General features: G+C 67.3%; 45 protein-coding genes (1 of these 45 cut by a window edge). 38 read left to right on the forward strand and 7 right to left on the reverse strand.

Annotated elements, in window-relative coordinates; genetic code table 11:
- The 4 genes in view from QRN67_RS31470 to QRN67_RS31485 are tightly spaced (each overlapping or abutting the next) and all read left to right on the forward strand, a layout consistent with a single transcriptional unit that may run on beyond the window.
- Nucleotides 1-321, forward strand: partial view of a deoxyguanosinetriphosphate triphosphohydrolase gene (locus tag QRN67_RS31470; RefSeq protein ID WP_285414971.1) — the 3' end only. The gene continues 810 nt to the left of window position 1, outside the view; the window shows 321 of its 1,131 coding nt (coding positions 811-1,131); its start codon lies off the left edge, out of view; it ends in the stop codon at nt 319-321.
- A complete protein-coding gene (locus tag QRN67_RS31475) occupies nt 318-1,574 on the forward strand; it encodes an MFS transporter (protein ID WP_285414972.1) in 1,257 nt (418 codons plus the stop codon). Before QRN67_RS31470 ends, QRN67_RS31475 begins: the two co-directional genes overlap by 4 nt.
- Nucleotides 1,571-2,146 (forward strand): DUF1415 domain-containing protein, encoded by a 576-nt coding sequence (locus QRN67_RS31480; protein ID WP_285414973.1) that lies wholly within the window; start codon nt 1,571-1,573, stop codon nt 2,144-2,146. Before QRN67_RS31475 ends, QRN67_RS31480 begins: the two co-directional genes overlap by 4 nt.
- Nucleotides 2,143-3,027, forward strand: a complete 885-nt coding sequence (locus tag QRN67_RS31485) for a class I SAM-dependent methyltransferase (RefSeq protein ID WP_106935549.1) — start codon at nt 2,143-2,145, stop codon at nt 3,025-3,027. The genes QRN67_RS31480 and QRN67_RS31485 overlap by 4 nt, the downstream gene beginning before the upstream one ends.
- Before the next feature lie 16 nt (nt 3,028-3,043).
- Here the strand turns inward: QRN67_RS31485 and QRN67_RS31490 are convergent, their stop codons facing one another.
- Complete coding sequence (locus tag QRN67_RS31490) at nt 3,044-3,751, reverse strand: DUF1266 domain-containing protein (RefSeq protein ID WP_285414974.1); 708 nt, start codon at nt 3,749-3,751, stop codon at nt 3,044-3,046.
- A 68-nt stretch (nt 3,752-3,819) separates the two neighbouring features.
- Here QRN67_RS31490 and QRN67_RS31495 point away from each other — a divergent pair, with 68 nt between their 5' ends.
- The 22 genes from QRN67_RS31495 (at nt 3,820) to QRN67_RS31600 (ending at nt 26,104) form a co-directional block, all read left to right on the forward strand.
- Nucleotides 3,820-4,515, forward strand: coding sequence for a transposase (locus QRN67_RS31495; RefSeq protein ID WP_081266463.1), 696 nt, complete (start codon nt 3,820-3,822; stop codon nt 4,513-4,515).
- Between the two features lie 185 nt (nt 4,516-4,700).
- A complete protein-coding gene (locus tag QRN67_RS31500; protein ID WP_081266462.1) occupies nt 4,701-9,458 on the forward strand; it encodes a glutamate synthase-related protein in 4,758 nt (1,585 codons plus the stop codon).
- 34 nt (nt 9,459-9,492) lie between these two features.
- On the forward strand, nt 9,493-10,971 hold the full coding sequence (locus tag QRN67_RS31505; RefSeq protein ID WP_081266461.1) for a glutamate synthase subunit beta: 1,479 nt from the start codon (nt 9,493-9,495) through the stop codon (nt 10,969-10,971).
- A 67-nt stretch (nt 10,972-11,038) separates the two neighbouring features.
- Nucleotides 11,039-11,899, forward strand: coding sequence for an ABC transporter ATP-binding protein (locus tag QRN67_RS31510; protein ID WP_285414975.1), 861 nt, complete (start codon nt 11,039-11,041; stop codon nt 11,897-11,899).
- Complete coding sequence (gene mlaE, locus QRN67_RS31515) at nt 11,896-12,678, forward strand: lipid asymmetry maintenance ABC transporter permease subunit MlaE (RefSeq protein WP_285414976.1); 783 nt, start codon at nt 11,896-11,898, stop codon at nt 12,676-12,678. The genes QRN67_RS31510 and mlaE overlap by 4 nt, the downstream gene beginning before the upstream one ends.
- A gap of 38 nt (nt 12,679-12,716) precedes the next feature.
- Nucleotides 12,717-13,208 carry an outer membrane lipid asymmetry maintenance protein MlaD gene (gene mlaD / locus QRN67_RS31520; protein WP_081266458.1) on the forward strand — a complete coding sequence of 164 codons (492 nt, stop codon included), beginning with the start codon at nt 12,717-12,719 and terminating at the stop codon, nt 13,206-13,208.
- On the forward strand, nt 13,205-13,951 hold the full coding sequence (locus QRN67_RS31525) for an MlaA family lipoprotein (RefSeq protein WP_081266457.1): 747 nt from the start codon (nt 13,205-13,207) through the stop codon (nt 13,949-13,951). The genes mlaD and QRN67_RS31525 overlap by 4 nt, the downstream gene beginning before the upstream one ends.
- Nucleotides 13,952-14,116: 165 nt before the next feature.
- Entirely contained in the window at nt 14,117-14,773 is a 657-nt protein-coding gene (locus tag QRN67_RS31530; RefSeq protein WP_081266456.1) for an MlaC/ttg2D family ABC transporter substrate-binding protein, read from the forward strand.
- 10 nt (nt 14,774-14,783) lie between these two features.
- Entirely contained in the window at nt 14,784-15,059 is a 276-nt protein-coding gene (locus tag QRN67_RS31535; protein ID WP_081266455.1) for an STAS domain-containing protein, read from the forward strand.
- 33 nt (nt 15,060-15,092) lie between these two features.
- The gene (locus QRN67_RS31540; protein ID WP_081266454.1) at nt 15,093-16,040 is read left to right on the forward strand and encodes an ABC transporter ATP-binding protein; all 948 of its coding nucleotides are present in this window, start codon (nt 15,093-15,095) and stop codon (nt 16,038-16,040) included.
- On the forward strand, nt 16,037-16,801 hold the full coding sequence (locus QRN67_RS31545; protein ID WP_081266453.1) for an ABC transporter permease: 765 nt from the start codon (nt 16,037-16,039) through the stop codon (nt 16,799-16,801). The genes QRN67_RS31540 and QRN67_RS31545 overlap by 4 nt, the downstream gene beginning before the upstream one ends.
- Nucleotides 16,802-16,822: 21 nt before the next feature.
- Nucleotides 16,823-17,065, forward strand: coding sequence for a BolA family protein (locus QRN67_RS31550; protein ID WP_093048598.1), 243 nt, complete (start codon nt 16,823-16,825; stop codon nt 17,063-17,065).
- Between the two features lie 40 nt (nt 17,066-17,105).
- Complete coding sequence (gene murA / locus QRN67_RS31555) at nt 17,106-18,395, forward strand: UDP-N-acetylglucosamine 1-carboxyvinyltransferase (protein ID WP_285414977.1); 1,290 nt, start codon at nt 17,106-17,108, stop codon at nt 18,393-18,395.
- Entirely contained in the window at nt 18,392-19,033 is a 642-nt protein-coding gene (hisG, locus tag QRN67_RS31560; RefSeq protein ID WP_081266450.1) for an ATP phosphoribosyltransferase, read from the forward strand. The genes murA and hisG overlap by 4 nt, the downstream gene beginning before the upstream one ends.
- A 20-nt stretch (nt 19,034-19,053) precedes the next feature.
- Nucleotides 19,054-20,424, forward strand: a complete 1,371-nt coding sequence (gene hisD, locus QRN67_RS31565) for a histidinol dehydrogenase (RefSeq protein WP_106935542.1) — start codon at nt 19,054-19,056, stop codon at nt 20,422-20,424.
- A 33-nt stretch (nt 20,425-20,457) separates the two neighbouring features.
- Entirely contained in the window at nt 20,458-21,288 is an 831-nt protein-coding gene (locus tag QRN67_RS31570) for a hypothetical protein (protein WP_285414978.1), read from the forward strand.
- Between the two features lie 4 nt (nt 21,289-21,292).
- Complete coding sequence (locus QRN67_RS31575; protein ID WP_081266447.1) at nt 21,293-21,640, forward strand: hypothetical protein; 348 nt, start codon at nt 21,293-21,295, stop codon at nt 21,638-21,640.
- Entirely contained in the window at nt 21,637-22,728 is a 1,092-nt protein-coding gene (hisC, locus tag QRN67_RS31580; RefSeq protein WP_285414979.1) for a histidinol-phosphate transaminase, read from the forward strand. The genes QRN67_RS31575 and hisC overlap by 4 nt, the downstream gene beginning before the upstream one ends.
- A complete protein-coding gene (gene hisB, locus QRN67_RS31585) occupies nt 22,725-23,342 on the forward strand; it encodes an imidazoleglycerol-phosphate dehydratase HisB (protein WP_081266445.1) in 618 nt (205 codons plus the stop codon). Before hisC ends, hisB begins: the two co-directional genes overlap by 4 nt.
- A 19-nt stretch (nt 23,343-23,361) precedes the next feature.
- Nucleotides 23,362-24,018 carry an imidazole glycerol phosphate synthase subunit HisH gene (hisH, locus tag QRN67_RS31590; RefSeq protein ID WP_081266444.1) on the forward strand — a complete coding sequence of 219 codons (657 nt, stop codon included), beginning with the start codon at nt 23,362-23,364 and terminating at the stop codon, nt 24,016-24,018.
- Nucleotides 24,019-24,171: 153 nt separating this feature from the next.
- Entirely contained in the window at nt 24,172-24,912 is a 741-nt protein-coding gene (gene hisA / locus QRN67_RS31595; protein ID WP_106935539.1) for a 1-(5-phosphoribosyl)-5-[(5-phosphoribosylamino)methylideneamino]imidazole-4-carboxamide isomerase, read from the forward strand.
- A gap of 19 nt (nt 24,913-24,931) precedes the next feature.
- On the forward strand, nt 24,932-26,104 hold the full coding sequence (locus tag QRN67_RS31600) for an AAA family ATPase (RefSeq protein WP_285414980.1): 1,173 nt from the start codon (nt 24,932-24,934) through the stop codon (nt 26,102-26,104).
- Between the two features lie 21 nt (nt 26,105-26,125).
- Here QRN67_RS31600 and QRN67_RS31605 read toward each other — a convergent pair whose 3' ends face one another.
- Together QRN67_RS31605 and QRN67_RS31610 are read right to left on the reverse strand one after the other, a co-directional pair.
- Nucleotides 26,126-26,998 carry an amino acid ABC transporter substrate-binding protein gene (locus QRN67_RS31605; protein ID WP_234382898.1) on the reverse strand — a complete coding sequence of 291 codons (873 nt, stop codon included), beginning with the start codon at nt 26,996-26,998 and terminating at the stop codon, nt 26,126-26,128.
- 26 nt (nt 26,999-27,024) lie between these two features.
- Nucleotides 27,025-28,332 (reverse strand): dicarboxylate/amino acid:cation symporter, encoded by a 1,308-nt coding sequence (locus tag QRN67_RS31610; protein ID WP_081266440.1) that lies wholly within the window; start codon nt 28,330-28,332, stop codon nt 27,025-27,027.
- Nucleotides 28,333-28,465: 133 nt separating this feature from the next.
- Here QRN67_RS31610 and QRN67_RS31615 point away from each other — a divergent pair, with 133 nt between their 5' ends.
- The 9 genes from QRN67_RS31615 to tatC all read left to right on the forward strand — a co-directional run bounded on the left by QRN67_RS31615 (nt 28,466) and on the right by tatC (nt 33,331).
- The gene (locus QRN67_RS31615) at nt 28,466-29,299 is read left to right on the forward strand and encodes a D-hexose-6-phosphate mutarotase (protein ID WP_106935535.1); all 834 of its coding nucleotides are present in this window, start codon (nt 28,466-28,468) and stop codon (nt 29,297-29,299) included.
- 19 nt (nt 29,300-29,318) lie between these two features.
- On the forward strand, nt 29,319-30,098 hold the full coding sequence (hisF, locus tag QRN67_RS31620; RefSeq protein ID WP_081266438.1) for an imidazole glycerol phosphate synthase subunit HisF: 780 nt from the start codon (nt 29,319-29,321) through the stop codon (nt 30,096-30,098).
- Between the two features lie 38 nt (nt 30,099-30,136).
- On the forward strand, nt 30,137-30,526 hold the full coding sequence (gene hisI, locus QRN67_RS31625; RefSeq protein ID WP_081266437.1) for a phosphoribosyl-AMP cyclohydrolase: 390 nt from the start codon (nt 30,137-30,139) through the stop codon (nt 30,524-30,526).
- Nucleotides 30,523-30,927, forward strand: coding sequence for a phosphoribosyl-ATP diphosphatase (locus QRN67_RS31630; RefSeq protein WP_081266436.1), 405 nt, complete (start codon nt 30,523-30,525; stop codon nt 30,925-30,927). Before hisI ends, QRN67_RS31630 begins: the two co-directional genes overlap by 4 nt.
- On the forward strand, nt 30,924-31,295 hold the full coding sequence (locus QRN67_RS31635) for a DUF4870 family protein (protein ID WP_081266435.1): 372 nt from the start codon (nt 30,924-30,926) through the stop codon (nt 31,293-31,295). Before QRN67_RS31630 ends, QRN67_RS31635 begins: the two co-directional genes overlap by 4 nt.
- Nucleotides 31,296-31,297: 2 nt before the next feature.
- Nucleotides 31,298-31,657, forward strand: a complete 360-nt coding sequence (locus QRN67_RS31640) for a histidine triad nucleotide-binding protein (protein WP_081266434.1) — start codon at nt 31,298-31,300, stop codon at nt 31,655-31,657.
- A 65-nt stretch (nt 31,658-31,722) separates the two neighbouring features.
- Entirely contained in the window at nt 31,723-31,968 is a 246-nt protein-coding gene (gene tatA, locus QRN67_RS31645; protein WP_285414981.1) for a Sec-independent protein translocase subunit TatA, read from the forward strand.
- Between the two features lie 13 nt (nt 31,969-31,981).
- On the forward strand, nt 31,982-32,452 hold the full coding sequence (gene tatB / locus QRN67_RS31650) for a Sec-independent protein translocase protein TatB (protein ID WP_081266432.1): 471 nt from the start codon (nt 31,982-31,984) through the stop codon (nt 32,450-32,452).
- 66 nt (nt 32,453-32,518) lie between these two features.
- Nucleotides 32,519-33,331, forward strand: a complete 813-nt coding sequence (gene tatC, locus QRN67_RS31655) for a twin-arginine translocase subunit TatC (protein ID WP_081266431.1) — start codon at nt 32,519-32,521, stop codon at nt 33,329-33,331.
- 139 nt (nt 33,332-33,470) lie between these two features.
- Here tatC and QRN67_RS31660 read toward each other — a convergent pair whose 3' ends face one another.
- On the reverse strand, nt 33,471-34,625 hold the full coding sequence (locus tag QRN67_RS31660) for a S1C family serine protease (RefSeq protein WP_285414982.1): 1,155 nt from the start codon (nt 34,623-34,625) through the stop codon (nt 33,471-33,473).
- Nucleotides 34,626-34,921: 296 nt separating this feature from the next.
- Between QRN67_RS31660 and QRN67_RS31665 the strand changes: the two genes are divergently transcribed.
- The 3 genes from QRN67_RS31665 to pdxA are packed head-to-tail and all read left to right on the forward strand — an operon-like array spanning nt 34,922 to nt 38,090.
- A complete protein-coding gene (locus tag QRN67_RS31665; RefSeq protein ID WP_285414983.1) occupies nt 34,922-36,274 on the forward strand; it encodes an MFS transporter in 1,353 nt (450 codons plus the stop codon).
- Nucleotides 36,271-37,044, forward strand: a complete 774-nt coding sequence (locus QRN67_RS31670) for a Nif3-like dinuclear metal center hexameric protein (RefSeq protein WP_285414984.1) — start codon at nt 36,271-36,273, stop codon at nt 37,042-37,044. The genes QRN67_RS31665 and QRN67_RS31670 overlap by 4 nt, the downstream gene beginning before the upstream one ends.
- A 5-nt stretch (nt 37,045-37,049) precedes the next feature.
- Nucleotides 37,050-38,090, forward strand: a complete 1,041-nt coding sequence (pdxA, locus tag QRN67_RS31675; protein ID WP_285414993.1) for a 4-hydroxythreonine-4-phosphate dehydrogenase PdxA — start codon at nt 37,050-37,052, stop codon at nt 38,088-38,090.
- Here pdxA and mscL read toward each other — a convergent pair.
- The 3 genes from mscL to QRN67_RS31690 form a co-directional block, all read right to left on the reverse strand.
- Nucleotides 38,077-38,508 carry a large conductance mechanosensitive channel protein MscL gene (gene mscL / locus QRN67_RS31680; protein ID WP_081266427.1) on the reverse strand — a complete coding sequence of 144 codons (432 nt, stop codon included), beginning with the start codon at nt 38,506-38,508 and terminating at the stop codon, nt 38,077-38,079. The two genes, pdxA and mscL, sit on opposite strands and share 14 nt — an antisense overlap.
- Before the next feature lie 59 nt (nt 38,509-38,567).
- Nucleotides 38,568-41,057: a tetratricopeptide repeat protein gene (locus tag QRN67_RS31685; RefSeq protein WP_285414985.1), complete on the reverse strand. Its 2,490-nt coding sequence runs from the start codon at nt 41,055-41,057 to the stop codon at nt 38,568-38,570.
- A 155-nt stretch (nt 41,058-41,212) separates the two neighbouring features.
- Nucleotides 41,213-42,489, reverse strand: a 1,277-nt coding sequence (locus tag QRN67_RS31690; RefSeq protein WP_285414986.1) for a YadA family autotransporter adhesin, incomplete at its 5' end; no start/stop codon positions are given.

Genomic DNA, 42,489 nt, shown 5'->3' on the forward strand with positions numbered 1-42,489 from the left:
CCGGCCGATGCCGACGCCGTGCGGCATGCCCCGCCTCTCGTCGCTTTCAGCGAGACGATGCAGGCGCAATCCGAAGCGCTCAAGCGCTTTCTCTTTCGCAACCTGTACCGCCATCCGCAGGTCACCCAGACCACCGACCAGGCGCAGCAGGTGGTGCGGGAGCTGTTCGATGCCTACATCGAGCGCGGCGGCGAAATGCCCGCCTCGTACGCCGACCGCCGCGACCGGCCCCGCGCGGTGGCCGACTACATCGCCGGCATGACCGACCGCTTTGCCGTGCGCGAGCATGAAAGGCTCACCGGACGGCGGGGGATCGCGTGAGCAACGCCGCGCGTCCCCGCGTTCCGGTTGCCGCCTTCGCCGTGCTGCTGGGTGGCGTCAGCGGCGCCTTGCACCTCGGCAAGCTGCCGCCCGCGGTGCCCGCGCTGCAGGCTTCGCTGGGCATCGGGCTGGTCGAGGCTGGCTTCCTGCTGTCGCTGGTACAGGTCGCCAGCATGACGCTGGGGCTGGTTGCCGGGCTCGCGGCCGACAGCATCGGCCTGCGGCGCAGCATGCTGACGGGGCTCGTGGTCCTTACGGTCGCCAGCCTGCTGGGCGGCTGGGTCGGCAGCGGCGCGGTGGAAGGCTCCCATGCGGTGCGGTGGCTGCTTGTGCTGCGGGCCGTCGAAGGCGTGGGTTTTCTGCTGACCGTCATGCCGGGCCCGGGGTTGATCCGCGCCTTGACGCCTCCGGGCGCCGACAAGGCCGCGCTGGGGCTCTGGGGCGCCTACATGCCGCTCGGCGTTGCGCTGGCGCTGTTGGTTGGGCCGGCCCTGATCGGCTGGGGCGGATGGCCTGACTGGTGGTGGGCGCTGTCGGTGGTTTCGGCCGTGGCCGCGCTCTGGCTCTGGCTGGCGGTGCCGGCCGACCGGCTGCGCCCAGCCGCTGCGGGCGGCGCTTCGACGGCCTGGTCGTCCCGGCTGCGCGCCACGGTGGGTGCGCGCGCGCCCTGGCTGGTCGCGCTGACCTTCGCCGTCTACTCCGCCCAATGGATGGCGGTGATCGGCTTTCTTCCGGCCATCTATGCCGGCGCCGGCGTGCCGTCCGGCTGGAATGCCTTGCTGACCGCGCTGGCAGCCGCCATGAACATCGTCGGCAACATTGCCGGCGGCCGCTGGCTGCAGCGCGGCGTGGCGCCCGAGCGGCTGCTTCAATGGGGATTCCTCGCGATGGCGCTGGGCGGCGTCGCGGCTTTCGCCCAGGCCGGGCAGGGCGCCGATGCGCTGGGCCTGCCGCCTGCGCTGCGCTACGTCGCGGTCTGCGCCTTCTCGCTGGGCGGGGGCATGGTGCCGGCGACGCTGTTTCTGCTCGGCGTGCGGTTCGCGCCCGGGCCGGCCACGGTGTCCACCACCGTCGGCCTGATGCAGCAGGCCTCCTCGCTGGGCCAGTTTTTGGCGCCGCCGGCGGTCGCCTGGGTGGCGCATCGCGTCGGCGGCTGGCACTGGACCTGGGCGGCCACGCTGGCCTGCTCGCTGGTCGGCATGACGATCGCGCGGCGCCTGGGGCGGATTCGCCCTGCGGCGGGGATGGCATGAGCGGCCCGGCGACAATCGGGGCCGCCCAGGCCTGCGCCGACATGCGGCGCTGGCTCGAACGCGCGGTGATCGGCCTGAACCTGTGCCCCTTTGCGAAGGCGGTGCACGTGAAGGGGCAGATCCACTACGCCGTGTACGAACCGGCCGAAGAAGCCGACCTGATGGACGCGCTACTGGCCGAAGCCAGAGACCTCGCGGCGCTCGACGCCGCCGTGCGCGACACCACCCTTTTGATTGCACCGAACACCTTGGCCGATTTTCTGGATTTCAACGATTTCACGGCGCGTGCCGAGCGCCGGCTCGCCCGCGCAGGTTTCGACGGCGTGTTCCAGCTGGCGAGCTTCCATCCGCAATTCCAGTTCGCCGGCACGGAGCCGGACGACATCGGCAACGCCACCAACCGCGCGCCGTATCCCACGCTGCACCTGCTGCGCGAGGAGAGCGTGGACCGCGCGGTCGATGCGTTTCCCGAGGCGGAGGCGATCTTCGAGCGCAACATCGACACGCTCGAAGCTCTCGGCCCGACGGGCTGGGCGGCGCTCGACGTCGGCCCCGGGAGTGCCAAGCCATGAACACCAGATTCGCCCCCAAGGCTGCAAAGACCAACAAGCTCGCCAAGGCCGACGCCGAGCTGGCCGAAGTGCTGAAGCCTGGCCAGTCGGTGGAGCTGCTCAAGGAGCTGCACATCCTCACCCGCGAGGGCCGGCTCAACCAGGATTCGCGGCGCAAGCTCAAGCAGGTCTACCACCTGTTCCAGTTCATCGAGCAGCTGCTGCGCGAGCTGCCGGAAGAAGGCGCCGGGGCCACGCTGGCCGACCATGGCGCGGGCAAGTCGTACCTGGGCTTCATCATCTATGACCTGTTCTTCCGCGCGCGGCAGGGCGGGCATGTGTACGGCATCGAGACGCGCAGCGAGCTCGTCGAGCGCTCGCGCGCCCTGGCGCAGCGGCTGGGTTTCGGCCGCATGTCGTTCCTGAATCTCACCGTGGCCGAATCCGCGCAGGCGAGCGAGCTGCCGGCGCAGATCGACGTCGTCACCGCGCTGCATGCCTGCGATACGGCTACCGACGACGCCATTGCCTTCGGCCTTGCCAAGAAAGCACGCTGCATGGTGCTGGTGCCCTGCTGCCAGGCCGAGGTGGCCGCCTGCTTGCGCGAGACCAAGGCGCTGGCGCTCTCGCGCACCCCGCTGGCCGAGCTGTGGCGCCATCCGCTGCACACGCGCGAGATCGGCAGCCAGCTCACCAACGTGCTGCGCTGCCTGTATCTGGAGGCCAACGGCTACAGCGTCACCGTCACCGAACTGGTCGGCTGGGAGCACAGCATGAAGAACGAGCTGATCCTGGCGCGCTACACGGGCCAGCGCAAGGCGAGCGCGGCGGCGCGCCTGGGCGAGCTGCTGTCGCAGTTCGGGCTCGACGCGCTGGGCGACACGCGCTTCAAGCTGGGCTGAGCCCTGCGGTGTTCTCTCAGGCGGGGCCTGAGGCCAGCAGGGCGGGCAGCTCGTCCCGCGTGGGCCAGGCCACGGTCTTCCAGGGGCTGCGCTCGTTTTCGAGCAGTTTCTCCGTCACTGAAGCCAGGAGCTTGCGCCCGACGAAATTGCTGCCCGGCGCGTCGCGTTCGCCCGCGAGGAAGTTGCGTGCGTAGTCGTCCCATCCGCTGAAACGCTCGACGGCCAGTTCCACGACGGGCACCAGCCACGCCAGTGCCGTATGGGCTTCCACATGGCCGACTGCCGCCGCGCCCGTGGCGAGATGGCTGGCGCGGCCGATCCACAGCGCCAGGTCGCCGTCGTTGGGCTGGGAGGGGAGGTCGCCGGCGATGGTTGCCACCGTGGCTTCGGCGCTTTCGCCGTCCGTGACGGAGAAGTCGCGGTCCAGCAGCTTCTTCCAGGGCTCGATCTCCTTGTCTGGAATGCCGATGCACAGCAGATGCACCGCGCTGCGACGGGCTTCCTCGGCTTCCCGCAGGTCGGACGCGAAGGTCTCCCGGTACACGGCCGCCAGCGCCACGGCGAAGTTCTCGAAGCGGGACGAGGCGGCGAGGCGCGCGTCCAGCGCCGCACCGGTTTCCTGCAGCTTCGCCTCGCGCTCGGCGGCTTCCTGCGCCAGTTCGGCCCTTCCCTCCGCCATGCCTTCCTTCACCGAATCGATCAATTCCTTGAAAAGCTTGAACATTCGCGGCTCCCACCAATTGTTTGTAAACGGGGCGCTTAGGATACAAGTCCCGAGCGTCAACACCGTCCATGGCCCGTCTTCCCCGTCTCACCCTGGCAGGCATGCCGCACCACGTGATCCAGCGCGGCAACAACCGCCAGCCGATCTTCGTGGACCGGGCGGACCACGAGAAGCTGCTCGCGCTGATGGCCGAGAACGCCGTGCGCTTCCGCGTCGCGGTGCATGCCTACGTGCTGATGGACAACCACTTCCACCTGCTGGCGACGCCCGACAGCACCACCGGCCTGCCGCAGTTCATGCAGTCGGTGGGGCGAAGCTACGTGCGCTATTTCAATGACCGCCACGGCCGCAGCGGCACCCTGTGGGAAGGGCGCTACAGGTCGACGCTGATCCAGACCGAGCGCTACCTGCTGACCTGCATGGCCTACATCGACCTCAACCCGGTGCGGGCCGGCATGGTGGCCGATGCGCGCGACTTTCCCTGGTCCAGCCACGGCCACTACGCGGGGCTGCGGCACGACAAGCTGCTGACGCCGCACCCGTTGTACTGGGAACTCGGCAATACGCCGTTCGCGCGCGAGGCCGCCTATGTCGAGTTGGTGCGCGCCGGCGTACGCATGGCCGACCAGGATGCGCTCACCGAGGCCACCCTGCGCGGCTGGGCGGCGGGCGACGATGATTTTCTGGGCACTTTGCAGAAGTCGACGGAGCGCCGGGTGGTGAAGGCCAAGGCCGGCCGGCCGCCTTCAGGCACCGTTTCCTGAAGCCGGATCGGCGCCAAGCCATTGACCTGTCTCAGCCTTTTGCTACTTTTTGTAATATGTCCCCAATTAAATTCTGACAAGAAAACTCAAGATTTAATTCGAATCTGACCCCCATTAAAGTGTTTGGCATTCTTTGTGCATCGCAATATGCTCCCTTTCCCTGCGAAAACTGAAGGAGCGCGCCCATGACGACGGCTGCCGAGATTCAACATCTCCAAGAACACGGTCTGTATTCCGGTGCCGACGAGCACGATGCCTGCGGCGTCGGCTTCGTCGCACACATCAAGGGCGAGAAAAGCCATGCCATCGTGCTGCAGGGCTTGAAGATCCTCGAAAACCTCGACCATCGCGGCGCCGTGGGTGCCGACAAGCTGATGGGCGACGGCGCCGGCATCCTGATCCAGCTGCCCGACCACCTGTACCGCGAAGAAATGGCGAAGCAGGGTGTCACGCTGCCCCCGCCGGGCGAGTACGGCGTCGGCATGATCTTCCTGCCGAAGGAACACGCCTCCCGCGAAGCCTGCGAACAGGAAATGGAACGCGCCATCAAGGCCGAAGGCCAGGTGCTGCTCGGCTGGCGCGACGTGCCGGTCAACCGCGACATGCCCATGTCGCCCACCGTGCGCGAAAAAGAACCGCTGCTGCGCCAGGTGTTCATCGGCCGCGGCAACGACGTGATCGTGCAGGACGCGCTGGAACGCAAGCTCTACGTGATCCGCAAGACCGCCAGCGCCAACATCCAGCGCCTGAAGCTCAAGCACAGCAAGGAATACTACGTTCCCAGCATGTCGAGCCGCACCGTGGTCTACAAGGGCCTGCTGCTGGCCGACCAGGTCGGCACCTACTACCTCGACCTGCAGGACAAGCGCTGCGTCTCGGCCCTGGGCCTGGTGCACCAGCGCTTCTCGACCAACACCTTCCCCGAGTGGCCGCTGGCCCACCCGTACCGCTACGTCGCCCACAACGGCGAAATCAACACGGTCAAGGGCAACTACAACTGGATGAAGGCCCGCGAAGGCGTGATGTCCTCGCCCGTGCTGGGCGCCGACCTGCAGAAGCTCTACCCGATCAGCTTCGCCGGCCAGTCCGACACCGCCACCTTCGACAACTGCCTCGAGCTGCTGACGATGGCCGGCTACCCCATCAGCCAGGCCGTGATGATGATGATTCCCGAGCCCTGGGAACAGCACGCCACCATGGACCCGCGCCGCCGCGCGTTCTATGAGTACCACGCCGCCATGCTCGAGCCGTGGGACGGCCCGGCCTCCATCGTGTTCACCGACGGCCGCCAGATCGGCGCCACGCTCGACCGCAACGGCCTGCGTCCCTCGCGCTACTGCGTGACCGACGACGACCTGGTCATCATGGCCTCCGAATCGGGCGTGCTGCCCGTGCCCGAGCAGAAGATCGTGCGCAAGTGGCGCCTGCAGCCCGGCAAGATGTTCCTGATCGACCTGGAACAGGGCCGCATGATCGACGACGAGGAGGTCAAGGCCAACCTCGCCAACAGCAAGCCCTACAAGCAGTGGATCGAGAACCTGCGCATCAAGCTCGACAGCGTCAAGGCCGAGCCGGTCTCCGCGCCGCTCTCGCAAGTCGCGCTGCTCGACCGCCAGCAAGCCTTCGGCTACACCCAGGAAGACATCAAGTTCCTGATGAGCCCGATGGCGCAGGCCGGCGAAGAGGGTATCGGCTCCATGGGCAACGACAGCCCGCTGGCCGTGCTCTCCAGCAAGAACAAGCCGCTGTACAACTACTTCAAGCAGCTGTTCGCGCAGGTGACGAACCCGCCGATCGACCCGATCCGCGAAGCCATCGTGATGTCGCTGGTGTCCTTCATCGGCCCCAAGCCCAACCTGCTGGACATCAACCAGGTCAACCCGCCGATGCGGCTCGAAGTGAGCCAGCCGATCCTCGACTTCGCCGACATGGCGAAGCTGCGCGACATCGGCAAGTACACGCAGGGCAAGTTCAAGAGCTACGTGCTCGACATCACCTACCCGCTCGCGTGGGGCGACGAAGGTGTCGAAGCCAAGCTGGCCTCGCTGTGCGCCGAGGCGGTGGACGCCATCAAGGGCGGCCACAACATCCTGATCATCAGCGACCGCGGCGTGAGCCCGACGCAGGTGGCCATTCCCGCCGTGCTGGCGCTGTCGGCCGTGCACCAGTACCTGGTTCGCGAAGGCCTGCGCACCACGGCCGGCCTGGTGGTCGAGACTGGCTCGGCGCGCGAAGTGCATCACTTCGGCGTGCTGGCCGGCTACGGCGCGGAAGCCGTGCACCCCTACCTCGCCATGGAAACGCTGGTGGCCATGCATGCCGACCTGCCGGGCGAGCTGAGCGCCGACAAGGCGGTCTACAACTACGTCAAGGCCATCGGCAAGGGCCTGTCGAAGATCATGTCGAAGATGGGTGTCAGCACCTACATGAGCTACTGCGGCGCCCAGCTGTTCGAAGCCATCGGCCTGAACAGCGAGACGGTGAACAAGTACTTCACCGGCACCGCCAGCCGCGTGGAAGGCATCGGCGTCTTCGAGATCGCCGAGGAAGCCATCCGCATGCACAAGGCCGCCTTCGGCGACGACCCGGTGCTCGCCAACATGCTCGACGCCGGAGGCGAATACGCCTGGCGCACGCGCGGCGAGGAGCACATGTGGACGCCCGACGCCATCGCCAAGCTGCAGCACAGCACGCGCGCCAACAACTGGAACACGTACAAGGAATACGCCCAGCTCATCAACGACCAGAACCGCCGCCACCTCACGCTGCGCGGCCTGTTCGAGTTCAAGATCGACCCCGCCAAGGCCATTCCGGTCGACGAGGTCGAGGCTGCTTCCGAAATCGTGAAGCGCTTCGCCACCGGCGCGATGTCGCTCGGCTCGATCAGCACCGAGGCGCACTCGGTGCTGGCCGTGGCCATGAACCGCATCGGCGGCAAGAGCAACACCGGCGAAGGCGGTGAAGACCCCGCGCGCTACCGCAACGAACTCAAGGGCATCCCGATCAAGCAGGGCGACACGCTCAAGAGCGTGATCGGCGCGGCCAACGTCGAGGTCGACATGCCGCTGCGCGACGGCGACTCGCTGCGCTCGCGCATCAAGCAGGTCGCGTCGGGCCGCTTCGGCGTCACGGCCGAGTACCTGCATTCGGCCGACCAGATCCAGATCAAGATGGCACAGGGCGCCAAGCCGGGCGAGGGCGGCCAGCTGCCGGGCGGCAAGGTCACCGAGTACATCGGCAAGCAGCGTTATGCGGTGCCGGGCGTGGGCCTGATCTCGCCGCCGCCGCACCACGACATCTACTCGATCGAAGACCTGGCGCAGCTGATTCACGACCTGAAGAACACCGCGCCGCACGCCAGCATCAGCGTGAAGCTGGTGAGCGAGATCGGCGTGGGCACCATCGCCGCGGGCGTCGCCAAGTGCAAGAGCGACCACGTCGTGATCGCCGGCCATGACGGCGGCACGGGCGCATCGCCCTGGTCGTCCATCAAGCATGCGGGCAGCCCGTGGGAAATCGGCCTGGCCGAGACGCAGCAGACGCTGGTGCTCAACCGCCTGCGCAGCCGCATCCGCGTGCAGGCCGACGGCCAGATGAAGACCGGCCGCGACGTCGCCATCGGCGCGCTGCTGGGCGCCGACGAGTTCGGCTTTGCCACGGCGCCGCTGGTGGTCGAGGGCTGCATCATGATGCGCAAGTGCCACCTGAACACCTGCCCGGTGGGCGTGGCCACGCAAGACCCGGTGCTGCGCAAGAAGTTCTCCGGCAAGCCCGAGCACGTCGTCAACTACTTCTTCTTCGTTGCCGAAGAAGTGCGCCAGATCATGGCCCAGCTGGGCATCCGCAAGTTCGACGACCTGATCGGCCGTGCCGACCTGCTCGACATGCGCAAGGGCATCGAGCACTGGAAGGCCTCGGGCCTCGACTTCAGCCGCCTGTTCGCGCTGCCGAGCGTGCCGGCCGACGTGCCGCGCTTCCATGTCGAGAACCAGGACCACGGCCTGGACAAGGCGCTCGACGTGAAGCTCATCGAGAAGTCGCGCCCCGCCATCGAAAAGGGCGAGAAGGTGCAGTTCATCGAGGTGGCGCGCAACGTCAACCGCTCGGTGGGCGCCATGCTCTCGGGCGCGCTGACCAAGGTGCATCCGCAGGGCCTGCCCGACGACTCGATCCGCATCCAGCTCGAAGGCACGGGCGGCCAGTCGTTCGGCGCCTTCCTGGCGCGCGGCATCACGCTGTACCTGATCGGCGACGCCAACGACTACACCGGCAAGGGCCTCTCGGGCGGCCGCGTGGTGGTTCGCCCCAGCCTCGACTTCCGCGGCGAAGCGGTGCGCAACACCATCGTCGGCAACACCGCGCTGTACGGCGCGACCACCGGCGAGGCCTACCTGTGCGGCGTGGCCGGCGAGCGCTTCGCGGTGCGCCTGTCGGGCGCCACGGCGGTCATCGAAGGCACCGGCGACCACGGCTGCGAATACATGACCGGCGGCACGGTGGCCGTGCTCGGCAAGACGGGCCGCAACTTCGCGGCCGGCATGAGCGGCGGCGTCGCCTTCGTGTACGACGAGGACGGCCAGTTCGCCTCGCGCTGCAACCTCTCGATGGTGTCGCTCGACAAGGTGCTGACCTCGGCCGAGCAGACCGCGAGCGTGCACCGCAAGATCTGGCACGGCGGCGAGACCGACGAAGCCCAGCTCAAGAAGCTGCTCGAAGAGCACCATCGCTGGACCGGCAGCAAGCGCGCGCGCGAGCTGCTCGACAACTGGGCCGTGTCGCGCACCAAGTTCGTGAAGGTGTTCCCGAACGAATACAAGCGCGCGCTGGCCGAGCTGCACGACCGCAAGGTCGAGCTCACCAGCACCGGCAACAACGCGCACATCGGCCTCGAGCCGCATGCGCTGACGGCCCCCGCACCGCAAACGGCCCCGGCTTCGGTCTGAGCGCCCACGAGTACAGAGAACAAAGGAAAGCACGATGGGAAAGATCACCGGCTTCATGGAGCATGAGCGCATCGAAGAGGGCTACAAGCCCGTTGACGAGCGCGTCAAGCACTACAAGGAATTCGTCGTCGGCCTGAACGCCGAGCAGGCCAAGGTGCAGGGTGCGCGCTGCATGGACTGCGGCACGCCGTTCTGCAACAGCGGCTGCCCGGTCAACAACATCATTCCGGACTTCAACGACCTGGTGTACCGCAACGACTGGCAGAACGCCTTCGCGGTGCTCGACTCGACCAACAACTTCCCCGAGTTCACCGGCCGCATCTGCCCCGCGCCCTGCGAGGCGGCCTGCGTGCTCAACGTGAACGACGACGCGGTCGGCATCAAGTCGCTGGAGCACGCGATCATCGACCGCGCCTGGGACGAAGGCTGGGTGGCGCCGCGCGTCGCCAAGCACAAGACCGGCAAGAAGGTGGCGGTGGTGGGCGCGGGCCCGGCCGGCATGGCGGCTGCGCAGCAACTGGCGCGTGCCGGCCACGACGTAACGCTGTTCGAGAAGAACGACCGCATCGGCGGCCTGCTGCGCTACGGCATTCCCGACTTCAAGATGGAGAAGTCGCACATCGACCGCCGCGTAGAGCAGATGAAGGCCGAAGGCGTGGTGTTCCGCACCGGCGTGATGGTCGGCGCCGCGAAAGACCCGCTGGGCAAGGGCTCCAAGGTCACGAACCTGGCCAAGGAAACCGTCACGCCCGAGCAGTTGCAGAAAGAGTTCGACGCCGTGCTGCTCACCGGCGGCGCCGAGCAGTCGCGCGACCTGCCGGTGCCCGGCCGCGACCTCGACGGCATCCATTTCGCGATGGAGTTCCTGCCGCAGCAGAACCGCGTCAACGCGGGCGACAAGGTCAAGGGCCAGTTGCGCGCCGACGGCAAGCACGTCATCGTCATCGGCGGCGGCGACACCGGCTCCGACTGCGTGGGCACCAGCAACCGCCACGGCGCCGTGAGCGTCACGCAGTTCGAGCTGATGCCCCAGCCGCCCGAAGAAGAAAACCGCCCGCTGACCTGGCCCTACTGGCCGATCAAGCTGCGCACCAGCTCCAGCCATGAAGAGGGCTGCGAGCGCGAGTTCGCGATTTCGACCAAGGAATTCATCGGCGAGAAGGGCAAGGTCACCGGCCTGAAGACCGTTCGCGTCGAATGGAAGGACGGCAAGATGCAGGAAGTCGCCGGCAGCGAGCAGGTGCTCAAGGCCGACCTCGTGCTGCTGGCCATGGGTTTCATCAGCCCCGTGGCCACCGTGCTCGACGCCTTCGGCGTGGAGAAGGATGCACGCGGCAACGCCAAGGCGACGGTCGACTTCATCGGCGGCTATGCCACCAACGTACCGAAGGTTTTTGCCGCCGGCGACATCCGCCGCGGCCAGTCGCTGGTGGTGTGGGCGATTCGCGAAGGCCGTCAAGCCGCGCGGTCGGTGGATGAGTTTCTGATGGGATTCAGCGACTTGCCGCGCTGAATTTTGTTTCAGTTTCGTGGTCGCCGTCGCGGCCCCGTTATCATCCGCTGCAAAACCGCATGCCGGGATGCTTGGAAGGGCGCCCGGCTTTTTTATTGAGATGGACCCTGCTACACAGCCACATCCTTTCGTAGAGTTTCGCGACGTCACGTTCGGCTACGGTGCGCGCGCCATCCTCGACGGCGTGTCCTTCAGTGTGCCGCGCGGCAAGGTGACGGCGCTCATGGGCGCTTCGGGTGGCGGCAAGACCACGGTACTGCGGTTGATCGGCGGGCAGCAGCGCGCACAGCGCGGCGCGGTCCTTTTCGATGGTCAGGACTTAGTCAGGTTCGACGCGAAGGCGCTCTATGCGGCGCGTCGGCGCATGGGCATGCTCTTCCAGTTCGGTGCGCTGTTCACCGACATGAGCGTGTTCGACAACGTGGCTTTCCCGCTGCGTGAGCACACACAACTCTCCGAAGCGCTGGTGCGCGACATCGTGCTCATGAAGCTCGACGCGGTCGGCCTGCGCGGCGCGCGCGACCTGATGCCCAGCGAGGTCTCGGGCGGCATGGCGCGCCGTGTGGCGCTGGCACGCGCGATCGCGCTGGACCCCGACCTCGTGATGTACGACGAGCCCTTCGCCGGGCTCGACCCGATCTCGCTGGGCACCGCCGCGCGGCTGATCCGGCAGCTCAACGACACGCTCGGGCTCACCAGCATCATCGTGTCGCACGACCTGGAGGAGACCTTCCGCATCGCCGATCACGTGATCATCCTGGCCAACGGCGGCATCGCGGCGCAGGGCGCGCCCGACGACGTGCGCAACAGCGCCGATCCGCTGGTGCACCAGTTCGTGAATGCGCTGCCCGACGGGCCGGTGCGATTCCACTACCCCGGCGTCAGCATCGAAGCCGATTTCGGCAATGTCGAAGGGGGCCGCTCATGAGTTGGTGGAAGCCTGCCGATGTCGGCTTTGCGGTGCGCAGCCATCTGGCCAACCTGGGCCACGGCGCGAAGCTCTTCATGCGCCTGGTCGGCCCCGGCGCGCGGATCATGCGGCGCTTCGGCCTGGTGCGCGACCAGATCCATTTCCTGGGCAACTACTCGCTCGCCATCATCGGCGTGTCGGGGCTCTTCGTGGGATTCGTGCTGGGGCTGCAGATGTATTACGCGCTGCAGCGGTACGGGTCCTCCGAGGCGCTGGGCCTGCTGGTCACGCTGAGCCTGGTGCGCGAACTGGGCCCCGTGGTGGCGGCGCTGCTGTTCACCGGGCGCGCCGGTACTTCCCTCACCGCGGAAATCGGCCTCATGAAGGCCGACGAGCAGCTGAGCGCCATGGAAATGATGGCGGTCGATCCGGTGCAGCGCATCCTTGCGCCGCGTTTCTGGGCCGGCGTCATCACCATGCCCTTGCTGGCGGCGGTGTTCAGCGCGGTCGGCATCATGGGCGGCTACGTGGTGGGCGTGCTGATGCTGGGTGTCGATCCGGGCGCGTTCTGGGGCCAGATGCAGGGCGGCGTCGATGTGTGGCGCGACGTCGGCAACGGCGTCATCAAGAGCATTGTGTTCGGCTTCACCGTCACCTTCATCGCGCTGCTGCAGGGCTACGAGGCCCAGCCCACGCCCGAGGGCGTTTCGCGGGCGACCACCAAAACTGTGGTTTCGGCGTCGTTGGCGGTACTGGGGCTGGACTTCCTCCTGACCGCCATGATGTTCAGTATCTAAAAGGGGCCGGGCCCCAATCGTTCTAGAGAGTGCAAACCATGCAACGTTCCAACAACGACATCTGGGTCGGCCTGTTCGTCCTGATCGGCGCGGCTGCGCTGCTGTTCCTCGCTCTGCAGTCGGCCAACCTGCTGAGCCTGAACTTCCAGAAGACCTACTCGGTGACGGCGCGCTTCGACAACATCGGCGGGCTCAAGCCCCAGACAGCGGTCAAGAGCGCCGGCGTGGTGGTCGGCCGCGTGGAGTCGATCTCCTTCAACGACAAGACCTTTCAGGCCAACGTAACACTGGCTTTGCAAAACCGTTACAGTTTTCCCAAGGACAGCTCTCTGAAGATCCTGACCAGTGGCCTGCTCGGCGAGCAGTACATCGGGATCGAGGCGGGCGCCGACGACAAGAACCTGCAGGCAGGCGACACCATCACCGCGACCCAGTCGGCCGTGGTGCTGGAGAACCTGATCAGTCAGTTCCTGTACAGCAAGGCGGCGGAAGGTAATACCTCGTCGGCCGGAACAGCCAACAAAAAATGAAAACACGATCAAATCTGTCAAGCCCCGTGCACCGCATGGGTAGCGGCCTGCGCTGGGCAAGTGCCGCAGCGGTCTTCGCGCTCGTGGCCGGATGCGCCACCGGCCCCAATGCCAACCCGGCCGACCCGCTCGAGCCGTTCAACCGCGGTGTCACCCGCTTCAACGACACCGTCGACGACGCGGTGCTCGTCCCGGTAGCCACGGCCTACCAGAAGGTGCTGCCCTCCATGGTGCGTACCGGGGTGAACAACTTCTTCGGCAACATCGGCGACGTCTGGAGCCTGGCCAACAACGTGGCCCAGCTCAAGCTGCAGGACAGCGCGGAAACCTTCATGCGCCTGAACGTCAATACGTTCTTCGGCCTTGGCGGCCTGCTGGATGTCGCGACCGAAGCGGGCATTCCCCGCCACGAGAAAGACTTCGGCCAGACGCTCGGCTACTGGGGCGTGGCCCCCGGCCCCTACCTCGTGCTGCCGCTGCTGGGCCCGTCCACCGTGCGCGACGCTGCGGCCAAGCCGCTGGATTTCTGGGGCGACCCGGTGAACCACATTCACGACGTTGCCTGGCGCAATTCGCTGACGGTGCTGGACGTGGTCGACACCCGTTCCCAGTACCTGCGGGCCGGCCGCCTGCTCGGCGACGCGGCGCTCGACAAGTATTCGTTCACGCGTGACGCTTTCCTGCAGCGCCGCCAAAGCCAGATCTACGACGGCAACCCGCCTGACGACGGCGCCGGAAAGTAAGCGTGCGGCGCGCACGGGAGGCTGAGCTGCTTGCATCCGGTTGCAAGGCTTCACCTCCCGGACAGGAACCCGGTAGGCGCCGTGCCGCTCGAACCCGTTCTTGTCTGTGCACACCGCAGCTTTTAAGTGCTTCGCAGATTTTCAAACTTGATTGAGGGACTCTCCATGAACAACAAGACCTTGCAACGACGCGATCTCGGCCGCCTGGTGCTGGCCGGCGCCCTGCTGTTCGGTGCCGCTGTCGCCTTCGTGCAGCCCGCGCGCGCAGCCGACGAAGCGCCCGATGCGCTCGTCAAGCGCCTCTCGACCGACGTGCTCGAGACCATCAAGTCCGATACCAGCATCAAGTCGGGTGACGTGAACAAGATCATGGTGCTGGTCGACAGCAAGATCATGCCGAACGTCAACTTCCAGCGCATGACGGCCTCCGCCGTCGGCCCGGCCTGGCGCACCGCCACGCCGGAGCAGCAAAAGCGCCTGCAGGACGAGTTCAAGACCCTGCTGGTGCGCACCTATGCCGGCGCGCTCGACCAGGTGACCGACCAGACCGTCACCGTCCGCCCGTTCCGCGGCTCGCCAAGCGACACCGACGTGCTGGTGCGTACCGAGGTCACGGGCCGTGGCGACCCGGTCCAGCTGGACTACCGCCTTGAAAAGACCCCCGGCCAGGGCGCCGGCTGGAAGGTCTACAACCTGAACGTGCTGGGCGTGTGGCTGGTCGATACCTACCGCACCCAGTTCGCGCAGGAAATCAACAAGAGCGGCATCGACGGCCTGATCGCCGCGCTGGCCGCGCGAAACAAGGGCAACGCCAAGGGCTGAGGGCCGAGCGATGCTGGTCCTGCCCACCCGGCTCACCCATGACGAGGCCCCCGCCTGCATGCGCATGCTGCAGCAGGGGCTGAAGGGCCAGACCGATTCGTCGTCCACCGTGGTGGACGCGAGCGCGCTGGCCCAGTTCGATTCGTCGGCGCTGGCCGTGCTGCTGGAGTGCCGCCGCGAATCGAGCGCGCTGGGCCGGGGGTTCTCGGTCAAGGGCCTCTCCCCGCGGCTGCGCGAACTTGCCACCCTGTACGGCGTTGCGGGCCTTTTGCCCGCCGCGCCCTGAAAAAGTAACAGCCCCGTAAAATCGCGGGCTCCCATGCCCGCGATCTCATTCCAATCGGTCTCCAAGACCTACCCCCCCTCCAAACAGCAGAAAGCCCAAGGCAAGCAAGGGCTGAAGGCTGTCGACGAGGTCAGCTTCCAGATCGAACCGGGCGAATTCTTCGGCCTGCTCGGTCCCAACGGCGCCGGCAAGACGTCCCTGATCAGCATGCTCGCGGGGCTCTCGCGCCCCACGTCGGGTGCCATCAGCGTCCACGGCTTCGACGTGCAGCGCGACTTCGCGCAGGCCCGCCGCCAGCTGGGCATCGTGCCGCAGGAGCTGGTGTTCGACCCCTTCTTCAACGTGCGCGAGTCGCTGCGCATCCAGTCGGGCTATTTCGGCATCAAGAACAACGAGGCCTGGATCGACGAGCTGCTGCAGAGCCTGGGCCTCGCCGACAAGGCCACGGCCAACATGCGCCAGCTCTCCGGCGGCATGAAGCGCCGGGTGCTGGTGGCGCAGGCGCTGGTGCACAAGCCGCCGGTGATCGTGCTCGACGAGCCCACCGCCGGTGTCGACGTCGAGCTGCGCCAGACGCTCTGGCAGTTCGTCGCCAGGCTCAACAAGCAGGGCAGCACCGTGCTGCTCACCACCCATTACCTGGAAGAGGCCGAGGCGCTGTGCAGCCGCATCGCCATGCTCAAGCTGGGCCGCGTGATCGCGCTGGCCCGCACCAGCGAACTGCTGAAATCGGCTGCGAGCAACGTGCTGCGGTTCAAGACCGACGCCATGCTGCCCTGGGAGATCGCGAAGAACGCGCGCATCACCGGGCGCATCGTGCAGCTGCCGGCGCAGAACGCCCATGAAGTCGAACAACTGCTGGCCGCGATCCGCGAAGCCGGCGTCGCGGTGGAAGACGTGGAAATGCGCAAGGCCGACCTGGAAGACGTGTTCATCGACCTGATGGCGGGCGAGCAGACCCCGCTGGAGGTCGCGAGATGATGGCGGTAACGGGTTGGCGCGCGCTGCTCTACAAGGAAACGCTGCGCTTCTGGAAGGTCGGCTTCCAGACGGTCGGCGCGCCGGTGCTCACCGCGCTGCTGTACCTCATGGTGTTCGGCCATGTGCTCGAGGGCCGCGTGACGGTCTACGGCACGGTCGGCTACACGGCCTTCCTGGTGCCCGGCCTCGTGATGATGAGCGTGCTGCAGAACGCCTTCGCCAACAGCTCTTCGTCGATCATCCAGAGCAAGATCATGGGCAACCTGGTGTTCGTGCTGCTCACGCCGCTGTCGCACTGGGGCTGGTTCTTCGCCTACGTGGGTTCGTCGATCATCCGCGGGCTGGCCGTGGGGCTGGGCGTGTTCCTGGTGACCATGCTCTTCGCCGTGCCCGACTTCGTGGCGCCGCTGTGGATCATCGTGTTCGCGCTGCTGGGCGCGGCCATGCTGGGCACGCTGGGCCTCATCGCCGGCCTCTGGGCCGAGAAGTTCGACCAGATGGCGGTGTTCCAGAATTTCCTGATCATGCCCATGACCTTCCTGTCGGGCGTGTTCTATTCGATCGGCTCGCTGCCGCCTTTCTGGCAGAAGGTGAGCCACCTGAACCCGTTCTTTTACATGATCGACGGCTTCCGCTACGGCTTCTTCGGCGTCAGCGACGCCTCGCCCTGGCTGAGCCTGGGAATCGTCGGCACCGCCTGGCTGGTGGTGAGCGCCATTGCCGTCCACCTGCTACGCATCGGCTACAAGATCCGTAGCTGAGCGCCTCTTCCCCAAAATCCCATGACCGCCGAACAACTCCAGGCCCTGATCCAGTCCCATCTCCCATGCGAGCACATCACGCTCGAGGGCGACGGCCGACATTGGTACGCCACCATCGTCTCGGCCGAATTCGAGGGCAAGCGCTCGATCCAGCGCCATCAGCGGGTCTACGCCACCCTCGGTGCGAAAATGCACACCGACGAGGTGCACGCGCTTTCGATGAAGACCTACACGCCGGCCGAATGGGCGGCAGTGGAAAAATAACTTTCCGGCCCTGGCGGCCCCTGATTTCGCTGGAATTTCGATGGACAAACTTCTGATTCGCGGCGGGCGAGAGCTCCGCGGCGAAGTACTCATTTCCGGCGCCAAGAACGCCGCGCTGCCCGAGCTGTGCGCGGCGCTGCTGACCGACCAGCCCGTGGTGCTGCACAACGTGCCGCGCCTGCAGGACGTGTCGACCATGCTCAAGCTGGTGCGCAACATGGGCGTCGCGGCCGAGCGCGACGACAACGGCACCGTGCGCCTGAACGCCGCCGACCTGACCAACCCCGAGGCGCCCTACGAGCTCGTGAAGACCATGCGCGCCTCCGTGCTGGCCCTGGGCCCGCTGCTGGCGCGCTTCGGCCATGCCAGGGTGTCGCTGCCGGGCGGCTGCGCCATCGGGTCGCGGCCGGTCGACCAGCACATCAAGGGCCTGCAGGCCATGGGCGCCGAGATCGTGGTCGAGCACGGCTACATGGTCGCCCGCCTGCCGGAGGGCCGCACCCGCCTGAGGGGCGCGCGCATCCTGACCGACATGGTCACCGTCACCGGCACCGAGAATTTCCTCATGGCGGCCGCGCTGGCCGAGGGCGAGACGCTGCTCGAGAACGCTGCCCAGGAGCCGGAGATCGTCGACCTGGCCGAAATGCTGATCCGCATGGGCGCGAAGATCGAAGGCCACGGCACCAGCCACATCCGCATCCAGGGCGTCGAGAAGCTGCACGGCTGCGAGCATGCCGTGGTGGCCGACCGCATCGAGGCCGGCACCTTCCTGTGCGCAGTGGCGGCCACCGGCGGCGAGGCTTTCCTGCGCCATGCGCGCGGCGACCACCTCGACGCCGTGATCGACAAGCTGCGCGACTCCGGCTGCACCGTGGCCTGCGAAAAAGACGGCGTGCGCATCGGCTCCAGGGGCCCTGCCTACGAACACCTGAAGGCGCAGAGCTTCAGCACCACCGAATACCCGGGCTTCCCCACCGACATGCAGGCCCAGTTCATGGCCCTGAACGTGATCGCGCGCGGCGCCTCGATGGTCACCGAGACCATCTTCGAGAACCGCTTCATGCACGTGAACGAGATGGTGCGCCTGGGCGCCCACATCCACGTCGAAGGCAAGGTCGCGATGGTCACCGGCGTGCCGCAGCTGTCGGGCGCCACCGTGATGGCCACCGACCTGCGCGCTTCCGCCAGCCTCGTCATTGCCGGCCTCGTGGCCGAGGGCGAGACGCTGGTCGACCGCATCTATCACCTGGACCGGGGCTACGACCGCATGGAATCCAAGCTGCGCGGCCTCGGCGCCGACATCGAACGCGTGACGGGAGCCGCCGCATGATCACATTGGCGCTTTCCAAGGGCCGCATCTTCGAAGAGACGATGCCCCTGCTGGCCGCGGCCGGCATCGAGGTCACCGAAGACCCCGAGAAGTCGCGCAAGCTGATTCTCGAAACCACCCGGCCCGACGTGCGCGTGGTGCTGGTGCGCGCCTCCGACGTGCCCACCTACGTGCAGTACGGCGGCGCCGACCTCGGCGTGACCGGGCTCGACGTGCTGCTGGAGAACGGCAACCAGGGCATGTACCAGCCGCTGGACCTGCGCATCGCCGCCTGCCGCCTGAGCGTGGCCGTGCGCGCCGACTACGACTACGCCTCCGCCGTGAAGCAGGGCTCCCGCCTGCGCGTGGCCACCAAGTACGTGGGCCTGGCGCGCGACTTCTTCGCCAGCAAGGGCGTGCACGTCGACCTGATCAAGCTCTACGGCAGCATGGAGCTGGCGCCGCTGACCGGGCTGGCCGACGCCATCGTCGACCTGGTCTCCACCGGCAACACACTCAAGGCCAACCACCTCGTCGAGGTGGAACGCATCATGGACATCAGCGCGCGCCTGGTGGTGAACCAGGCGGCGCTCAAGCTCAAGCGCGAGCCGATCCGCCACATCATCGACGCGTTCGCGTCGGCCATTCCGTCCTCCTGAAACCCACTAAACCCACGCCCATGACTCTGAAAGCAGCCCCCGCCCGACTGTCCACGACTTCAGCCAGCTTCGATGCTGAATTCAAGGCGCGGCTGCATTGGTCCGCGGACGACGACGCGGCCATCGAGAAGGTCGTGGCCGACATCCTGGCCGACGTGCAGAAGCGGGGCGACGAGGCGGTGCTGGAGTACACCCGCCGCTTCGACGGGCTCGGCGCGGCTGCCGTGTCGGAGCTCGAGCTGACGCAGGCCGATTTCAAGGAAGCCTTCGACTCGCTGCCTGAAGACCAGCGCGCTGCGCTGCAAGCCGCGGCCGACCGTGTGCGCAGCTATCACGAGGCGCAGAAGAAGGCCAGCGGCGAAAGCTGGAGCTATCGCGACGTGGACGGCACGCTGCTGGGCCAGAAGGTCACGCCGCTGGACCGCGTCGGCATCTACGTGCCCGGCGGCAAGGCGGCCTATCCGTCCAGCCTGCTGATGAACGCGATCCCGGCGCATGTGGCCGGCGTCGGCGAAATCATCATGGTCGTGCCGACGCCTGTGAAGGGCAGCGTTGCGACCGGCGGCTCCGGCGGCGAATCGTCGACGAAGGGCGAGCGCAACGTGCTGGTGCTTGCCGCCGCCTACGTGGCAGGCGTCACGCGCGCTTTCACCATCGGCGGCGCCCAGGCCGTGGCCGCGCTGGCCTACGGCACCGCCACCGTTCCCGCCGTCGACAAGATCACCGGCCCCGGCAACGCCTACGTGGCCGCCGCCAAGCGCCGCGTGTTCGGCACCGTGGGCATCGACATGATCGCCGGCCCGAGCGAGATCCTGGTGCTGGCCGACGGCAGCACGCCGCCCGACTGGGTGGCCATGGACCTGTTCAGCCAGGCCGAGCACGACGAACTGGCCCAGAGCATCCTGCTGTGCCCCGACGCGGCCTACATCGACCGCGTGCAGGCCGAGATCGACCGCCTGCTGCCGGCCATGCCGCGCGCGGAAATCATCGCCGCCTCGCTCAACGGCCGCGGCGCGCTGATCCACACGAAGAGCATGGAAGAGGCCTGCGAGATCAGCAACCGCATCGCCCCCGAACACCTCGAAGTGAGCAGCAGCGAGCCCAACCGGTGGGAGCCGCTGCTGCGCCACGCCGGCGCGATCTTCCTCGGTGCCTTCACCAGCGAAAGCCTGGGCGACTACTGCGCCGGTCCCAACCACGTGCTGCCCACCAGCGGCACGGCGCGCTTCTCCAGTCCGCTGGGCGTGTACGACTTCCAGAAGCGCTCCAGCCTGATCGAGGTCAGCGAAGCCGGCGCCCAGGTGCTCGGCCCGGTCGCCGTCACGCTGGCCGAGGGCGAGGGCCTGCAGGCGCACGCAGAGGCCGCGCGCATGCGCCTGCGTAAGATCTGAGGCTCCATGACCCCCCAGGGAGGAGCCAGCAAGATGATTGATCGTCTCCATCGTTCGCGTCTTTTCAAGTTCGCTACCGGCCTCGTCGCCGGCGCGGCATTGCTCGCCGCCTGCAGCCAGATGCCGCAGGCGGTCACCACCAACAGCGCCGCTCCCGCCGCGGCGCCCGCGCCGCGGCTCGGCACGCAGTGGGGCGAGGGCCTGGAATCGAAGACCCGCACGGTCGTCGCCAAGCGCCTGTCCGCGCAGCCGGACGACACGGCCTCGCTGGGCTACAACGAAGCAGGTGCCGTGCGCCGCGCGGTGGGCAGCAACCCCGAGCGCCGCCTGAACCTGCTGCTGGCCGACGGCGACGTCGAATGGTCGGTGCTCGACGAGACCGGCAGCCCGCTGCCGCTGCAGCGCGCGCGCCGGGGCAGCGGCGGCGACGACATGTTCCGCCTGGCGGGTGTCGAGGGATCGCGCTACACGCTGCGCTTTCGCAACCTCAGCGAGCGCAGCTACGAGGTGATCGCCACGGTCGACGGCCTGGACGTGCTCAACGGCAGGCCCGGCAGCCTGCGCAACGGCGGCTACGTGCTGGGCCCGATGCAGGCGCTGAACATCGAGGGCTTCCGCAAGAGCGAGAGCGAGGTCGCCGCCTTCCGCTTCGCCACGCCGGGGCGCGCCTATGCCGCCAACACGGAAGCCGGCGACGTGCGCAACATAGGCGTGATCGGCGCCGCGCTGTTCGAACTGGAACAGCGCGACGTGCCGCGCCGCCAGCGCCGCGACGCATCGCAGCAGCAGCAGCAGCAGCAGCAGCAGCCCAGCGCCTTCCCGGCCGACGGCAGCTACGCGCCGCCGCCGCGCTATCGCCAGTGACGCCATGAAACGTGCCGCCTTCCTGCTGATCGCGCTGGCCACGGCCGCCTGCGCCCAGGCCATGAGCATCCGCGAACTGCGCACGCTCGAGGCCACCGAGAAAGACGGCAAGGCCTACGCCGGCTACTACCTCGTGGGTGTGCTGGAGGGCCTGCGCGAAGGCGTCGAATCGTCGCAGCGCAATGGGCTCAAGCCCGTGTTCTGCGTCGAGGGACGCCGCCTCGAGCCTTCCATGGCCCGCTCGCTCTACCAGACCGAGCTCACCCGCAACGCCGACAGTTACGAAGCCGACATGCCAGTGCAACTGGTCATGGCCGGCGCCCTGAAGAACAGCTACCGCTGCACCAAATGACCGCTCCCGAATCCGCCCGCCCGCCGCTCGACCGCATCCGCGGCGAGGTGCGGTCCATGCATGCCTACGCGGTTCAGGACGCGCGCGGCCTCGTCAAGCTCGACGCAATGGAAAACCCCTTCGGCCTGCCGCCCGCGCTGCAGGCCGAACTGGGCGCGCGGCTCGGCGCGCTGGCGCTCAACCGCTATCCCGGCGACCGCGGCGCCGATCTGCGGCGCGCGCTGGCGGCCCACGCGCAGATGCCCGAAGGCTTCGCGCTGATGCTGGGCAACGGCTCGGACGAGCTGATCTCGCTGCTGGCCATTGCCTGCGACCTGCCCGGCGCGACGGTGCTGGCGCCGCTGCCCGGCTTCGTCATGTATGCCATGAGCGCGCAGCTGCAGGGCCTGAACTTCGCCGGCGTGCCGCTCACGGCCGACTTCGAGCTCGACGAGGCCGCCATGCTGGCCGCCATCGCGCGAGAAAAGCCCGCCATCGTCTACCTGGCCTACCCGAACAACCCGACCGCCAATCTCTGGAACGACGCCGTCCTGGAGAGAATCGTCGAGGCCCAGGGCGCGCAGGGCGGCCTGGTGGTGATCGACGAGGCCTACCAGCCCTTCGCCGCCCGCAGCTACATCGACCGCCTGGCGAAGCACGGCCACGTGCTGCTGATGCGCACCCTCAGCAAGTTCGGCCTGGCCGGCATCCGGCTGGGCTACCTCATGGGGCCGGCTGCGCTGGTCGCCGAGATCGACAAGGTGCGCCCGCCCTACAACATCAGCGTGCTCAACTGCGAGTGCGCGCTGTTCGCGCTGGAGCACGCCGAGGTGTTCGAGGCCCAGGCCCGCCAGATCCGCGAGGAGCGCGAGCGCCTCATGACGGGCCTCGGCCGCCTGCCGGGCGTCAAGACCTGGCCCAGCGACGCCAACATGATCCTGCTGCGCGTGCCCGATGCGGCCAAGACCTTCGAAGGCATGAAGGCTCGCGGGGTTCTGGTGAAGAACGTTTCTAAAATGCACGAACTGCTCGCAAACTGCCTGCGCCTCACCGTCGGAACGGCCGACGAGAACGCGCGGATGCTCGCGGCGCTCGAAGCCTCACTATGACCACCCCCACCAGCCAGGACAGCGGCGACCGCATCGCGTCCGTCACCCGCAACACCGCCGAAACGAAGATCACCGTCAGCGTCAACCTCGACGGCACCGGCCGCGCCAAGCTCTCCACCGGTATCGGCTTCTTCGACCACATGCTCGACCAGATCGCCCGCCACGGGCTGATCGACCTCGACATCGACTGCCAGGGCGACCTGCACATCGACGGCCACCACACGGTGGAAGACGTCGGCATCACGCTGGGCCAGGCCGTGGCCAAGGCCATCGGCGACAAGAAGGGCATCCGCCGCTACGGCCACGCCTACGTGCCGCTCGACGAAGCCCTGAGCCGCGTCGTCATCGACTTCTCGGGCCGTCCCGGCCTGGTGATGCACGTGCCCTTCACCAGCGGCATGATCGGCACCTTCGACAGCCAGCTCACCTACGAGTTCTTCCAGGGCTTCGTGAACCACGCCTTCGTCACGCTGCACATCGACAACCTCAAGGGCGTCAATGCGCATCACCAGTGCGAGACCGTGTTCAAGGCCTTCGCGCGTGCCATGCGCGGCGCGCTGGAGCTCGACCCGCGTTCCGCCGGCGTCATTCCCTCGACCAAGGGCTCGCTCTGAACGCGTTCGGCCACCAGCTATGAAATCTGTAGCAAATACCGTCGCCGTCGTCGACTACGGCATGGGCAACCTGCACTCCGTGTCGCAGGCCGTGCGCCATGCGGCCGACCAGGTCGGCGTGGAGGTGTTCGTCACCTCCGACCCCGACGTGGTACGCAAGGCCACCCGCGTGGTGCTGCCGGGGCAGGGCGCCATGCCCGACTGCATGCGCGAGCTGCGCGACTCCGGCCTGCAGGAATCGGTGCTCGAGGCGGCGGCCAGCAAGCCGCTGTTCGGCGTGTGCGTGGGCATGCAGATGATGCTGTCGCGCAGCGACGAGGGCCCGACTGACGGCCTGGGCCTCATACCGGGCGAGGTCGTCAAGTTCGACCTGGCCGGGCGGCTGCAGGCCGACGGCAGCCGCTTCAAGGTGCCGCAGATGGGCTGGAACCAGGTTCGCCAGGCCCGCCCGCATGCGGTGTGGGCGGGTATTCCCGACCTGAGCTACTTCTACTTCGTGCACAGCTTCTACGCCCGGCCGGCCGACGCCGTGCACAGCGTCGGCGAGGCCGACTACGGCGCGAGCTTTACCGCAGCCATTGCACGCGATAACATTTTTGCAACCCAGTTCCACCCGGAGAAGAGTGCGGACCACGGGCTTCAGCTCTATCGCAACTTCCTCCACTGGAATCCATGACATGTTGCTCGCCCCCAGGCTGTGCGGCACTTCGTGTCCGCTTCGCCAACCCCCTACCGGGGGCGACACCCACGGCCCGGCCAAGCCGGTCCGTGGTGTCCTTGAAAAATTCCGCTCTCTTTTCTTGAACCCTCGCTCCTGCTGACCGGCACCATGCTCCTCATTCCCGCCATTGATCTCAAAGACGGCCACTGCGTTCGCCTCAAACAGGGCGACATGGACCAGTCCACCATCTTCAGCGAAGACCCCGCTGCCATGGCCCGCAAATGGGTCGAGGCCGGCGCGCGGCGGCTGCACCTGGTCGATCTGAACGGCGCCTTCGCGGGCAAGCCGCAGAACCACGCGGCGATCAAGGCGATCCTGAAAGAAGTGGGCGACGACATCCCGGTGCAGCTCGGCGGCGGCATCCGCGACCTCGACACCATCGAGCGCTACATCGACGACGGCCTGCGCTACGTGATCATCGGCACCGCCGCGGTCAAGAACCCGGGCTTCCTGAAAGACGCCTGCAGCGCCTTCGGCGGCCACATCATCGTGGGCCTGGACGCCAAGGACGGCAAGGTCGCCACCGACGGCTGGAGCAAGCTCACGGGCCACGAGGTGGCCGACCTGGGCAAGAAGTTCGAGGACTACGGCGTCGAGTCGATCATCTACACCGACATCGGCCGCGACGGCATGCTCTCTGGCATCAACATCGAGGCCACCGTCAAGCTGGCGCAGGCGCTGACCATTCCGGTGATCGCCTCTGGCGGCCTGTCGAACATGGCCGACATCGACAAGCTCTGCGCGGTCGAGTCCGACGGCGTCGAGGGCGTGATCTGCGGCCGCGCCATCTATTCGGGCGATCTCGACTTCGCCGCCGCGCAGGCCCGCGCGGACGAACTGGCCGCCTGACGCTTTCGCCGCGCAGCGCGTGCTTTCCGCGCTCGCCATCGCCAATTACCGCTCGCTGCGGCAACTGACGGTGCCGCTGGGCCGGCTCACGGTCGTGACCGGGGCCAATGGCAGCGGCAAGTCGAGCGTGTACCGGGCGATGCGGCTCCTGGCCGACATCGCCAACGGCGGGGTGATCCGCTCGCTGGTGCGCGAAGGCGGGCTGTCTTCCACGCTGTGGGCGGGGCCGGAGCGCTTCTCGGCCGCCATGCTGCGCGGGGAACTGCCGGTGCAGGGCACCACGCGCAGCGAGCCGGTCGCGCTCAAGCTCGGCTTTGCCGGCACCACGGCCGAAGACTTCGGCTACGCCATCGACATCGGCCTGCCGCCGCCGGTGCCGTCGACGGCCTTCTCGCACGACCCTGAAATCAAGCACGAGGCCATCTGGAGCGGCCCGCTGCTGCGGCTGTCGACGCAACTGGTCGACCGCAAGGGCGCGGCGCTGCGCCTGCGCGAAGGCAAGGGCTGGCAGGCCGTCGGCCGGCCGATTCCGGCCTTCGCCAGCATGATGACCGAGCACGCCGACCCGCGCGACGCGCCCGAGATGCTCGCGCTGCGCGAGCAGATGCGCTCCTGGCGCTTCTACGACCACTTCCGCTCCGACGCCGAGGCGCCCGCGCGCCAGCCGCAGCTGGGCACCCGCACGCCGGTGCTGGCCAACGACGGCGCCGACCTGGCCGCGGCGCTGCAGACCGTCCGCGAGATCGGCGACGGCGAAGCGCTCGACCGCGCGGTGGACGACGCTTTTCCGGGTGCCCGCGTGGAGGTGCGCGCGTCCGGCGACCGCTTCGAGACGCTGATGCACCAGCACGGCCTGCTCAGGCCCCTGACGGCCGCCGAGCTGTCCGACGGCACGCTGCGCTACCTGCTGTGGATCGCGGCGCTGCTCACGCCGCGTCCGCCCGCGCTGCTGGTGCTCAACGAGCCCGAGACCAGCCTGCACCCCGACTTGCTTCCAGCCCTCGGCCGGCTCATCGCGCAGGCCGCGCGCGGCTCGCAGGTGATCGTGGTGTCGCACGCCGCGCGGCTGATTGCCGCGCTGGAGGACAGCGACGGCGTGCAGCCCGTGGTGCTGGAGAAACGGTTCGGCGAGACGCGCATCGCCAACCTCGACATGAGCGAGATCCCGCGCTGGGAGTGGCCGGCCCGCTGACGGCGGCCGCCGGGCGAAGGCTTACTCGGCCTTCACCGACATCGTCTGGATGATCGTCTGCAGCTGCGCGCTCATCGGCAGGTCGATGCTTTCCCCGGTCGGCAGCTTGCGCAGGAACCAGCGCTTGTACTGCCGCTCGATCTCGCCGTCTTCCGCCAGCACCTGGAAGGCGTCGACGACGACCTTGTTGAGCTGCGGATCGTCCTTGCGGTACATGATCCCGTAGGGGTCGTAGGAGAGGAAGTCGCCGACCACCTCGTAGCTGGCCCTGGCGGCGTCCTGCGCGATCAGGCCGTAGAGCAGCACGTCGTCGGTCGCGAAGGCATCGGCCTGCCCGCTCTTCACGAGCCCGAACGACTCCGCATGGTCGCGCGCCACCAGCAGGTCGATGCCGAGCTTGAACTTGGCCGACAGGTCGCGCAGCGTCTTCTCGTTGGTGGTGCCGGCCGTCACCGCCACCTTCTTGCCGGCGAGGTCGCGGAACGACTTGATCGGCGAGCCCTTGCGCACCAGCACCTTGGTGCCGGACACGAACATCGTCGGCGAGAAGCTCACGCGCTTCTGGCGTTCGAGGTTGTTGGTGGTCGAGCCGCACTCCAGGTCGACCTGGCCGTTCACGACCGCGTCGATGCGCGAATCAGAGGTGACGGGCACCCACTTGATGGCGAGGCTCTTGTCCACCGCGTCCTCGATGGCGCTCACCAGCGAGCGGCACAGCTCGATTGAATAGCCGATGGGTTCCTTGCGCGTGTTGAGGAACGAGAACGGCACCGACGACTCGCGGTAGCCGATGGCGATGGTGCCGCTGGCGCGTACCTTGGCCAGCGTGCCGGTGAGTTCCTGCGCCTGGGCGGCAACAGCCGCCGCGGCCAGCGCCACGGCCGCAAACAGCATGCCGATGCGTTTCATGGCGTAACGGCTCATGCGTGCGCCGGGTGGGCGAGGGTGGCGCTGGCTTCCTCGTCGAGCGCCTTGGCGTTGATCTCGGCGTCGCTCTCGGAGAGCAGTTCGCCCTCCCACTTGGCGACCACGGCCGTGGCGATGGAATTGCCCACCGCGTTGGTGGCGGAGCGGCCCATGTCGAGGAAGGTGTCCACGCCCAGGATCAGCAGCAGGCCGGCCTCCGGAATGTCGAAATGGTTCAGGGTGGCGGCAATCACCACCAGCGAGGCGCGCGGCACGCCCGCCATGCCCTTGGAGGTGAGCATCAGGATCAGCAGCATCGTGACCTGCGTGCTGATCGGCATGTGGATGTCGTAGGCCTGGGCGATGAACAGCACGGCGAAGGTGCAGTACATCATCGAGCCGTCGAGGTTGAACGAATAGCCCATCGGCATCACGAAGCTGGAGATCTTGCGCTTGACGCCGAAGCGGTCGAGCGCCTGCAGGATCTTCGGATAGGCCGCCTCGGAGCTCGCGGTGGCAAAGGACAGCAGGAAGGCTTCCTTGATGAGCACCAGCAGCTTGAACACCCGAGGGCCCAGGAACAGGAAGCCCGCCAGCGTCAGCACGCCCCACAGCACGAACAGGCCCAGGTAGAAGTCGCCCATGAACACCGCGAACTTCAGCAGGATGCCCAGCCCGTTCACCGCCACCGTGGCGGCCATGGCGGCCAGCACTGCGAGCGGCGCGAGCTTCATGACGTAGCCGGTGATCTTGAGCATGGCGTGCGACAGCTCCTCGATGGCCGCCACCAGCGTCTTTGCCTTGTCGCCCAGCGAGGCGAGCGCCACGCCGAAGAACATCGAGAACACCACGATCTGCAGGATCTCGTTGTTGGCCATGGCCTCGACGAAGGACTTGGGCACCGTGTGGCTCACGAAGTCCTTCAGCGTGAACTTGGAGGTCGCGAGGTTGGCCGAGGCGCCGATGTCGGGCAGCGGCAGGCCCAGGTTCTCGCCGGGCTTGAGCAGGTTGGCCATGACCAGGCCGATCACCAGCGAGACCAGCGACGCGGTCAGGAACCATCCGATGGCCTTGCCGAAGACGCGGCCGACCGACTTGGCGTCACCCATGTGCGCGATGCCCACCACCAGCGTGGAAAACACCAGCGGCCCGATCAGCATCTTGATGAGGCGCAGGAACACGTCCGAGACGATGGAGACGTAGTCGGCAATTTCCTTCGCGGCCTTCTTGTCCGGAAAGCTCGTGAAGATCATGTAGCCCACGAGGATACCGAGCACCATGGCGATCAGGATCCAGGCAGCCATCGGCAGCTTCTTTTTCATGCGTATCCCCTTTTGTCGTGTATGAGTATTTCTTCGGCCACAGGGTATCGAAGAAGCCCCATGGCACGCAATGGCTCCAGGGGCCCAATTCCATGCGGCGGCCTTGCGGCTGGTGCTGCCTACAATTCCTTGCATGGAAATCAGCTCGATCGAGTTTCGCGGCCAGCCCGCCGTATGCGCCCGTGGCGCCGACGGCAGCAGCCTCACCGTGGCGCTGCACGGCGCGCAAGTGCTCTCCTGGATCACGGCCGACGGGGTGGAAAGGCTTTACCTGAGCCCGCGCGCCATATTCGACGGGCAGGCGGCCATCCGCGGCGGCGTGCCGATATGTTGCCCGCAATTCAACCAGCGCGGCATGCTGCCCAAGCATGGTTTCATGCGCAACCTGCCTTGGGAAACCCAGGCCACCGACACACCTGACACTCTCAGGCTGACATTGCGCGACAGCGAAGCCACCCGCAAGCTCTGGCCGCACGCCTTCGAGGCACGGCTCGAAGCCACCCTGGCCGCCGGCAAGCTGCGCCTGGCGCTCACGCTACTCAACACCGACCATGCGCCCTGGACCTTCGCCGCGGCGCTGCACACCTACCTGCGGGTCGACGACATCGCCCAGGTGCGCCTCGAAGGGCTGCAGGGGGCCAACCGCTGGGATTCGCTGCGCGACGACCGCCATGTGGAAACCGCGCCGGCGTTGCATTTCGACGCCGAATTCGACAGCGTGTATGCCGCGCCGCCCAAGCCGCTGCGGCTGGTGCAGCCCGCCGGCACGCTCGAAATCTCTCAAAGCGCCAGTTGCACCGAAACCGTGGTCTGGAACCCCGGTGCCGTGCTAGGTGCGAAACTCGCCGACATGCCCGAAGACGGCTTTCGCCACATGCTCTGCGTCGAGGCTGCCCGCATCGACGAGCCGGTGCTGCTGGCACCCGGCGCCCAATGGCAGGGCTGGCAACAGCTTTGCGTTTCCTGATTCTTTTCCGGTTCACCCCATGCTTGCCAAACGCATCATTCCCTGCCTCGACGTCACCGGCGGCCGTGTCGTCAAGGGCGTCAACTTCCTCGAACTGCGCGACGCCGGCGATCCGGTCGAGATCGCGGCGCGCTACAACGCGCAGGGCGCCGACGAGCTGACCTTCCTGGACATCACCGCCACCAGCGACGGCCGCGACCTGATCCTGCCGATCATCGAAGCCGTGGCCTCGCAGGTCTTCATTCCCCTGACCGTGGGCGGCGGCGTTCGCACCGTGGCCGACGTGCGCCGGCTGCTCAACGCGGGCGCCGACAAGACCAGCTTCAATTCGGCCGCCATCGCCGACCCGAACGTGATCGACGCCGCCTCGCAGAAATACGGCTCGCAGTGCATCGTGGTGGCCATCGACGCCAAGCGACGCACGCCGGAAGAAGCCGCCACGCGCGGCGCCGGCTGGGACGTCTACAGCCACGGCGGGCGCAAGAACACCGGCCTCGACGCCGTCGAGTGGGCCGCCGAGATGGTCCGCCGGGGCGCCGGCGAGATCCTGCTGACCAGCATGGACCGCGACGGCACCAAGAGCGGCTTCGACCTGGCGCTGACCCGTGCGGTGAGCGACGCGGTCGGCGTGCCGGTCATCGCCTCAGGCGGCGTGGGCAGCCTGGACGACCTGGCCGACGGCATCCAGAACGGCGGCGCCGACGCGGTGCTGGCCGCCAGCATCTTCCACTACGGCGAATTCACGGTCGGACAGGCCAAGGCCCGCATGGCGGAGCGCGGAATCCCCGTGCGCAGCTGAGCTTTTGAGGGTCTTTTTCTATCCCCGACAATATCTCCATGAATTGGCTCGATGAAGTGAAGTGGGACGCGAACGGCCTGGTGCCGGTCATCGCACAGGAACAGGGCAGCAACGACGTCCTGATGTTCGCGTGGATGAACCGCGAAGCGCTCGAAAAGACCGCCGAACTGGGCCGCGCGGTGTATTTCAGCCGTTCGCGCAACAAGCTGTGGTTCAAGGGCGAGGAATCGGGCCATGTGCAGACCGTGCACGAGATCCGCCTCGACTGCGACAACGACGTGGTGCTGCTCAAGGTCACCCAGCTCGGCCACGAGCCCGGCATCGCCTGCCACACCGGCCGCCACAGCTGCTTCTTCAGCAAGTACGAAAACGGCAACTGGACCGTGGTCGAACCCGTATTGAAAGACCCGGAGTCGATCTACAAATGACGGCCACCGTGAGCAACGACAACACCTCCGACGCCCTGGCCCGGCTGGCCGCCGTCATCGAGACGCGCCTTCCCGCCCGCGGCGGCGACCCCGAGAAAAGCTATGTCGCGCGCCTGCTGCACAAGGGCCCCGACGCCTTCCTCAAGAAGATCGGCGAGGAAGCCACCGAGGTCGTGATGGCCGCCAAGGACGCCGACCATGGCGGGGATCGCTCGAAAATAGTGAACGAAGTGGCCGACCTTTGGTTCCACACCATGGTGGCGCTGGCGCACTACGGTTTTTCGCCGGCCGACGTGGTCGCGGAGCTGGAACGCCGCGAGGGAACCAGCGGCATCGAGGAAAAAGCCCTGCGCAAGGTGCAGCAGCGCAGCATCGAAGAAAAAGGCGGGGTCTCCGAATGAACGACATCACGACCATCGACGACTTCTCCTCGGGCAAGACGCCCGAGCAGCTCGAGAGCCTGCGCCAGATCACGCTGGCGGTATACGTGCTGTATGCGCTGTCGTGGTTCACCGGCGGCCTCACGGGCATCGTGGGCATCGTGCTGAACTACATCAAGCGCGAGGACGCCGCGGGCACGCTCTACCAGAGCCATTTCACCTGGCAGATCCGCACCTTCTGGTGGGGGCTGTGCTGGTCCATCCTGGGGTTCATCACCATCTGGATCCTGGTCGGCTTCCCCATCCTCTTCGCCACCGCCGTGTGGATGATCTATCGGCTGGTCAAGGGCTGGCTGAACTGGAGCGAACGCAAGCCCATGGCTGTCTGAACATGTCACACGATCCCAACTGCATCTTCTGCAAAATCATCGAGGGCAAGATTCCCTCGCGCAAGGTCTACGAAGACGAAGACCTGTTCGGCTTCCACGACATCGCGCCCTGGGCGCCGGTGCACTTCATGCTGGTGCCCAAGAAGCACATCGCCTCCATGGCCCAGCTGACGCCCGACGACGCGGCCCTCATGGGCAAGATCATGACCCTGGCACCCAGGCTGGCGCTGGAGCAGGGCTGCAAGCCCTATCCGGAAGGCGGCTTCCGGGTCGTGGTCAACACGGGCGCCGAGGGTGGGCAGGAAGTTCACCATCTCCATGTCCATGTCATGGGCGGTCCCCGGCCATGGCTTCGCGGCTGAGCGGCATTAAGCCAAACTGTCACATTACGCCCGACTAAAATCGGACACATTCTTAGGAGTCTTCCATGGGTTCTTTTTCCATCTGGCACTGGCTGATCGTGCTGCTCGTCGTGGTCATGATCTTCGGCACCAAGAAGCTGCGGAACATGGGTTCCGACCTTGGTGGCGCCGTCAAGGGCTTCAAGGACGGCATGAAGGACGGCAGCTCGTCCGATGCCGCCGCCCCGTCGGCCCCGGCCCAGCAAGTGACCGGCCAGCCGGCCAACGGCGACAAGTCGACGATCGACGTCGAAGCGCGCCAGAAGTTCTGAGCACGGTCCGCACGTGCTCGACCTCGGCATTGAGAAGCTGGCGCTGATCGGCGTCGTGGCGCTGATCGTCATCGGCCCGGAGAAGCTGCCGCGCGTGGCCCGTACTGTCGGCACCTTGCTCGGCAAGGCGCAGCGCTACGTCAACGACGTCAAGGCCGAAGTCAACCGCTCGATGGAGCTGGACGAACTGCGCAAGATGAAGACCACCGTGGAGGATGCGGCGCGCGACGTCGAGCACAGCATCCACACCGGTGCGAGCGACTTCGAAAAGCAGTTCTCCGGATCGGGCGAAACCCTCTCGGCGCTGGCCGAACCCGAGCCGCCACCGCCGCCGGAGTACAAGCACCCGCGCAAGAACTGGCGCCTGAAGCAGGGCGCCACGCCGCAGTGGTACAAGGCGCGCAACGGCGTGCGCACCAAGGCGCTGTCGGGCGCGGCGCGCGTTGCGCGCTTCCGTCCGCACACGATCAACAAGATCAACTAGCGCATCCACAACACCGCGTTCTGAGCGCGCCGCACGCCGGCCGACGTCACGCTATCTTCTTTTCCAATGGCCGATTCCGACAACAAGAACATAGACAAAGAAGACGAGCTGGCGGGCACCGAGCAGCCGTTCGTGGCGCATCTGGTCGAGCTTCGCGACCGCCTGCTCTACTGTGTCTACGGGCTCGTGGTCGCCGGCATCCTGCTGGCCATCTGGCCGGGCCCCGGCGGGCTGATCGACCTGATCGCCATGCCGATCAAGGCCCACATGCCGCACGACGCGAAGCTCATCGCCATCGGCGTGTTCTCGCCGTTCTTCGTGCCGCTCAAGGTGCTGATGATGGCGGCCGTGCTGCTGGCGTTGCCCTGGCTCATGTACCAGGCGTGGATGTTCGTGGCGCCGGGCCTCTACAGCCACGAAAAGAAGTTCGCGCTGCCGCTGATCTTCTTCGGCAGCCTGCTGGCCTATGCGGGCATCGCCTTCGTGCAGCTCTTCGTGCTGGACAAGATGTTCAGCTTCATCCAGCGCTTCGCGCCCGCGGCGGTGCAGGCGACGCCCGACATTTCCTCCTACGTGGAGGCCATTCTTTCGCTCTACATCGCGTTCGGCGTCGCCTTCCAGGTGCCGATCGTCGTGATGCTGCTGGTGCGCTTCGAGATGGTCACCATCGAGAAGCTCAAGTCCTTCCGCGGCTACTTCATCGTGGTGGCCTTCGTGGTGGCCGCGGTGCTCACGCCGCCCGACGTGGTGTCGCAGCTGGCCCTGGCGGTGCCCATGTGCCTGCTGTACGAGGTGGGCATCATCGGCGCCAAGTATTTCGCCAGCAGCGGCAAGAAGCAGGAAGACGAAGAAAGCGCCGACTCCGCATCATCCAGCTGATTCCCTGAATGGGATCGCCGCAGGCGATCCCAAAGCCCGGAACACCGAGGAACCGGCTCAGCCGGGCCTCAGGTGTTGCCCCCGGCAGGGGGAAGGCGAAGCGGACACGAAGTGCCGCGCAGCCTGGGGGCGAGCCTATCTACTCATTCGGCACTTGCCGCACCGGGCTCCTCGGCCGCAGGCCCGGCGTCACGTCCAGTTCCATCTTGTCGCTGCCGCGCTGCAGCGCGAAGCGCGAGGTGCTGCCTGGCTTCAGGCCGGCCACCGCGGTCAGCAGCGCCTGCACGTTGTCCGTCTTCTTTTCGCCCACCGACGTGATCACGTCGCCCGGGCGGATGCCGGCCTTGGCCGCCGGGCCGTTCTGCAGCACGCCGGTGATGATCACGCCCGAGTCGGCCTTCACGCCGAAGGTCTCGGCCAGCTCGGGCGAGAGGTCGCTCGGTTCCACGCCGATCCAGCCGCGGCGCACCTGGCCTTCCTTGACGATGCCCTCGAGCACGATCTTGGCCATCGACACCGGAATCGCGAAGCCGATGCCCATGCTGCCGCCCGAGCGCGAGTAGATCGCCGTATTGATGCCCTGCAGGTTGCCGTTGACGTCGATCAGCGCGCCGCCCGAGTTGCCGGGGTTGATGGCCGCGTCGGTCTGGATGAAGTTCTCGAAATTGTTGATGCCGAGCTGGTTGCGGCCCAGCGCCGAGACGATGCCGCTGGTCACGGTCTGGCCCACGCCGAAGGGGTTGCCGATGGCCAGCACCTGGTCGCCCACCTGCAGCGCGTCGGAGTCGCCCAGCACGATCACCGGCAGCTTGTCGAGCTCGATCTTCAGCACGGCCAGGTCGGTGTCGGGGTCGGTGCCGATCACCTTGCCGCGCGCGTGGCGGCTGTCGTTGAGCGTCACCTCGATCTCGTCGGCGCCTTCGACCACGTGGTTGTTGGTGAGGATGTAGCCGTCGGTGCTGACGATCACGCCGCTGCCCAGGCCCACCTGGGGCTGGTCGTCCTGGTCGCCGAAGAAGAAGCGGAACCACGGATCGTTGCTGCGCGGATGGCGCTGGGCCGCCTTGCTGGTGTTGATGCTCACCACCGCCGGCGACGCCTTCTTGGCCGGCGCGGCCAGGCTGCCGGGCGCTGCGATGGCGGCGCTGCCCGTGGGCGCCTGCACGACCGACACCACGCCGCCCAGCGAGGTCGAGCGCTTGTTGAGCCATTCGGGCTTGAGCGTCGCGACGACGAAGTACGCCGCGAGCAGGACGGTCACGGCTTGGGCAAAAAGCAGCCAGGTACGTTTCATGAAGACTTGATGGAAAGACGTTCGAAGAGCGCCATTCCAGGCGCGGCACTGCCTGCGATTGTCCCTCAACGGCACGGCCCATAAACCGCGCCGGGCGGTCGAGATTGGGGCCGGCGGGCTGCGGGAATCCGGGATAACCCTTAGCATCCCGCGTCGGTTCCGATCCGGGCCGTGTTTTCCAGGCCTCCCGCGCTGCCCACCCGGCGGATGCGGCCAGGCGTTTCGTCGGCGCGCCGCCTCCCGTTCCCACCCGGTCTAGCGGACCGGTGCGCGCAGCAACGATTTCTCCGTCAGCCATGACCCCAGAAGCAACCCTCCCGGACGGCGCGCAGCCGGCGCCGGCACGCACGCTCGACTCGAGCGACTACAAGACCCTGGCCCTGTCCGCCCTCGGCGGCACGCTGGAGTTCTACGACTTCGTCATCTACGTCTTCTTCGCCACCGTGCTGGGGGCGCTGTTCTTCCCGGTGGACATGCCCGACTGGCTGCGGCAGCTGCAGACCTTCGGCATCTTCGCGGCCGGCTATCTGGCGCGCCCGGTGGGCGGCATCGTCATTGCGCATTTCGGCGACATCTTCGGCCGCAAGCGCATGTTCACGCTGTCGATCTTCCTGATGGCGGCGCCCACGCTGGTGATCGGCCTGCTGCCGACCTACGCGAGCATCGGCGTGGCGGCGCCGCTGCTGCTGTTGCTGATGCGCGTGCTGCAGGGCGCGGCCATCGGCGGCGAAATGCCCGGCGCCTGGGTGTTCGTGGGCGAGCATGTGCCGGCCAAGCGCTACGGCTTCGGCATCGGCATGCTGACCTCGGGCATCACCGGCGGCATCCTGCTGGGCTCGCTGATCGCGGTGGCCATCAACCGCCACTACTCGCCCGACCAGGTGAGCGACTTCGCCTGGCGCATTCCGTTCGTCCTGGGCGGGGTGTTCGGGCTGGTGTCGGTGTACCTGCGCCGCTTCCTGCACGAGACGCCGGTGTTCAAGGAACTGGCCGGCCGCCGCAGCGTGGCGCGCGAACTGCCGCTGCGCACGGTGCTGCGCGAGCACCGGCTGGCCTGCGTCTACGTGGCGCTGCTGACCTGGGTGCTGTCGGCCGCCATCGTGGTGGTGGTGCTCTACACGCCCACCTACCTGCAGAAGGTGCACCACATCCCGGCCGCGTTGTCGCTCGAGGCCAATGCGCTCGCCACGCTGACCCTGACGCTGGGCTGCATGCTCGCAGGCTGGGCCAGCGACCGCGTCGGTACGCGCACCGTGATGCTCGTCGGCTGGGGCGGCCTGTTCGCCACGGCCTATCTGTTCTACACGGGCCTGCCCGGCACGCCGGCCACGCTGTTCTGGCACTACGGGCTGGTCGGCCTGTTCGTGGGCACCATCGCCACGGTGCCGATCGCGGGTGTGCGCGCGTTCCCGGCGCCGGTGCGGTTCACCGGCCTTTCGTTCGCCTACAACATGTCCTATGCGGTGTTCGGCGGGCTCACGCCGGTGATCCTCACGCTCTGGCTGCAGCACGACACCATGGCGCCGGCGCACTACGTCGCGGTGCTGGCGGCGCTGGGCATCCTGCTCGCGTTCCTGCCGCTTGCCGTGCGCGGCCATGCCATGCGCGACGGCGCGGCGCCCGCGGGGCGCGCGACAATGTCGCGATGAGCACCACCCGCCACGAACTGCTTCACGCATTCGACCTGCTGCTCGCCCCCGGGCGCTTCAAGGATTACGGACCCAACGGCCTGCAGGTCGAGGGGCGCACCGTGGTCCGCAAGATCGTCTCGGGCGTGACCGCCAGCCGCGCGCTGATCGAAGCCGCCATCCGCGCCGAAGCCGACGCCATCTTCGTCCACCACGGCCTGTTCTGGCGCGGCCAGAGCGGCTGCGTCACCGGCTGGATGAAGCAGCGGCTGAGCCTGCTGCTCGGCCACGACACCAGCCTGTTCGCCTATCACCTGCCGCTCGATGCGCACCCGGAGCTGGGCAACAACGCGCAGCTCGGCCTGCAATTGGGGCTCGTCGCGCATCCCGGCGCCACCGGGCGCTTCGGCGAACAGGAGCTGGGTTTCCTGGGCACGCGCGAAAACGCAGAGGGCTTTGCCGATGCCAAGGCGCTCGCGGCCCACGTGGAGGGCGTGCTGAAGCGGCCCGTCACCCTGCTCGATACGGCGCAGCGTCCCATCAAGACCGTTGCCTGGTGCACGGGCGGCGCCCAGGGCTACTTCGAGGCGGCCATCGCGGCCGGTGCCGACGCCTTCATCACCGGCGAGATCTCCGAGCCGCAGGCCCACTACGCGCGCGAGATGGGCGTGGCCTTCCTGGCCTGCGGGCACCACGCCACAGAGCGCTATGGCGCGCAGGCGGTGGCCGGGCACGTGGCCGCGCAACTCGGGCTGGTGCACGAGTTCATCGACATCGACAACCCGGCATGAGCGCAGTGAACGGCCCCATCGCCATCACCCTGGGCGACCCCGCGGGCATCGGCCCGGAGATCATCGCCAAGGCGTTTCGCGAGGCACCCGATGCCACGCGCGGCACTTTCATTGCGGGCGACGTTGGCACGATGCGCCAGGCCTCGCAGGCGCTGGCCGCACCGGGCGAGCCGGCTTGGCCGGTGCTCGAGATCGGCTCGGTCGCCGAGGCCGCCGCCGTGCCGCCGCGCTGCATTCCGGTGCTGCAGGTGATCGCGCCGCCTTCGGGCATCGAGATCGGCCGGGTCAGCGCCGAGGCCGGGCGCGTGGCGGGCGAATGCGTGGTGTGGGCCGCGCGGGCGGCGTTGCGTGGCGAGGTCGCCGCCATCGTGACCGCGCCGCTGCACAAGGAGGCGCTGTCCGCCGCCGGCTTTCCGTATCCCGGCCATACCGAGTTGCTGCAGGCCGAGGCCGCCGCGCACCTGGGCCGCACCGTGGCCGACGTGCCGGTGCGCATGATGCTGGCCAACGACGAGCTGCGCACCGTGCTCGTCAGCATCCATGTGTCGCTGCGACAGGCCATCGAGGCTGTTTGCTTCGAGGGCGTGCTCGAAACGCTGCGCATCACGCACCGGGCGCTGACGCATGCGCTGGGCCGCGTGCCGCGCATCGGCGTGGCGGGCCTCAATCCGCATGCGGGCGAAGGCGGGCTGTTCGGTTCCGAGGAGCGCGAGGTCATCGTGCCGGCCATCGACGCTGCGCGCGCCGAAGGCATCGACGCCCAAGGGCCCTATGCGCCCGACACCGTGTTCATGCGCGCGCGCGCCAAGGGCGGCGTGCCGTCCAGCGGCGAATTCGACGTGGTGATTGCGATGTACCACGACCAGGGCCTGATCCCGGTCAAGTACCTGGGCGTGGAGAAGGGCGTGAACGTGACGCTCGGGCTGCCGCTGGTGCGCACCAGCCCCGATCACGGCACCGCGTTCGACATCGCGGGCACGGGGCAGGCCGATGCGTCCAGCCTCGTCGAGGCATTGCGCATGGCCCGAGCCCTCAGGGGCGTTTAAGGCTGTCGCGGATCTCGCGCAGCAGAATCACGTCTTCAGGGGTTGCGGGCGCGGCGGCCGGTGCCGGCTCTTCGCTGCGCTTCAGGCGGTTGATCTGCTTGACCATCATGAAGATGATGAAGGCCAGGATCACGAAGTTGACCGCGATGGTGATGAAGTTGCCATAGGCCAGCACGGGAACGCCGGCTTTCTTCAGGTCGGCCAGCGTGTTCGCCACGCCGGCCGGCGCGGTGCCCAGCACCACGTAGAGGTTGGAGAAGTCGAGCTTCCCGAACACCAGGCCCACCAGCGGCATGATGATGTCGGCCACGAGCGAATCGACGATCTTGCCGAACGCGCCGCCGATGATCACGCCGACCGCGAGGTCGATCACGTTGCCCTTGACGGCAAATTCCTTGAATTCACTGAGGATGCTCATGATTCAAAAGGCTGCTGGAGCTCTGCTGTTGAAGGAGAGCCGAGTATGCCCGCGATTGCTCACTTCTCCAGCGGGCGCGGCGCAACGTCGACGTGCGCGGCAGGCAACCCTTCACGGTTGCGCGCGGCAATCTGCCTGAAGCCGTCCTCGAGGTGCCGCACGAAGCGCGGCGTGTCGAAATAGCCGCGCCGCGCTTCCTTGGCCGCCTCCAGCCGCGCACGCAGCGCCGCGAGTTCGTCGGGGTGCGTGGCGTAGTGGACCGCCTTGTCCACGTATTCCGCATGATTCGTGGCCACCAGCTCCGGCAGGCCGATGGCGCCCAGCAGGCTGCCCGCCATGCGCGACACCATCGTCGAGCCCGTGAGCGCCAGCAGCGGCACGCCCGACCAAAGCACATCGTTCGCGGTGGCTCCGCTGCTGTAGGGGAAGGTGTCGATGAACAGGTCGGCCAGGCCGATGCGCGCCAGGTGCTGGTCGACCGGCATGCGCGGCGACACGATCAGGCGCTCGGCCGCGAGGCCGGCCTTGTCCCAGTGCGCGCGCAAGTTCTGCTCGAAGCCGTTGGGCCCCTGCGCGAGCCAGAGCACCGAGCCCGGGATGCCCTGCACGATGCGAACCCACGCGTCGAAGGTCTCGGGCTGGATCTTGAAGGACTGCGAGAAATTGCACAGCACGAACGCGTCTTCCGGCAGTCCGTGCGCCGCGCGCGTGGCCTTGTGCGGATTGACGGGCCGCTTCGTGTCGATCACCTGGAAGGTCTCGGGCAGGCGCAGCAGCTTCTCGGTGTAGCAGTCTTCCGTGCCTTGCGGCGAAAGAAAGTTGTCCGACACCAGGTAATCGTAGTTGGTCGAGCCGCTGGTGCCCATGTAGCCGAGCCACATGAGCTGGGCGGGGGCCGTGTGGTAGGCCATGACCTGCGGCTTGGCACCGCGCGTGTCGCCTGAGAGGTCGATCAGGATGTCGATCTCGTCCTCGCGGATGCGCTCGGCCATCTGCTGAATCGACTGGCCGTGCATGTCGACGAAATGCTCCGCCGACGCCGCGATGCGCGCGCGCGCCGGGTGGCCGTCGTCGGGGCCGTAGGAGTACACGAAGATCTCGAATTCCTTGCGGTCGTGCAGGCCGTACAGCTCGGCCGTCAGGTGCGCCACCGGGTGGTTGCGGAAGTCGAAGGAGTAGTAGCCCACGCGGATGCGCGGCGATGTGCGGCGCGCGCCGGCGTCGGCGAAGGGCTTGATGGCCGAGGCCTTCTGGGCCACCGTGGCGGAGCGCCGGGTCCAGTGCATCAGCCGGCGGGCGTCGTCGTAGTTCGACATCAGGATGAAGGACGACACCGCCTGGTCGTTGGTCGGGTTGTCCAGGTGCGAGGCAATGCGCGCGCGCAGTTCGGGCACGCCGTCCCAGTGTGCGATGTGCGCCTTTTCTCCGAGCATCCATACCATGGCGGGCATGAAGGCCGGGTCGTCACGCAGGCATTGCTCGAACTCGGCGATCGCCGCCTCCGACTGGCCGGCCATCACGTAGGTCACGCCGAGGTTGCAACGTGCGAGCACCTGGCGCGGGTGCGCCTCCAGCGCCTTCCTGAGCACTTCGATGGCCTTGTCGTAGTCGCCGAGGCGGAAGTTCACCGTGCCCAGGTTGTTCAGCAGCAGTTCGTTCTCGGGCAGGCTTTCGAGCGCCAGCTTGTAGAGCTCGGCCGATTCGTCGAAGCGCATCGACGCGCCTTCGAGCGTGCCGCAAACGCCATAGAGCGCCGCGATGCCCTCGGGGTCCGACAGCACCTTGTGCCGGTCTTCGGCGGACCAGTTGCGCATGGCGTGCTGCATCGGCGCAATGGCTTCGTCGGCGCGGCCGCCGTCGAGCAGCGCCCTGGCCAGCAGGTACGACGCCTCGAAGTCCAGCGGGTCGGCCGCGGCCTGTGCGAGCGAATCCAGCGCGCCGGACCAGTCTTTTTGATGCGCGCGGATCTTGCCGATGTTCTTGTGCGCGGTGGTGTATTTCGGGTCGAGCTTCAGCGCCTGCATGAACTGCCCGAGCGCCTCGTCGAAGCGGTTCTGCTCCATGTCGATCGCGCCGGCGTTGTTCCATGCGGCAGGCGCCAGCGGTGCGAGCCGCGTGGCCTGCGACGCGGCGTCTCGCGCCTGGCGGAACTTCTTCTGCTGGCGATAGACCGCCGACAGGTTCACGTAGGCCTCGGGGTAGTGGGGCAGCGCCTTGATCGCGCGGCTCAGGTCCTGCTGCGCCTCGGCCAGCAGGCCCAGGTGCATGAAGATGGTTGCGCGCGTGTTGAAGTAGAACGGGTGTTGCGACTGCGCGATGGCGCGGTTCACGTAGTTCAGTGCCAGCCGGGGGCGGCCCTGGCGGTAGAGCGCCTCGCCCGTGAGGTGCAGTGCGTCGGCATGTCCCGGCACGCGGGCGAGCAGGTCGTCATAGACCCGGAGGGCTTCAGCGAAACGGCCTGTGCGATGCAGCGTCAGGCCCTGCTCCAGGAGGCGGCCGGCATCTTCCGCGGACAGGGAGGGCGAAGGGGCGAGTGCAGATGAGTTCATGAGGCCGTGGAAGGAACGGGTCAGGAGGTCAGCCGGGACGCGCCGACCTCGATGCAGATGCAGAAAAGCCGGCTCCCCAGTATAGGGGCCGGCTTTCTTTTTTCATGGCTGGCGCGGGGGAAGCGGACGCCATGCCGCTGCCGCGCCAGGCGCGCTTACCAGGACCAGGAAGCGCCCACGCCGCCGCCGATCTTGCCGCTCTGGCCGGTGCCGACGTTCACCTTGATCTGCGACGACTCGCCGAGGCGGAAGCTGACCGCCGCCGCGATGGCCGAGCGACCGTCGTACGAGCCGACGCCGACCCCCACGCCGAACTGCTTGCCGGCCTCCAGCGCAGGCACCGAGGCCGCCGCCAAGGCGATCGCGGCACCGGTGCTGCCGGTCTTGCGCGCGTCCTGCGTCTCGGCCCGCACCTGGTTCAGCTGCTGCATGTTCGCCGCATCCGTGGGCAGGATGCCGGGCGCCACGTTCTGCACGCGGCCGTTCGCGACCACGCCGTTGCCCGCCGTGACCGTGCCGCCGGCCGTCACGTTGCCCGTCACGTTGACCGTGCCCGCGTTCAACGTCGTGACGTTGCCCGTCACCGCGTTGATCGTGGTGATGTTGCCGGTCTGCGTGTTGAGCACCGTGATGTTGCCGTTGGCCGCGGTGATCGTCTGGAAGTTGCCGTTGGTGGCGTTGACCGTGCCCGCATTCACCGTGCTTGCGTTCACCGTCGTGGCGCTCATCGAGTTGGCGGTCAGTGCGTTGACGGTGGCGCTGGCAGCCGACAGGTTGGTCGTGCTTACGTTGGTGGCGTTCAACGTGTTGATCGTGCCGTTGCTGGCCGTGAGGTTCACCGTGCCCACGCTGGTTGCGTGCACGGTGCCGGCGGTGATGCTGGCGGAGCTCAGCGTGTTGATCGTGCCGTTGCTTGCCGTGAGGTTGGTGGTGCCGACGCTGGTTGCATTCACGGTACCGGCGGTGATGCTGGCCGAGCTGAGCGTGTTGATGGTGCCGTTGCTGGCCGTGAGGTTCACTGTGCCGACGCTGGTCGCGTTGACGGTACCGGCGGTGATGCTGGCCGAGCTGAGCGTGTTGATGGTGCCGTTGCTGGCCGTGAGGTTCACTGTGCCGACGCTGGTTGCGTTGACGGTACCGGCAGTGATGCTGGTGGAGCTGAGCGTGTTGATGGTGCCGTTGCTGGCCGTGAGGTTCACGGTGCCCACGCTGGTTGCGTTGACGGTACCGGCAGTGATGCTGGTGGAACTCAGGGTGTTGATCGTGCCGTTGCTGGCAGTCAGGTCAACGGTGCCGACGCTGGTGGCGCTGACGGTGCCGGCGGTGATGCTGGCGGAGCTCAGCGTGTTGATGGTGCCGTTGCTGGCAGTCAGGTCGACGGTGCCGACGCTGGTTGCGCTGACGGTGCCGGCGGTGATGCTGGCGGAGCTCA

The sequence above is a fragment of the Variovorax sp. efr-133-TYG-130 genome (assembly GCF_030208835.1).
Lineage (GTDB): Bacteria > Pseudomonadota > Gammaproteobacteria > Burkholderiales > Burkholderiaceae_C > Variovorax.

Coding starts and splice junctions, on each gene's coding strand:
- QRN67_RS31480 (WP_285414973.1), top strand. CDS start 1,571: ATGAGCGGCCCGGCGACAATCGGGGCCGCCCAGGCCTGCGCCGACATG.
- QRN67_RS31540 (WP_081266454.1), top strand. CDS start 15,093: ATGCCCGCGATCTCATTCCAATCGGTCTCCAAGACCTACCCCCCCTCC.
- hisF (WP_081266438.1), top strand. CDS start 29,319: ATGCTTGCCAAACGCATCATTCCCTGCCTCGACGTCACCGGCGGCCGT.
- QRN67_RS31510 (WP_285414975.1), top strand. CDS start 11,039: ATGCTTGGAAGGGCGCCCGGCTTTTTTATTGAGATGGACCCTGCTACA.
- QRN67_RS31685 (WP_285414985.1), bottom strand. CDS start 41,057: ATGAACTCATCTGCACTCGCCCCTTCGCCCTCCCTGTCCGCGGAAGAT.
- tatA (WP_285414981.1), top strand. CDS start 31,723: ATGGGTTCTTTTTCCATCTGGCACTGGCTGATCGTGCTGCTCGTCGTG.
- QRN67_RS31535 (WP_081266455.1), top strand. CDS start 14,784: ATGCTGGTCCTGCCCACCCGGCTCACCCATGACGAGGCCCCCGCCTGC.
- QRN67_RS31530 (WP_081266456.1), top strand. CDS start 14,117: ATGAACAACAAGACCTTGCAACGACGCGATCTCGGCCGCCTGGTGCTG.
- QRN67_RS31640 (WP_081266434.1), top strand. CDS start 31,298: ATGTCACACGATCCCAACTGCATCTTCTGCAAAATCATCGAGGGCAAG.
- hisB (WP_081266445.1), top strand. CDS start 22,725: ATGACCACCCCCACCAGCCAGGACAGCGGCGACCGCATCGCGTCCGTC.
- QRN67_RS31615 (WP_106935535.1), top strand. CDS start 28,466: ATGGAAATCAGCTCGATCGAGTTTCGCGGCCAGCCCGCCGTATGCGCC.
- QRN67_RS31610 (WP_081266440.1), bottom strand. CDS start 28,332: ATGAAAAAGAAGCTGCCGATGGCTGCCTGGATCCTGATCGCCATGGTG.
- hisI (WP_081266437.1), top strand. CDS start 30,137: ATGAATTGGCTCGATGAAGTGAAGTGGGACGCGAACGGCCTGGTGCCG.
- QRN67_RS31550 (WP_093048598.1), top strand. CDS start 16,823: ATGACCGCCGAACAACTCCAGGCCCTGATCCAGTCCCATCTCCCATGC.
- mlaE (WP_285414976.1), top strand. CDS start 11,896: ATGAGTTGGTGGAAGCCTGCCGATGTCGGCTTTGCGGTGCGCAGCCAT.
- QRN67_RS31525 (WP_081266457.1), top strand. CDS start 13,205: ATGAAAACACGATCAAATCTGTCAAGCCCCGTGCACCGCATGGGTAGC.
- mlaD (WP_081266458.1), top strand. CDS start 12,717: ATGCAACGTTCCAACAACGACATCTGGGTCGGCCTGTTCGTCCTGATC.
- QRN67_RS31505 (WP_081266461.1), top strand. CDS start 9,493: ATGGGAAAGATCACCGGCTTCATGGAGCATGAGCGCATCGAAGAGGGC.
- hisC (WP_285414979.1), top strand. CDS start 21,637: ATGACCGCTCCCGAATCCGCCCGCCCGCCGCTCGACCGCATCCGCGGC.
- tatC (WP_081266431.1), top strand. CDS start 32,519: ATGGCCGATTCCGACAACAAGAACATAGACAAAGAAGACGAGCTGGCG.
- murA (WP_285414977.1), top strand. CDS start 17,106: ATGGACAAACTTCTGATTCGCGGCGGGCGAGAGCTCCGCGGCGAAGTA.
- QRN67_RS31575 (WP_081266447.1), top strand. CDS start 21,293: ATGAAACGTGCCGCCTTCCTGCTGATCGCGCTGGCCACGGCCGCCTGC.
- QRN67_RS31635 (WP_081266435.1), top strand. CDS start 30,924: ATGAACGACATCACGACCATCGACGACTTCTCCTCGGGCAAGACGCCC.
- QRN67_RS31660 (WP_285414982.1), bottom strand. CDS start 34,625: ATGAAACGTACCTGGCTGCTTTTTGCCCAAGCCGTGACCGTCCTGCTC.
- QRN67_RS31665 (WP_285414983.1), top strand. CDS start 34,922: ATGACCCCAGAAGCAACCCTCCCGGACGGCGCGCAGCCGGCGCCGGCA.
- QRN67_RS31500 (WP_081266462.1), top strand. CDS start 4,701: ATGACGACGGCTGCCGAGATTCAACATCTCCAAGAACACGGTCTGTAT.
- hisG (WP_081266450.1), top strand. CDS start 18,392: ATGATCACATTGGCGCTTTCCAAGGGCCGCATCTTCGAAGAGACGATG.
- QRN67_RS31490 (WP_285414974.1), bottom strand. CDS start 3,751: ATGTTCAAGCTTTTCAAGGAATTGATCGATTCGGTGAAGGAAGGCATG.
- hisA (WP_106935539.1), top strand. CDS start 24,172: ATGCTCCTCATTCCCGCCATTGATCTCAAAGACGGCCACTGCGTTCGC.
- hisD (WP_106935542.1), top strand. CDS start 19,054: ATGACTCTGAAAGCAGCCCCCGCCCGACTGTCCACGACTTCAGCCAGC.
- QRN67_RS31570 (WP_285414978.1), top strand. CDS start 20,458: ATGATTGATCGTCTCCATCGTTCGCGTCTTTTCAAGTTCGCTACCGGC.
- mscL (WP_081266427.1), bottom strand. CDS start 38,508: ATGAGCATCCTCAGTGAATTCAAGGAATTTGCCGTCAAGGGCAACGTG.
- QRN67_RS31545 (WP_081266453.1), top strand. CDS start 16,037: ATGATGGCGGTAACGGGTTGGCGCGCGCTGCTCTACAAGGAAACGCTG.
- QRN67_RS31495 (WP_081266463.1), top strand. CDS start 3,820: ATGGCCCGTCTTCCCCGTCTCACCCTGGCAGGCATGCCGCACCACGTG.
- QRN67_RS31670 (WP_285414984.1), top strand. CDS start 36,271: ATGAGCACCACCCGCCACGAACTGCTTCACGCATTCGACCTGCTGCTC.
- hisH (WP_081266444.1), top strand. CDS start 23,362: ATGAAATCTGTAGCAAATACCGTCGCCGTCGTCGACTACGGCATGGGC.
- QRN67_RS31485 (WP_106935549.1), top strand. CDS start 2,143: ATGAACACCAGATTCGCCCCCAAGGCTGCAAAGACCAACAAGCTCGCC.
- QRN67_RS31630 (WP_081266436.1), top strand. CDS start 30,523: ATGACGGCCACCGTGAGCAACGACAACACCTCCGACGCCCTGGCCCGG.
- QRN67_RS31605 (WP_234382898.1), bottom strand. CDS start 26,998: ATGCTGTTTGCGGCCGTGGCGCTGGCCGCGGCGGCTGTTGCCGCCCAG.